The sequence below is a fragment of the Synechococcus sp. W70.1 genome, assembly GCF_047461515.1.
Lineage (GTDB): Bacteria > Cyanobacteriota > Cyanobacteriia > Thermostichales > Thermostichaceae > Thermostichus.
In genome coordinates this window covers 1-55605 of sequence record NZ_JANSHH010000036.1, presented here as the reverse complement: position 1 = coordinate 55605, position 55605 = coordinate 1, and the positions used below count along the sequence as shown (strand labels likewise).

Annotated in this window: 56 protein-coding genes (1 of these 56 only partly in view); 33 read left to right on the top strand and 23 right to left on the bottom strand. The window is 58.3% G+C overall.

The window, feature by feature from the left end; translation table 11 throughout:
* The 5 genes from NW808_RS11145 to NW808_RS11125 all read right to left on the bottom strand — a co-directional run.
* A protein-coding gene (locus tag NW808_RS11145; RefSeq protein ID WP_414421228.1) for a PAS domain S-box protein crosses the window boundary here: on the bottom strand, positions 1-730 show its 5' end (the start). It extends 2993 nt beyond the left edge of the window; only the first 730 of its 3723 coding nucleotides appear in the window; the start codon lies at positions 728-730; its stop codon lies off the left edge, out of view.
* Between the two features lie 110 nt (positions 731-840).
* Positions 841-1416 carry a hypothetical protein gene (locus tag NW808_RS11140; RefSeq protein ID WP_414421227.1) on the bottom strand — a complete coding sequence of 192 codons (576 nt, stop codon included), beginning with the start codon at positions 1414-1416 and terminating at the stop codon, positions 841-843.
* 48 nt (positions 1417-1464) lie between these two features.
* Positions 1465-2073 (bottom strand): Uma2 family endonuclease, encoded by a 609-nt coding sequence (locus NW808_RS11135; RefSeq protein ID WP_414421226.1) that lies wholly within the window; start codon positions 2071-2073, stop codon positions 1465-1467.
* 29 nt (positions 2074-2102) lie between these two features.
* On the bottom strand, positions 2103-2687 hold the full coding sequence (locus tag NW808_RS11130; protein ID WP_414395677.1) for a Uma2 family endonuclease: 585 nt from the start codon (positions 2685-2687) through the stop codon (positions 2103-2105).
* Positions 2688-2724: 37 nt separating this feature from the next.
* On the bottom strand, positions 2725-3354 hold the full coding sequence (locus NW808_RS11125) for a Uma2 family endonuclease (protein ID WP_414421225.1): 630 nt from the start codon (positions 3352-3354) through the stop codon (positions 2725-2727).
* Positions 3355-3464: 110 nt separating this feature from the next.
* On the opposite strand from NW808_RS11125, the gene csx2 reads away from it, so the two are divergent.
* The 15 genes from csx2 to NW808_RS11050 all read left to right on the top strand — a co-directional run bounded on the left by csx2 (position 3465) and on the right by NW808_RS11050 (position 19446).
* Positions 3465-4772 carry a TIGR02221 family CRISPR-associated protein gene (csx2, locus tag NW808_RS11120; protein ID WP_414410366.1) on the top strand — a complete coding sequence of 436 codons (1308 nt, stop codon included), beginning with the start codon at positions 3465-3467 and terminating at the stop codon, positions 4770-4772.
* A 224-nt stretch (positions 4773-4996) separates the two neighbouring features.
* A complete protein-coding gene (gene cas10 / locus NW808_RS11115) occupies positions 4997-7984 on the top strand; it encodes a type III-B CRISPR-associated protein Cas10/Cmr2 (RefSeq protein ID WP_414421224.1) in 2988 nt (995 codons plus the stop codon).
* Positions 7981-9114, top strand: a complete 1134-nt coding sequence (locus NW808_RS11110) for a type III-B CRISPR module-associated protein Cmr3 (RefSeq protein WP_414411709.1) — start codon at positions 7981-7983, stop codon at positions 9112-9114. The genes cas10 and NW808_RS11110 overlap by 4 nt, the downstream gene beginning before the upstream one ends.
* 45 nt (positions 9115-9159) lie before the next feature.
* The gene (cmr4, locus tag NW808_RS11105) at positions 9160-9930 is read left to right on the top strand and encodes a type III-B CRISPR module RAMP protein Cmr4 (RefSeq protein ID WP_414405930.1); all 771 of its coding nucleotides are present in this window, start codon (positions 9160-9162) and stop codon (positions 9928-9930) included.
* Between the two features lie 13 nt (positions 9931-9943).
* Positions 9944-10336, top strand: coding sequence for a hypothetical protein (locus tag NW808_RS11100; protein ID WP_414421223.1), 393 nt, complete (start codon positions 9944-9946; stop codon positions 10334-10336).
* The gene (locus tag NW808_RS11095) at positions 10336-10977 is read left to right on the top strand and encodes a Uma2 family endonuclease (RefSeq protein WP_414421222.1); all 642 of its coding nucleotides are present in this window, start codon (positions 10336-10338) and stop codon (positions 10975-10977) included. The genes NW808_RS11100 and NW808_RS11095 overlap by 1 nt, the downstream gene beginning before the upstream one ends.
* A 30-nt stretch (positions 10978-11007) precedes the next feature.
* Positions 11008-12843 carry an RAMP superfamily CRISPR-associated protein gene (locus NW808_RS11090; protein ID WP_414421221.1) on the top strand — a complete coding sequence of 612 codons (1836 nt, stop codon included), beginning with the start codon at positions 11008-11010 and terminating at the stop codon, positions 12841-12843.
* 1 nt (position 12844) lies between these two features.
* On the top strand, positions 12845-13144 hold the full coding sequence (csx18, locus tag NW808_RS11085; protein WP_414421220.1) for a CRISPR-associated protein Csx18: 300 nt from the start codon (positions 12845-12847) through the stop codon (positions 13142-13144).
* The gene (cas1, locus tag NW808_RS11080; protein ID WP_414406321.1) at positions 13144-14133 is read left to right on the top strand and encodes a CRISPR-associated endonuclease Cas1; all 990 of its coding nucleotides are present in this window, start codon (positions 13144-13146) and stop codon (positions 14131-14133) included. Before csx18 ends, cas1 begins: the two co-directional genes overlap by 1 nt.
* Complete coding sequence (gene cas2 / locus NW808_RS11075) at positions 14133-14411, top strand: CRISPR-associated endonuclease Cas2 (RefSeq protein WP_414389456.1); 279 nt, start codon at positions 14133-14135, stop codon at positions 14409-14411. The genes cas1 and cas2 overlap by 1 nt, the downstream gene beginning before the upstream one ends.
* Before the next feature lie 583 nt (positions 14412-14994).
* A complete protein-coding gene (gene cfa, locus NW808_RS11070; RefSeq protein ID WP_414421219.1) occupies positions 14995-16134 on the top strand; it encodes a cyclopropane fatty acyl phospholipid synthase in 1140 nt (379 codons plus the stop codon).
* A 117-nt stretch (positions 16135-16251) separates the two neighbouring features.
* On the top strand, positions 16252-16695 hold the full coding sequence (locus tag NW808_RS11065) for a SufE family protein (RefSeq protein ID WP_414421218.1): 444 nt from the start codon (positions 16252-16254) through the stop codon (positions 16693-16695).
* Positions 16696-16708: 13 nt separating this feature from the next.
* Complete coding sequence (locus NW808_RS11060) at positions 16709-17827, top strand: metal ABC transporter solute-binding protein, Zn/Mn family (RefSeq protein WP_414421217.1); 1119 nt, start codon at positions 16709-16711, stop codon at positions 17825-17827.
* Positions 17824-18600, top strand: a complete 777-nt coding sequence (locus NW808_RS11055) for a metal ABC transporter ATP-binding protein (RefSeq protein WP_414421216.1) — start codon at positions 17824-17826, stop codon at positions 18598-18600. The genes NW808_RS11060 and NW808_RS11055 overlap by 4 nt, the downstream gene beginning before the upstream one ends.
* A 9-nt stretch (positions 18601-18609) precedes the next feature.
* On the top strand, positions 18610-19446 hold the full coding sequence (locus tag NW808_RS11050) for a metal ABC transporter permease (RefSeq protein WP_414421215.1): 837 nt from the start codon (positions 18610-18612) through the stop codon (positions 19444-19446).
* Here NW808_RS11050 and NW808_RS11045 read toward each other — a convergent pair.
* Complete coding sequence (locus NW808_RS11045) at positions 19443-20237, bottom strand: hypothetical protein (RefSeq protein WP_414421214.1); 795 nt, start codon at positions 20235-20237, stop codon at positions 19443-19445. The genes NW808_RS11050 and NW808_RS11045 overlap by 4 nt on opposite strands.
* Positions 20238-20379: 142 nt before the next feature.
* Here NW808_RS11045 and NW808_RS11040 point away from each other — a divergent pair, with 142 nt between their 5' ends.
* Positions 20380-21912 (top strand): leucyl aminopeptidase, encoded by a 1533-nt coding sequence (locus NW808_RS11040; protein WP_414421213.1) that lies wholly within the window; start codon positions 20380-20382, stop codon positions 21910-21912.
* A gap of 642 nt (positions 21913-22554) precedes the next feature.
* On the opposite strand, the gene NW808_RS11035 is transcribed toward NW808_RS11040, so the two are convergent.
* A complete protein-coding gene (locus NW808_RS11035; protein WP_414421212.1) occupies positions 22555-23631 on the bottom strand; it encodes a hypothetical protein in 1077 nt (358 codons plus the stop codon).
* A 60-nt stretch (positions 23632-23691) separates the two neighbouring features.
* Positions 23692-24912 (bottom strand): hypothetical protein, encoded by a 1221-nt coding sequence (locus tag NW808_RS11030; protein WP_414421211.1) that lies wholly within the window; start codon positions 24910-24912, stop codon positions 23692-23694.
* A gap of 335 nt (positions 24913-25247) precedes the next feature.
* On the opposite strand from NW808_RS11030, the gene NW808_RS11025 reads away from it, so the two are divergent.
* The gene (locus tag NW808_RS11025) at positions 25248-26726 is read left to right on the top strand and encodes a hypothetical protein (RefSeq protein ID WP_414421210.1); all 1479 of its coding nucleotides are present in this window, start codon (positions 25248-25250) and stop codon (positions 26724-26726) included.
* A gap of 45 nt (positions 26727-26771) precedes the next feature.
* Here NW808_RS11025 and NW808_RS11020 read toward each other — a convergent pair whose 3' ends face one another.
* Positions 26772-27206 carry a PAM68 family protein gene (locus NW808_RS11020; RefSeq protein WP_414410993.1) on the bottom strand — a complete coding sequence of 145 codons (435 nt, stop codon included), beginning with the start codon at positions 27204-27206 and terminating at the stop codon, positions 26772-26774.
* 35 nt (positions 27207-27241) lie between these two features.
* A complete protein-coding gene (gene rpsO, locus NW808_RS11015) occupies positions 27242-27517 on the bottom strand; it encodes a 30S ribosomal protein S15 (protein ID WP_414395636.1) in 276 nt (91 codons plus the stop codon).
* Positions 27518-27609: 92 nt separating this feature from the next.
* Between rpsO and NW808_RS11010 the strand changes: the two genes are divergently transcribed.
* Positions 27610-28314: a HEAT repeat domain-containing protein gene (locus NW808_RS11010; protein WP_414410992.1), complete on the top strand. Its 705-nt coding sequence runs from the start codon at positions 27610-27612 to the stop codon at positions 28312-28314.
* On the opposite strand, the gene apcD is transcribed toward NW808_RS11010, so the two are convergent.
* The 4 genes from apcD to NW808_RS10990 form a co-directional block, all read right to left on the bottom strand.
* The gene (gene apcD, locus NW808_RS11005) at positions 28311-28796 is read right to left on the bottom strand and encodes an allophycocyanin subunit alpha-B (RefSeq protein ID WP_414410991.1); all 486 of its coding nucleotides are present in this window, start codon (positions 28794-28796) and stop codon (positions 28311-28313) included. The two genes, NW808_RS11010 and apcD, sit on opposite strands and share 4 nt — an antisense overlap.
* 142 nt (positions 28797-28938) lie before the next feature.
* Positions 28939-30168 carry a type IV pilus twitching motility protein PilT gene (locus NW808_RS11000; protein WP_414421209.1) on the bottom strand — a complete coding sequence of 410 codons (1230 nt, stop codon included), beginning with the start codon at positions 30166-30168 and terminating at the stop codon, positions 28939-28941.
* Between the two features lie 352 nt (positions 30169-30520).
* On the bottom strand, positions 30521-31204 hold the full coding sequence (folE, locus tag NW808_RS10995) for a GTP cyclohydrolase I FolE (RefSeq protein WP_414395630.1): 684 nt from the start codon (positions 31202-31204) through the stop codon (positions 30521-30523).
* A 128-nt stretch (positions 31205-31332) separates the two neighbouring features.
* A complete protein-coding gene (locus NW808_RS10990) occupies positions 31333-32058 on the bottom strand; it encodes an SDR family oxidoreductase (protein ID WP_414421208.1) in 726 nt (241 codons plus the stop codon).
* A 177-nt stretch (positions 32059-32235) separates the two neighbouring features.
* Here NW808_RS10990 and NW808_RS10985 point away from each other — a divergent pair, with 177 nt between their 5' ends.
* The 4 genes from NW808_RS10985 (at position 32236) to NW808_RS10970 (ending at position 36237) form a co-directional block, all read left to right on the top strand.
* Positions 32236-33408, top strand: coding sequence for an ABC transporter ATP-binding protein (locus NW808_RS10985; RefSeq protein ID WP_414421207.1), 1173 nt, complete (start codon positions 32236-32238; stop codon positions 33406-33408).
* Positions 33409-33709: 301 nt separating this feature from the next.
* Entirely contained in the window at positions 33710-34507 is a 798-nt protein-coding gene (locus tag NW808_RS10980; RefSeq protein ID WP_414406051.1) for a Tic22 family protein, read from the top strand.
* On the top strand, positions 34504-35406 hold the full coding sequence (gene prmC / locus NW808_RS10975; RefSeq protein ID WP_414421206.1) for a peptide chain release factor N(5)-glutamine methyltransferase: 903 nt from the start codon (positions 34504-34506) through the stop codon (positions 35404-35406). The genes NW808_RS10980 and prmC overlap by 4 nt, the downstream gene beginning before the upstream one ends.
* Positions 35407-35493: 87 nt before the next feature.
* Positions 35494-36237, top strand: a complete 744-nt coding sequence (locus NW808_RS10970; RefSeq protein ID WP_414421205.1) for a sensor histidine kinase — start codon at positions 35494-35496, stop codon at positions 36235-36237.
* A 3-nt stretch (positions 36238-36240) separates the two neighbouring features.
* On the opposite strand, the gene psb27 is transcribed toward NW808_RS10970, so the two are convergent.
* Positions 36241-36642, bottom strand: a complete 402-nt coding sequence (psb27, locus tag NW808_RS10965) for a photosystem II protein Psb27 (protein ID WP_414410986.1) — start codon at positions 36640-36642, stop codon at positions 36241-36243.
* A gap of 60 nt (positions 36643-36702) precedes the next feature.
* Here psb27 and NW808_RS10960 point away from each other — a divergent pair, with 60 nt between their 5' ends.
* Both NW808_RS10960 and NW808_RS10955 read left to right on the top strand, forming a co-directional pair.
* Complete coding sequence (locus NW808_RS10960; protein WP_414395617.1) at positions 36703-37443, top strand: NnrU family protein; 741 nt, start codon at positions 36703-36705, stop codon at positions 37441-37443.
* Between the two features lie 34 nt (positions 37444-37477).
* Complete coding sequence (locus tag NW808_RS10955) at positions 37478-37867, top strand: thioredoxin family protein (RefSeq protein WP_414411731.1); 390 nt, start codon at positions 37478-37480, stop codon at positions 37865-37867.
* On the opposite strand, the gene NW808_RS10950 is transcribed toward NW808_RS10955, so the two are convergent.
* The 6 genes from NW808_RS10950 to NW808_RS10925 form a co-directional block, all read right to left on the bottom strand.
* On the bottom strand, positions 37807-39399 hold the full coding sequence (locus NW808_RS10950; protein ID WP_414421204.1) for a hydantoinase B/oxoprolinase family protein: 1593 nt from the start codon (positions 39397-39399) through the stop codon (positions 37807-37809). The genes NW808_RS10955 and NW808_RS10950 overlap by 61 nt on opposite strands.
* Positions 39392-39706 carry a hypothetical protein gene (locus NW808_RS10945; protein WP_414421203.1) on the bottom strand — a complete coding sequence of 105 codons (315 nt, stop codon included), beginning with the start codon at positions 39704-39706 and terminating at the stop codon, positions 39392-39394. The genes NW808_RS10950 and NW808_RS10945 overlap by 8 nt, the downstream gene beginning before the upstream one ends.
* 4 nt (positions 39707-39710) lie before the next feature.
* A complete protein-coding gene (locus NW808_RS10940; protein ID WP_414395609.1) occupies positions 39711-40232 on the bottom strand; it encodes a PDZ domain-containing protein in 522 nt (173 codons plus the stop codon).
* A gap of 246 nt (positions 40233-40478) precedes the next feature.
* Entirely contained in the window at positions 40479-41657 is a 1179-nt protein-coding gene (gene sat / locus NW808_RS10935) for a sulfate adenylyltransferase (protein WP_414395607.1), read from the bottom strand.
* A 107-nt stretch (positions 41658-41764) separates the two neighbouring features.
* Complete coding sequence (locus NW808_RS10930) at positions 41765-42115, bottom strand: hypothetical protein (RefSeq protein WP_414406043.1); 351 nt, start codon at positions 42113-42115, stop codon at positions 41765-41767.
* A gap of 110 nt (positions 42116-42225) precedes the next feature.
* Positions 42226-43008, bottom strand: coding sequence for a ParA family protein (locus tag NW808_RS10925; protein WP_414421202.1), 783 nt, complete (start codon positions 43006-43008; stop codon positions 42226-42228).
* Between the two features lie 78 nt (positions 43009-43086).
* Between NW808_RS10925 and NW808_RS10920 the strand changes: the two genes are divergently transcribed.
* The 4 genes from NW808_RS10920 (at position 43087) to NW808_RS10905 (ending at position 47128) form a co-directional block, all read left to right on the top strand.
* The gene (locus NW808_RS10920; RefSeq protein ID WP_414411735.1) at positions 43087-44373 is read left to right on the top strand and encodes a glucose-1-phosphate adenylyltransferase; all 1287 of its coding nucleotides are present in this window, start codon (positions 43087-43089) and stop codon (positions 44371-44373) included.
* Between the two features lie 126 nt (positions 44374-44499).
* Positions 44500-46272 carry an ABC1 kinase family protein gene (locus NW808_RS10915; protein WP_414395599.1) on the top strand — a complete coding sequence of 591 codons (1773 nt, stop codon included), beginning with the start codon at positions 44500-44502 and terminating at the stop codon, positions 46270-46272.
* Positions 46273-46310: 38 nt separating this feature from the next.
* Entirely contained in the window at positions 46311-46685 is a 375-nt protein-coding gene (locus NW808_RS10910) for a hypothetical protein (protein WP_414406039.1), read from the top strand.
* Between the two features lie 116 nt (positions 46686-46801).
* Positions 46802-47128 carry a YggT family protein gene (locus tag NW808_RS10905; protein ID WP_414395595.1) on the top strand — a complete coding sequence of 109 codons (327 nt, stop codon included), beginning with the start codon at positions 46802-46804 and terminating at the stop codon, positions 47126-47128.
* Between the two features lie 109 nt (positions 47129-47237).
* Here NW808_RS10905 and NW808_RS10900 read toward each other — a convergent pair whose 3' ends face one another.
* Positions 47238-47810: a Uma2 family endonuclease gene (locus tag NW808_RS10900; RefSeq protein WP_414421201.1), complete on the bottom strand. Its 573-nt coding sequence runs from the start codon at positions 47808-47810 to the stop codon at positions 47238-47240.
* Positions 47811-47958: 148 nt separating this feature from the next.
* Here NW808_RS10900 and upp point away from each other — a divergent pair, with 148 nt between their 5' ends.
* Positions 47959-48642 (top strand): uracil phosphoribosyltransferase, encoded by a 684-nt coding sequence (gene upp / locus NW808_RS10895; RefSeq protein ID WP_414395589.1) that lies wholly within the window; start codon positions 47959-47961, stop codon positions 48640-48642.
* A 365-nt stretch (positions 48643-49007) separates the two neighbouring features.
* Positions 49008-49715: a tetratricopeptide repeat protein gene (locus tag NW808_RS10890; RefSeq protein WP_414421200.1), complete on the top strand. Its 708-nt coding sequence runs from the start codon at positions 49008-49010 to the stop codon at positions 49713-49715.
* A 405-nt stretch (positions 49716-50120) separates the two neighbouring features.
* On the opposite strand, the gene NW808_RS10885 is transcribed toward NW808_RS10890, so the two are convergent.
* Positions 50121-50606, bottom strand: coding sequence for a hypothetical protein (locus NW808_RS10885; RefSeq protein WP_414421199.1), 486 nt, complete (start codon positions 50604-50606; stop codon positions 50121-50123).
* 683 nt (positions 50607-51289) lie between these two features.
* Here NW808_RS10885 and NW808_RS10880 point away from each other — a divergent pair.
* From NW808_RS10880 to NW808_RS10870, 3 genes are read left to right on the top strand one after another with little or no spacing between them, the layout of a single operon-like run.
* Entirely contained in the window at positions 51290-51577 is a 288-nt protein-coding gene (locus NW808_RS10880; RefSeq protein WP_414421198.1) for a DUF2103 domain-containing protein, read from the top strand.
* Positions 51578-51588: 11 nt separating this feature from the next.
* Positions 51589-52989 (top strand): TIGR03279 family radical SAM protein, encoded by a 1401-nt coding sequence (locus NW808_RS10875; protein WP_414421197.1) that lies wholly within the window; start codon positions 51589-51591, stop codon positions 52987-52989.
* Between the two features lie 4 nt (positions 52990-52993).
* On the top strand, positions 52994-55534 hold the full coding sequence (locus NW808_RS10870) for a UPF0182 family protein (protein WP_414421196.1): 2541 nt from the start codon (positions 52994-52996) through the stop codon (positions 55532-55534).
* The last annotated feature ends 71 nt before the right edge of the window (positions 55535-55605 follow it).

Genomic DNA, 55605 nt, shown 5'->3' with positions numbered 1-55605 from the left:
AATAGGTATAGCGCTCTTCTCCCTGAACGAGCTCTTTCCCCTCGTACTTGACAACTTCCCCTCGAAGGGCGCGGGCGACATACTCTTGCCAGTCCCCGTGTTCTTGAGCCACTGCCTCCAAAGAAGTGCCCAGCAGATCGCCAAACCAGGCGCGGTCGGTGGCATTTTGTAAAATCAGCACTCCTTGAGGATCCCTGGCCCACACCGATAACGGCAGGGCATCTAGCAAAGCGCGCAGTTGGGCTTCCCGCAGCCGCAGGTTTTCTTCCAATTGCTTCTTCTCGGTAATGTCTCGGCCTAGCCCACGAATAAACTGCAACCGGCCCCGCCAGTCAAAGATGCCCTGGTTGACCCACTCAAACCAGCGCACCTCTCCCCGCCCATCTATTAACCTACTGACTTGGCTAAAGAAGGGGTGCTGAGGAGTGAGCTGGGCTATTTTCTGCCGCACCTCCTCTTGCTCCTCTACTGGCAGGGCCTCAAGCCAGCGCCTGCCCCGCCAATCGCCTAAAACCTTCCGACAAGTCTCGTTACACTCCACAACCGTTGTATCCGCCCGCGCCAGTATGACGATATCTGCGAAACCCGGCTGAGCCTGTTGCAGCTGCCGCCTTTGCCAGTAGATCAGCACTGCTAGAGAAGATCCCCAAAGGACTAGCCAAAGCCAAGTGGGCAAAGTGTTCTGGCTGAGTAAGGTAATCAGGTTAACCAAATCCCTAGGGACGCTCATAGAAGTTAGGCTGGCCGATTAATCGGTAGCATTTCTAACCTAGACTCAGGCATTGTGCCAGCATTTCCGCTATCTCCCTGGGGAGGACAGTATCCCCTGACAAGGGAGCTTTAGGACAAGGGGTTCTTTTTTGGATTTCCTAGATATGCCTGAATCCAGCCCACCAGCCGCTGAGAGAGCACGAAAGCCTCTGGCTCGCTCCCTTTGACGCCTACTTGGCTATTGAAGCAAGCGATGACCTCCTCTTTCAGATCAGGCTGGGAAGGGTCTTCGCGAAACTGGAGCCGCACCTGACTTTGGACTTGGAAACTCTCTTGGGCTTGGTTGTCTAAGACCTCCCAGCCTACCCGATGTATCCGCACCCCTTGCAATTGAGCCAAGGGATAGGAGAACGCCTGCTGCCGCCAAATTCCCCAAGGGCCACGCAGACGGGTTAAGGTGACCCGTTGGTTTTCGCGATCCAAGCTCAAGATTTGCCCCAACCCCCAAGGGATCCCAGTCCATAGGCCCACCCCCACAAGCACCAACCCCAAGAGCAGCGAACGGGCCCATAGTTGGGATCCCAGCGCCAACAGCCCTAGGCCCACAACCACTCGCCAGGCCAGTTGCTCAGGGGTAAACCTTTGCAGGGCAATCCGCAGTCGTCTGGGGTTGCGCTCCAGGACTTGCAGGTGAAGTGGTGCCATGAAAGCGGATCCCGTTTTTGGGGCCAGTTTACCAGGTGCCTTAGAACCCTAGAACTCAGGCTCGGCAAAAAACTCTGACAAATCCAAGGCAAAACCAGGGATCACCTCTTCGCCTTCCAGAATGTCCCCTGGCCGCTTCAATGCTGCGGGCTCAGGCTGGCGGTAGACTAAAACATACTTTTCTTCGGGATGAATGACCCAAACAAGCCGGGATCCGTTCTCAAAATACTCGACAATTTTGTCGTGGATCTCTCCTACAGTGTTGGCCTCAGAGAGAACCTCTATAGCCAGGTCCGGAGCTCCCTCGATATAGCCCTTGGGGATCCCGCCAAGGGATCGCAGCCGCTCTTTGGAGAAAAAAGAACAATCTGGGGAGCGGCGGTTGCCAGACTTCATCTTAAACGAGGTATCAGAGTCAAAGGTAAAGCCAAGCTTTTGGCTGCGGACATAGGCGCCCAGGAGGATGTGAATCAAACTTACATAGTACCCATGCTGTGCACCTGCTGAGCCCACGGCAACCAGTTCCCCGTTCACAACTTCATAGCGATTGCCATCATCGGGCAGGGCCATAAACTCTTCATCCGTCCAAATCTTCCGAGGAACTGCTGCAGAGTTTTCAGCAAGCTCTTGCGCTAGCCCTTCTAGAGCTTCAATCATGGTAACCCTCTCAAAAATAGCTAAAACAACTAAGGGATCCTCGCTTGGGCAAACACATCCTGCGGGACAACCGCTAGACCTGGGAGGAACTCATCCTGAATCACTTGGGATCCAGTAAATGTCCGCGGTGGGGCATCGGGATAAAAGACTGTGATGCTCTTAGCTTGGGGATCCACCACCCAAACTCGGGGGACGCCCGCATCCAAGTAATCGGCTACTTTCTGAAGCATCGCCCCAAAGCTTTGGCCAGGAGAAAGGATCTCAATCACCCACTCAGGAGCTACCGGACAAGGTCCATCTTGGGTATGCTGGGCTGGCCAGCGCTCAAAGGAAACATAGAGTAGGTCGGGAACCGGAAACCATTCTTTCCCTTGCCGCTGCAAAACAATCGCTAACTCTGTGTACACATCCCCCTTACCCTGACACCATGCATCCAGGATCCAAAGCAGTCGTTTCTGCAGGGAGGCATGAAACCTTTGGGGCGACATGGGCGCATCCTTGGGGACGGCTTGTCCATCGACCAGCTCATAGGTAACATCTCCCTCTGGCAAGGCTAGAAACTGCTCGGGAGTCAGTTTTTGACCTGAAACCAGCGGCTCTGTAGTTGATAGCATCAGGAGATCCTCCTTATCTCTTTCGCTCTTCTGCTGGCTAAGGGATCCGCGCTTGGGCAAATACATCCTGAGGAACAACCTTCAAGCCCGGCAAGAAATCCTCTTGAATAGCTTGGGATCCCGTAAAGGTCTTTGGCGGGGCATCGGGGTAGAAGACTGTGATGCTCTTGGCCTGCGGATCCACAATCCAAACGCGGGGGATCCCCGCTGCTTTTTGAAGTACAGCCCCAAAACTCTGCTCTGGAGTAAGAATCTCAACCACTAGTTCAGGAATGGCAGAACAAGGCTCATCGGCCATAGCCTCAATTGGCAATCGCTCATTGGAGATGTAGGTGATGTCCGGGATCGGGATCCAGGGCTCCCCTTGTCGACTTAGGACAATTGCCCATTCAGTGTGAGCGGATCTCAGCTTGGGACACTCAGCAGCGGAACACCAGTCCTCAAGGATTCGCCACAAGATAGGCTGAAGACGAGCGTGGAAGCGCTTTGGCGACATAGGTTCATGTTTGGGAACAGCTTGCCCATCGACCAGCTCACAGGTAGCATCTTCCTCTGGCAAGGCGAGAAGTTGTTCGGGAGTGAGCGATAGCTTTTCGTCGAGATCATGCTGGAATCCCCATCGCTCTAGAGGCCCACTGCTTTCTAGGTTAACTTCAGACTCTTTCACCTTCTCTGTTTGGGAAAAGGCGTCTTGTTTTCGTGAAGGGGGGCTTTCAGGTTGCAGGAGCTTGCCAGCGCCTATGCTTTGATTGTTGCAGGCTCACCTGGAGGATCCCTATGGCCAAAACCCTTTTGACTACCCTGGGCACCACCAAATACACGGAGACAGTGTATTTCTTTGGAGAGCAAAGGGCAGATAAAACCTGCTACGTTGCCAAAGCCCTCTGCCAGCTTTTTGAGATTGACAGGGTTGTTCTCCTGCTTACCGAAGAAGCCCGCGCTACGCACTGGAACTGTCTGCAGGACTGTCTTCCCTCCCACGTGGAGAAAATTGCCAGGGCTATCCCCGAAGGGAAAACCGAGGCAGAGACTTGGGAGATCTTCGACGTGCTGGTGGATAGCATCGAGCCTAACACCCAGCTGCTTTTTGATATCACCCACGCCTTTCGCTCCATCCCGGTGCTGATGCTCTTGGGAGCCGCCTTTTTGCGCAAGGCTAAAAACGTCGAGATCCAGGGGCTCTACTACGGCCTCTACCGCCATGGCCAGGCAGAAACCCCCATCATCGATCTCACGCCGGCCATTCGGCTTTTGGACTGGCTGACGGCTAGTGACAAGTTCATCAGCACCGGCTCGGCGGTGGAACTGGGGCAGCTTTTGGACAGGGTTCAACGGGACTTTTACCGGCAGCAAAAGCCCGGCAAAGGGGATCCCCGGCCCACCCGGCTGCAGGGCTTTGGACAGGCCATCCGCGACATCTCCCGTTCCCTAGAGCTGGTGAGGCCCGTCAGCCTGCAGGAGGACTTGCGCAAGTTACAACGCCACCCTACCGAGGAGTTGGCCAAGGAAGCGGGCCAATTTGCCAAGCCCCTTGGCCTACTGCTGCAAAGTATTCAAGATAGCTACAGCCAACTGGCGCTGCCGGCAGAAAAGGCGGCGGATCCCCAAGCGCAAGTTCAAAAGCACTTTCAACTGCTGCGCTGGTATGTTGAAAAGCGCCTCACCACCCAAGCCATTCTCTTGGCCCGCGAGTGGGTAGTCTCCGCCCTTTGCCTCTGTGAGGGGCTCCAAAACTACCGCCAACGAGAAGCGCGGCAAGTAGTTGAACACCAGTTGGGATCCCTTATCCAGCGGAAAAAGCAGCCCTTGGGAGATCCCCCTGCAACTGGCGAATCAGTCCAGCAAGAGGAGCAGCTTCAGTTCCTTCCTCCCATTGCCGCCCACGTTTCGGATGTGAAGCAGCTTGCTGATCTTTGGTCTTGCCTAAGCGAATACCGCAACGACGTGGCCCATGGGCAGATGAATCCCGATCCCCTAGGCGGCGAGGCCTTGGAGAGCTTTGTGCTGCAGAAGCTGCTGCCCAGCTTGGAGGCGCTGTTTCCCGAATTGACTCGGCTAGAAAAGGATCCCTCCGCTTCTTGGTAAACCCAACACATCGGCAGCTTCGTTCCCGCTTTTCAAGCCTAGTTAAAAAGTTGGCCAAGCTCAAGCTTGATCCTCCCAGACGACCAGAAAAAAGCTGAAGAAATCTACGAAGCAAGGGGGATCGACGGATGGTGTTTTGTAGCCTCTGTAACCTCGACACCAGAAGGCTGTCGGGTTCTTGTCTTTAGTTGTTCTAAACGTCCCCTTCCTGCTGCGAGAACACCATGGCTTATCACTACTGGCAAGCGAAGCTTTGGGGTCTGCTGCACGACCCCGCCCTCAAGGCCCTCCACGACGCCTCTGGCCGCGCCAAGGAAGGACTGTGGCCAAACCTAGCGGCGATGCGGGGGTGGATCTCGCCCAAGGCAGAGGGATCTCCTCTAGAAAGCGTTGGCGATGCGGATCTGGTCGCCTCCGCCAGCGATCGGGCTGCTATTGGCCACCTGCCGGTTGCCATCGACTACCAGGTAGCTGATTGCAGCCAGAGCCTGGGGCCGGGCCTAGAGATGAGCCATCTCCTTTCGGGGCGCAAGCGCTTTTGGCAACTGCCCGAAGAAGAACACCGCGCCCTGCGGCAGGCCAGCTCCCGCGCCGAGTACCTGCTGCGGCGGGAAGCAAGGGTGGTTCCCGACTGGATCTGGCAAGAGGAGGACATCCAGAAGGTGTTCTGGTGGTTCTGGCGCTGTTTCCCCCAGGCGTTGGTTCGGGAATTTGGCGATGAAAACCTTCTGCTTTTGCCAGCAGAAACGCGGCTGCCCGATGGATCCCTGTGGAGCCACACCAGCGTTGTGGCGGCCCTGGCAGGCTGTTTGGCCGGCTACGACGAACCCAAGTTCACGCGGCCTTTTTTGGCCAGCTTTACCTTCAACCCCATCCAGGAGCTGATCAAAGCCAGCCGCAAGATGCGGGACTTCTGGGCTGGATCCTGGCTGTTGCACTACCTCTCGGCACGGCTTTGCTGGGAGCTGGCGGAGAAATACGGCCCTGACTGTCTACTCTACCCCAGCCTCTACGGCCAGCCCTTGATCGACGCCTGGCTCTTGAAGCGATATCCCGAATTTGCCCAGTGGATCCCTCAGCCTTCTGCCAACGCCCTCCTCACTGCCGGCTTCCCCAACGTGCTCCTTTTGCTATTGCCCCAAGATCGGGTGCAGGCGGCCATGCAGTTTGCCCAGCAGACCCTCAAAGACGAATGGCGGCAGCTAGCGCAAAAGGCGCTGGAGCACCTGCAACTGGAGCGCCGCTGGCTGGTGCAGTTGCGCCCGGAGGATCCCACCTGGAAGGGATGGCTGGAGCACCAGTGGCAGATCTACTGGGCGGCGGCGCCCCTGGGATCCCCCCACCAAAGGCTTAAAGACACCGCCATCCTCAAGTCCCAGGAGTCCATCGAGCGGGATCCCTGGGTCAGCGCCCAAAACCGCACCTACCATCTCAAAGGAAAGCGGCAGCTTTTTGCCGACCCGGAGCTGAAGTTCCTGCGGATCAGCTTCTGGGATCCCGAAAGGCAGCAGCACCGCCAGCACAAGCCAGGGCTAAACGTAGGCTCCTGGTGGGCAGCGGCAGTGGAGGCGACGCGCCGGCTGCAGGCTGCCTGCAAACAGGCCCGCGATTGGCAGTTGCCGGTGGCCTTTGGGCCGCGCAGCACCGTCTCTGGCCTAGGGCCGGTGGTTCACCCTTCCCCCAGGAATCGCTGGATTAGCGAAGGGGAGAGCCGGCGGCTTTGGCAGCGCCAGGCAGGGCTTTTCGATGGCCGCGAGCAGCTCAACGCCACCGAAACGGTTAAGCGGGCCCTAGACAAGGTGTTGCCGGAGCTCTTCCCCACCCTCGACGAAGACGAGGTCGCCGCTTCCTACCCAGATCTCACTGCTGGCGTGGCTGGTTACCTGAAAACCCACGGGCGACGCGAGCTGGAGCACTTCGAGCAGGCCTGCCGCGCCGTTGAGGCCATCCACCCCGCCATTCGGGAGGTCATCCGAGAAATGCGCGGCAAGTGGGGGATCCCGTGGGCTGACCAGCAAAACCTGCGCTACCACCCGCGGCTGCTCAACGCCGGCTGGCTGGTGGAAGACCTGGAAGCGGACGAGGCAACCCAGAAGCGCTGCCGCCAGGAGATAGAAGCCACCCTCAGCCGCTACTACCCCAGCATCAACCCTGCCAGTTGGTACGTGCTGGCCGCGGGCGATGGCGACGACATGGGCCAGTGGCTGAGCGGGGGGAAGATGAAGCCCTACTACGACTACCTGCCCCAGCCGCTGCAGCGCCTAGCGGATGGCCAGAGGGACGCTATTGGCCGCGTCCTCGACTCTGAAGAGCTCAAGCAAGTCAAGGACGCCTTCAGCGAGTTTGTTAAAGCCAGCCGCAAGCGCATGGGCCCAGCCACCCACAGCGCCCTCAGCCGGGCTCTGTTGGATTTTTCTGGCCAGTTGGTGCCCTACCTTACTGAACAGCGCTATGCCGGCAGGCTCATCTACGCCGGGGGGGACGACGTTCTGGCCTACACCAACCTCTGGGAGTGGGATAGTTGGCTCTGGGACATCCGCCAGTGTTTCCGCGGCGGCGAAGACGACTGGCGCGAGTTTGCCAACGAAGGGGACTACTGGCAGTGGCAAAAGGCGCAGTTGCCGGCTGGCCTAAGCCGTCGCCCTCTTTTTACCCTGGGATCCCTGGCCAGCATTAGCTTTGGGGTGGTGATTGCCCACCACTCGGTGCCCCTGGCCATTGCCCTGGAAAACCTCTGGGAGGCCGAACAAGGGGCCAAGGGGCAGGCCTATGCCTCTAGCAGCCCCAAGGACAGCGTCCAGGTGCGGCTGCTGTTTGCCAACGGCAACCAACTGGTGAGCACCTGCAAGTTCGACACCTTCGACAAGTGGAAGGATCTGCTGGACTTCGACTGGAAGCTGTTGGGCCAGAAGCAGGATCAGAGCTCTCTGTTTGAGCAGGCCGCCCAGCTTTGGGAGCAGCACCCAGCCCCCACCTTGGAAGCAGTGCCCGATTGGGCCCGCTTGTTCTGCAGCCGCCGGGATCTCTTTCGCGGCGAAAGTGAGCAGAAGGATCGCTTCCAGGCCAAGCTGGTCGAGTTTATTCAGCACTTCTGGCAGCACAGCCTGCCCGCCCAGCCGGCGGCGTGGGATCTGGCCATCAAAAACTGGTTCAAGCTGGCGGCCTTTGTGCTGCGCAACCGCACCGTGGAATTGGGGAGAAATGCGCGATGAGTTGGTTTGTGCTCTCGCCTTTGGATGTGTGGATGTTTCGCGATGCCAAGCCCTTTGCGCCGGGGGAGCGGGCCTGGGCCACCAGCGGCTTTCCGCCCAGCGGGCACACCCTTGCCGGCGCTATCCTAGCTCACCTGGGCCAGCCGGCAACCCTGCGCCTCTGCGGCCCCTTTCTCTGCTGCGAGGAGCAGCTTTACTTCCCCAGCCCCTTGCACCTTTACCAGGGATCCCCCCTGGTGCCCATCCCCTGGCTGGAAGAGGGCCATGCCTACGGCAGCTACCGCTGGGATCCCACCCGGCCAGCCCCTCTGGTGACAGCGGCTCAGCTCGAGGAAGAAAAAAGCCCGCAAAGCCCCAAGCAAAAGGCTGCTGGCTACCTACCCTGGCAGGCGGTGCAAAAAGCCCTGCAAGGCAAGGGCTGGGATCTGGAGCAGGCAGTAAAGTCCCCCTGGGTAGAGGAAGTGCGGCCCCACAACACCTTGCAGGCAGGCAAACGCCAGGTGCGGGAGACCGATGGCTACTTTGTGGAAACCTGCATCCGCCTGCAGCCCGGCTGGAGCCTGGCTCTTTCCATCGAGTGCTGGGATCCAGAGCGCGAAAGCTGGGATCCCTTGCCCCTAGCGCAAGAAGTAGTGGTGCGGCTAGGGGGAGAAGGCCACGCTGCTCTCCTCAGCCCCTGCCCAAAGCTGGGCAAGCAGTGGCAAGTGCTGCAGGAGCTCTCCCAGCAGACCTTCCGGCAAGCCCGCCGAGCTCTGGCCTACCTGGTGACCCCCGGCGTGTTCATCAAAAAGGTGGAGGGGCGCTCCCTCTGCCGCGCCTGGCCCTGGGAGTGGCGCTTGGCCACCCCTCATCCTGCCCACTCCCTCACTGGCCCTCTGGTGAGCGTGGCCACCGGCAAACCGGTTCCCATTAGTGGCCGCCTGCGGGTGGAGTCCCTGACAGAGCCGCGCAAGACCAGCCTGCCAGCTCCGCAAGTGTTTGCCGCCCCGCCTGGCAGCATCTACTACCTGGAGCATCCAGCTCCCCTTGCCCAGGACGAGCCGGAGCTGGAAGATGGCCGGCTCAACGTCTTCCACCGCTGGCGGCTTCTAGGCTACAGCGAGTTGCTCTGGCTGCCTTGGGCCCATTGAGCTTGCTTTTGAAGTCCTGTTTTAACGGATAAGGAGTGTTTTTCTATGGCCTTTCACCTGGTCTATCTCACCTTGCTGACTCCCCTGCACACCGGCGGCACCACCCAAGAAGGCAACCTCTTGGGCATTGCCCGCGAGGCCCACACCAACTTGCCCTACATCCCTTCCAGCACCATCCGCGGCAAATTGCGGGCCAGCGTGGCCGAGAAAGAGTTAAAGTTTGAGCTTTTTGGCAACGAAATTGGGGAGGGGGATCAGCTTACCCAAGGCTCCATTTGGATTGGAGATGGATCCCTCTTGTGGGTGCCGGTGGCTTCCCTCAGCCACGGCGTGATCTGGATAAGCTGCCCGCTCTTGCTCAAGCGCTGGCTGCGGCTAAGTGGCCAGAAGTTGCAGGTGCCGGAGCCCTATAGCACCAACTTGGAGGCAAACCGACCCATCTATCTCAAGGATGCCATCCTAAAGAACGGTCTAAAGAAGTGGGAAAACTGGCAAAACTTTGTCAAATCTTCCAGCATCACCCGCGTCATTGTCTTGCCGGATCAGCACTGTGCCACCCTTATTCAAATGAGCCTGTGGCGGCAGGTGAAAGTTAAGCTCAGCGAGCACAAAGTTGTAGAAGGCGGCTTTCGCTACGAAGAGGCCATTCCCCCCGATAGCTTGATGTACTTTACCTGGGGGGTAACAGCCCAATCCAACGGCAATTCCCAGAAAGCAGTGGAGCAATTTCGGAAGCTCCTGCAGGGTAACCAGCTCCTGCAAATTGGCGGCCAGGAGAGCCTAGGCCGTGGCTTTGTCGAGTTGTCTTGGAACTAGTTGAGGAAGTTTTATGGAGACTTTTGACCCGCGCACCTTAGCCAAGCCCGTTTATGAATCGCTTTGCCAACTGAGAACCCAGACCGGGGATCTAGAAAAGCTTAGAGAACAGAAAAACCAGGCCGTAGAACTCTACACCTACCTTTCCACCTGGGGCCTACTGCGCCTTAAGGCAGAAGAGAATGCCCTTAGCCAAGAGGGAAAAAAGCAAGTGGTCAAGGAGTTTTTTAGTTGTCTAGAGGAGATCTCTGGCCAAAAAGGAATTGCTGGCTCCAACGGTCTAAACCTTCTTATGCAATTGGGAGTTGAAGAGTATCTGGGCCTCACAGGACTGGGTCTGGCTTTAGCTCAGGAGTTTGGCTTTTGGGCCACGGCCATCTACCACGACGTCAAAGGAGGAGAGTAATGGGTGTAGCCATTCCCCTGCAGTCTATCCACCTCCAAGAGGGGAGCCGAGTGGTCATCCATCCGTTGACCTGGCAAGACTGCGAGAACATTCTGGAAGAGCTGGGCGAAGATCGCCATACTCGCATTGCCTACTGCAATGGAACTTTCGAGATTATGTCTCCCTTATCCAAGCATGAACGCCCTCATCGCATCGCTGGAGATATTGTAAAAGCTCTCCTCGATGCTCAAGGGAGAGACTGGGAAGACTTTGGCTCAACAACCCTCAAAAAATCTGGCAGTGCTGGAGTAGAACCAGACACCTGTTTCTATGTCAATCACCTAGAGCAGGTGCGTGGCTGTGAGGGAAGGATCGATGTTGATTTGTTCCCCCCGCCCGATCTGGCCATTGAGTCCGATGTTACTTCCCAAACTTTTATCGACGCTTACAAAGCTATTGGCGTGCCGGAAGTTTGGCTCTTGGGTGAGCGAAGTTTGCGGATATTTATTCTGCAGGGAGAAGACTACGTAGAATCGAGCTGCAGCCGGCTTTTTCCAGACTTCGACATCTCCAGTCTTGTACCTCAACTTATTCGACGCGCCTTAGAAATTGGCACCAGCGCTATGTTGCGCGAATTTCGGGAAACGCTTCGCAATTCCTAATACTGCTTTCCAGCTTTAGGAGAAGATCAAATGCCTAGCAATCGTCCTGCTCCCTGGTTAGGACATCCCTTGGATCCCAACCCCAGCCCAGATCCCACAGCGAGCTTTATTGAATATCTGCGTTGGATGAGGGCTCCAGCAACTCCTTTCAAAGACGGAGCCAAAGTCGATCTGGTGCACCAGGCAGAAGCAAAGGCAAACTACGGAGCGCGTCTTCAAGTTCTGAATGCTCGCATCAAACGCATTGCCGGAGAAAAAAACACTTTTCAGGTCACCTGTCCCTGGCGAATTCGGGTAGGCGGAGCCAAAGGCCCGGAGAGCATGCTGCTGCCCGCTTTTGATCACTTAGGGATCCCTTACCTTCCCAGCTCCACCTTGCGGGGGGTAGCCCGCGCCCAGGCTATTCGAGAGTTGATGCAGAAGCACAATCTGTCTTGGGAGGAGGCAGATAAAGCAGTGGCACCCTGGCTTGGGCATCTAGAAGCTGAGGATAAAGATAGTGCTGGCAAGGTGATCTTTTTGGATGCCTACCCTGTGCCGACCAAGACTCAAAAACAAGGGGATCCCGATAACTCCAGGTCGGGAGGCTTGGCTGTTGATATTGCCAATAACGTTTGGAGATGGAATGGCAACAGCTTGGAATATAAAGCAAATCCCAATGTCTTTTTCTCTCTCAAACAGGCCACGTTTTTAATCGGGATCCGCAAAGGCCCAGGCTGCACCGACGAGATGTTAGCCCAAGTGAAAGAATGGCTTATCCGCGGGCTGGAGCAAGGAGTGGGATCCCAAGTCAATACCGGCTACGGTCGGCTGATTCAAACTGGCAAAACTCTATCTCAATACAAGGGAGAATTCTTGCGGCTGCCTTTTGAGCTGGAGGGTCAGTTGATCCACGGGCGGCAAGTGGTCAACTGGAGACCTGATAAGAACCGGTATGACAACAAATCAATTGCCGAAGTCCGACCGGTAGCCTTTAAGAACATGCTGCGCTACTGGTTTCGAACCTTTGCCCTGGGTGTTTTGCCCGTGAAGCAGGTGCAGGAATGGGAGGGGCAACTTTTTGGGGCCATCACTCCCCAGCAAAAACACGGCTGGATCCATGTGGATTTGCTGAACGGCAAAGTCTCTCGGCCGGAGCCCAATCAGCGAGGAGAAGCCGCAGGCCAACAGGAAGGGATCCTTGTCTTGAGTTTTTCTAGCGAGTGCCAAAATTACGCTTCCCAAGCAGAGCAGGAGGCGGTGAAAAGGCTCTTTACTAACCTCACCTGGATGATGTTCCATCTGGGGGGTGTGGGCCAAGGTGCTAGAAGACCCTGCTACTCCCGCCAGGATCGCGACCGGCCTCCCTGGTGGCGCGGCTCTACCCTAATTCCCAAGTCAGAGAGTCCCTTCTGGGAGCTGCCAGGATCGGTGGTCGAGTTTCAGAAGCTTTTCCAAAAGCGACTGGGCAGCTTCTTTGAGGCTCTCAAGACTCTAACCCAGCAAGCCATTAACCCCAACAGCCCACAAAGTTTTGGCCGAGTTGACAGGGATAAATGGCCAGAAGCGGTAGATGCCAACTGCAAGATTGTAGTCTGCAGCGGCAGGAAAGATTCCCACAAGCCCTATGCCCTGGCAACTTTGCATCGCTTGGGTCGGCAGGGAGAAGGCCGGTACGACCGATGTTTGTGTGGGGGTGTACAGGGTGGTGCTGTGCCTTCTCCGGTTTGGATTGCCGATTTGGATGATTACCAAGTGGTTGCTGTTTTTGGGGCAACGGTGGATCCTAGGAAAAGTTATCTTGAACAGCTCAGGAAAAATGCTGACGATTTTGGAATAATCTGGCCCTTGAGTAGAGATCTTGGAGAATCTCTAGAGGAGGAATAAAATGTCTAAAAAGAGGATCAATGCCAAAGTTCTTAGAAACCTTGTTACAGCTGTGGTCAACGGCTCGATCACGCTGGCCATCCTGCTAATTGCCCCTTTGGGATTGGCAGCCGTGATTACCAATACCATTCTTGTCGCGATTGCCAGCTTCTTTTCGGGCATTCTGGCCGAGATCGTGATGGATTTCTTGTCAAGTCCTGAAATTGATGTTGAGATTTTACCGGAGCGTGGCCGCTCTAAACCCGGCAACACCATAGATCAGAGGCGAGGCGCTGAAGATCTGCGTCGTCATGACGAATAATGCGAACTTTATATGTCTCTCAGCAGGGGTGTAGGCTAAGCCTTAAGCAAGAGTTCGTAATGGTCTATTTGGGCGAGTCGCTCTTGCAGGAGGTGCCTCTACCCTTGCTGGAGCAAATTTTAATCTTTGGCCGATCCCAGGTAACCACAGACGTAGTGAGAGCGTGCCTGAGGCGGAATATTCCTATTGCCTATCTCTCCCGGCTAGGCTATTGCTATGGTCGCCTTGTTCCTATAGAGAGGGGGTACCGCCGCTTAGCTCATTTGCAACAGGCGCTCCCTGAAGAATGGCGATTGCAAACGGCAGCCCAGATGGTGCGAGCCAAGCTTCTCAATAGCCGAGTGCTGCTGATGAGGCAGCTCAGGCAGCGCCCCACTGAGACAGGGGATCTGACCCTGCGCAGTCTGGAACATTTGGCTGCTCAAGCTCTTGAGGCCAAGTCTCTAGATCAATTGCGGGGCATTGAAGGAGCGGCTGCGGCTCTGTATTTCCCGGAATTGGGAAATTGCCTTCAGCAAAGGGGCTTTGTTTTGCTTAACCGCACTCGACAGCCGCCCACTAACCCGGTTAATGCCATGCTCAGCTTTGGCTACATGGTGCTCTGGAACCATCTATTAACCCTGGTTGAGCTGCAAGATTTGGATCCCTATCAGGGTTGCTTGCACGCTAGCAGTGAACGCCATGCTGCTCTGGTTTCGGACTTACTGGAAGAATTTCGGGCGCCTATTGTAGATTCAATAGTCCTCTGGCTGATCAACAAGGGCATTATGAACATCGAAGAAGACTTTGAGTATCGCGATGGTGGCTGTTTTCTAAGTGATAGTGGCAGGAAAAAGTACCTTACAGCTTTCATCCAAAGAATGGAGGGATCCATCCAGACCCCTGACGGAGATCAACCCCGCTGGGATCTGCTAACGCAGCAAGTTAAAAAGTTTAAGCAATCCGTCTATAATCCTCAAGATTTGTACCAGCCCTACCGGATTCGCTGATGTTTCTTTATGTTGTTACCTACGATACTCCCTGCGACAAGCGACGCAAGAAAATTGCCGACCTGCTAGAAGGCTACGGCAAGCGCGTGCAATACAGCGTGTTTGAGTGCGTCCTCGACAAAGACAAGTTCGAGGAGCTCAAACTGCGGCTCCGCAAGAAGATCAAGCCCGAGGAAGACAGCGTCCGCTTCTATCCGCTCACTAGCTATGCCCTCGCCCAGGTGGAAATCTGGGGTGGGCCTGCCCTGACTGCACCCCCCAGCTCGGTCATTGTGTAGCTCAGGCAAGTCTCTTCCTACTTAAGCACTCGGTGTTTCCAAAAGCACACTCAAACGGTATCAACGCCTGCGCGAGCGATCCGCCAAAAGCCGCAAAGGCCGATTCTTTCGTCCGATCCCTCGACGCCTTGCGCCACAAGGCTTTCCGGCCCCAAAGCCCCCTCGCCAGCACCCTTTTTGCCGACTTTTTTCCGGATCCCTCGCAAATGGGTCTTGCATTCCTTGCCCTGCTTGGGTTTAATAGGGGTAGTGTTCCCCCTTCGGGGGGATCCCTAGAAATTGGAAACTAAGGAAACTCTTGGGAGCTTGAGGCTATAACGAACGCTCGTTCCCCCTTCGGGGGGATCCCTAGAAATTGGAAACATGCCACCTCCTTCAGCTTGGGTAGTAGGACTTTAGGTTCCCCCTTCGGGGGGATCCCTAGAAATTGGAAACTATTCAAACACGTAGGCGGTTTCTGGTTTGAGAATATTCGTTCCCCCTTCGGGGGGATCCCTAGAAATTGGAAACAACTTGTTGGATCCCTTGCCACCTTGGGGTGTATTTGTTGAGTCAGTTTCCCTGCAGTGAGGGATCCCTAGGGATGGGGAAAGGACTCAACAGCTTGCGCTGGCTGGCGCGTCAGTATGCGCTTCGAGTTCTGGATGCTGCCGGTATAACCCTCAACGGCTCACAGCCCTGGGATATTCAAGTTCACGACGAGCGGCTCTACCTGCGCTGCCTGCTCTATGGATCCCTGGGCTTTGGCGAGGCCTACATGGAGGGCTGGTGGGATTGCGAGGCCATTGATGAGTTAGTTTGTCGTCTCCTGACGGCCCAGGTGCCGCAGCGGGTGGGTTGGCTAATTCAGCCTCTAGTGGCTTTGGACAGTTACTTTGTCAACCGCCAGCGGGGCAAGGGGGCATTTGTGGTTGGCCAGCGCCACTACGACCTCGGCAACGACCTCTACGAAGCCATGCTGGATCGCCGCATGATCTATAGCTGTGCCTACTGGGATGGGGGGGCGCAGACCCTGGACGAGGCCCAGGAAGCCAAGCTGGATCTCATTGCCCGCAAGCTGGATCTGCAGCCCGGCATGCGCGTGCTCGACATCGGCTGTGGCTGGGGCGGCACAGCCCAGTACCTGGCCGAACGCTACGGGGTGCAGGTTGTGGGGATTACTGTTTCCAAAGAGCAAGCCAAACTGGCCAGCGAACGCTGCCGCGGCCTGCCGGTCGAGATTCGGTTAGAAGACTATCGCCAGACCCAGGGAAAGTTTGATCGCATCCTTTCTGTCGGCATGTTTGAACATGTTGGCTACCGAAACTACCGAACGTTTATGCAGGTAGCCCGCCGCTTGTTGAACGACAATGGCTTGTTTCTTCTGCACACCATCGGCAGCAACGTGGCCTACCAAGGTCGGGATCCCTGGATTGAGCGCTACATTTTTCCCAACTCGATGCTGCCCTCGCCTCGTCAAATAACCGCGGCCTTCGAGGGCCTGTTCGTGTTGGAAGACTGGCACAACTTTGGCATCAACTACGTGGCCACCCTAAAAGCTTGGCACGCCAATTTTGAGCGGGCATGGCCCCAACTGGCTAGGCGCTACGACGAGCGCTTCCGCCGCATGTGGCGGCTTTACCTGCTAATGAGCGCTGGCAGCTTCAAGGCCCGGGCTAGCCAGCTCTGGCAACTGGTCCTCTCCCCGAGGGGAGTAAAAGGCGGCTATCGCTCGGTGCGGTAGCAAGGTCTAGGATACCCGCCAAGCGCTGGCTGACCTAGGCTGCCCCTGACAGCGTCGGCAGGCTCTGAGGCAGCGTGCTACAATTTTGATTATCATTCTCATTCAGCCAGTGGGTTGATGCCCGAAGCTCTGCGGCAGATTGTGGGTCGCTTTCAAAAGGCCAAAACCCCTCGTCAGAAGTACGAGTTGCTCTTGGCCTATGCCAAGCGCCTGCCCCCTTTCCCCGAGTCGCAGCGGACGGAGGAGAATCTGGTGCGGGGTTGCGCCTCGCGGGTGTGGCTGGCCACCGAATTGAGGGACGGCAAGGTCTACATCCAGGGAGATGCCGACGCCCAGTTGGTCAAGGGCTTGGTGGCCATTCTGGTGGAGGGGCTAAGTGGCCTAGCGCCGGAGGAAATTTTGGGGGTTTCCCTGAATTTCGTGCGGGAGATGGGTCTTAACTTCAGCCTTAGCCCTTCCCGAAGCAACGGCCTGGTGAGCATGTTTGCCCTGCTCCAGCAGCGGGCCTTGACTTTCCAGCAGTTAGGCACTTCCGACGCTGCCGCCTCTGTTGTCTCGTGAGGTGTTGGGGCCCATGACCAATAGGACTAACTCTCCGCGTTTGGCTCAACCTGTGCAGTCGCTGGTCTTGCTGGTGGCCGCTCTCTCAGTCGGGATCCTGGGTTGCTCGCAGACACGCCGGCAAGAGCCCCAGGCCCAGCAGGGATCCGACCCCCCGAAGGTGGTGACCACCATCCTGCCGATGACGCAATTTACCCGCGCCGTGGCGGGGGATCGGGCGGAGGTGAGGCCTCTAATCCCTCCCCAGATGGGGACCCACAGCTTTCAGGCTCGGCCTGAGGAGGTTCGTTTGCTGGCTCAGGCGGATGTGCTGGTGATCAACGGGTTGGGTATGGAAACGTTTTTGGAAGGGTTGATCGCCAGCGCTGGGAACCCCCAATTGCAAATCGTTGACAGCAGCGAAGGGCTCCCAACTTTGCGGGCTGAGGAGCCAGAGCATGGGCACTCCCACGGTCACGGCCATGGACACTCTCATGGACACAGTCACGGCCATTCTCACGGGCATGGCCATGGCCACCCTCATGGGCACAGCCACGGCGAGTTTAACCCCCACATTTGGCTGGATCCCAGGCGGGCCATTCAGCAGGTGGAAAATATTCGTGATGGCCTCATCTCTGTAGATCCGGCGGGGGCAGAGATCTACCAGGCCAACGCGGCTGCCTTTATCGAGAAGCTCAAGGCTTTGGACGAGGAAATTGAGCGGCGCCTAGCCCCCTTTGCAGGGAAAAAGTTTGTGGTCTTCCACAACTTTGCCCCCTACTTTGCCGAGCGTTACAACCTCAAGGCTGAGTTTTTGGTGGAGCCTGAAGCCAGCCCCTCCCCCGAAGATGTGCGGCGGGTGATGGAGACGGTGCGGGCATCCGGCCTGAAGACGATCCTGGTGGAACCGCAGCTGGGGAGTAACAACCCCTTTGAGGTTTTGGCCAGAGACCTAGGGATCCAAGTTCGCGTTTTCGATCCCATCGAAACGGCTGGCCCAGAGGGTCTGGAGCCGGAGTACTACCTAACCGTCATGCGGCAAAACGTGGAGAACCTGGTCTCCGCCTTTGAGAAGGAAAAGGCCTGGGTTCCCCTGCAGTTGCCCGTGGTGGGCCAAGCTGCCCTCGAACACCTGCTGGCGAGGGGGCGATGACCTCCCACTTGGGCGAAGTTGTCCTTTGGGTGGAGGGGCTGACGGTCTATCGGGGATCCCAGTTGGCCGTGCAGAATGTGTCGTTTGCGCTGGAGGCGGGATCCCATACCGCCATTGTCGGCCCCAATGGTGCCGGCAAGAGCACGTTGGTGCAGGCCATCCTGGGCATCCTGCCGCGGCAGTGTGGCTCGATTTGCATTCTGGGAGAGCCGCTGCGCCTGTCGGGGTACTTGCCCCAGAAAGTGCGGCAGCAGATTGCCTACGTGCCCCAGCGGTTGCAGTTCAACCCCGCCATTCCCCTGACCGTGGCCGAGTTTGTTGCCCTGGGCTGGGGATCCCTCAAACCTCGCTGGCCCTGGCAGCAGCAAGCTGCTCGGCAGGAAGCCGTCCAGAAAGCCCTGCAACGGGCCGAGGCTCTACACCTGGCCTCTAAACTCCTGGGTCAACTAAGCGGCGGCGAGCTGAAGCGGGTGCTGTTGGCCTATTGCCTAGTCTGGCCGCGGCGGCTGCTGGTGCTGGACGAGGCCCCCGCCGGCTTGGATAGCCCCAGCGAAGGGGAGTTCTATCGGATGTTGGAAGAGCTGCGCCGATCCCTGGGCTGGACCATCCTACAAGTCTCCCACGACCTGGAAATGGTGTCCCGCCATTGCGACCGCGTGTTGTGCCTCAATCGCTCCCTGATCTGCCAGGGATCCCCCGAGGTGGTCTTGGCGCCGGAGATGCTGAGCTGCGTCTACAGCCCCGAGTTTGCCCGCTACATCCAACATCACTAAGGAGGGGAAATGCCGGAGACCTGGGCGCGGGTGGTGGAATTGCTGCAGTTGCCCTTCATGCAGCGGGCTCTTCTGGGCGGGGTCCTCACAGGGGTGACGGGGGGACTGCTGGGCAGTTTTGTCATCTTTCGGCAGTTGGCGTTTTTCAGCGATGCCCTGGGGCATTCGGCGCTCTTGGGTATTGTCGTGGGAGTAGCCCTGGGGCTGAATCCTACGGCAGTGCTGATGGGGTTTGGGGTGGTGTTTGCCCTGGGCGTGACCTTTATCCTGGAACGCACCCAGCTTTCGCCGGATACGGTGCTGAACATCATCTACTCTTCCTCCCTGGCCCTAGCCATCCTCGGCTTGAGCTTGATCCCTGGCTACCGCGGCAACCTCAACCAACTGCTCTTCGGGGATATCTTGGGCATCGGCCTGCCAGCTTTGTGGATGAGCGGCCTGCTCCTATTACTTGCCCTAGGGTACATCGGCCTGACCTTGCCTGCCCAGATGCTGCTTACCCTGGACGAGTCGCTGGCGCGGGCGCGAGGGGTGGAAGTGGGCTGGCAGCGGCTAGCCTTTGTGGTGCTGCTGGCTTTGGTGGTGGCGCTGTCGATCCGCTCGGTGGGGGTGCTGTTGGTGAGCGCCTTTGTGGTCATCCCCGCCTCGACGGCGCGGCTTTTGGGATCCAGCTTTACAGCCTATGTGCTGCTGGCCATGGCCTTGGGAGGCTTGAGCGCCGTGCTGGGGATCCTCCTTTCGGCTGCCTTTAATCTGCCCTCCGGACCCAGCATTGTTGCCACCCAGTTGCTCTTTTTTCTCCTAGCAATGGCACTAAAGGGGGTATGGCAACTCCTACGCCTCTAGCTGCCGGCAACCCCAAAAGCCCTCTGAAACGGCCTTTCCCCCCAGACCTGGCCAAAGAGGCGGCGGTAGCTTTCCGGGAAGACCTGGCCCATGAGGGTAGGCTGCTCGTAAACCCGCTTTAGGGTGTTGAGATCCCGTTTGGTGATGGTGGGCACCCGCAGCAAGCGGCGATTGCCAGTGGCCTCGGCGTGGTGGCCGCCGTACATCAGATCCCGCGGGTTGGGACTATGGCCCCACAGCCCCAGCCCATGGCCAATCTCGTGCCGAGCCACTGCCGTAACTTCTGCCAGCCCCTGGCCTTCGACGATAACAATGCGCACCCGCTGCTGCAGCGAACCATCGGCGGCGAAGAAAAACTCTGGGCGGGCTGCCCCCGCTATTCCCTCGCCAATGGGAGGAACGCGGTAGATGCTCATCCCGTAGGAGGCCTCTTCCTCTTTGGCCACCACCTTGAGCGGGATATAGGCCGACCACTCCTTCACCGCCTGCTCCACAAAGGCTTTCCACTGGGGGTGATCCCCCTGGATGTAGACGGGGATGGGGTAGAAGGCCCACTGGGCATAAGCTCCCCCTGGCAGCAGCGGCTCGATCTCTTCAAAGTAGTCTCCCGCCGACTTGTCGTAGGCGTAGCGGGCTAGGCCTGGGGGCAGCTTGAGGCGAAGCGGCTGCGGCAGCTCTTCCAGGGGTCTCTGCGCCTGGGCCAGGGATCCCACCCCCCCTACCGCCAGGGCAAGGAGCATTGCGCAGGCAATAACCCCAAGCTGAAGGATGGAACGCCGCCGCCAGACCATACCTTGGGTCTCTCCCTTTCTGATTAAAGGCTATTGACTGGAAAGGCCCACGTCGATGCCAGCCGAGGGATCCCCTGGCCCAGAAGTGGCGGAATTGGCTACACTGAGAGTCTGCTGTCCCTAGCTTGGCCAAAGGTTTCCCATGCAGCTTCGTCTTGGCGAGCCACCTCTAACGCAGGCCGAATGTGCCCTGGTCTACTGCTTTGCCCCCAGCGGCGAAAACGCCACCTTCCCGCTGCCTGCTGAGATCGCTTCCCTGGACGAGAAGGTATGGTCGGGGCTGGTGGCGGAAGCGGTTCAAGAACAGAAGTTTCAGGGCAAGCCCAACAGCAGCCTCGCCCTGCGCCTGCCAGGGCCTATCCGCAAGCTGGTGCTGGTGGGGCTGGGAGATCCGGCGGCACTAACCCTGGAAGGACTGCGACGGGCTACTGCCAACGGCCTGCGCCAGGCCCACAGCCTTAAAGCCAAGCAGGTGGTGCTGTCTTTGCCGGAAACTGGCTTGGATCAGGGGCGAGCAGTGCAGGCAGTGGCTGAAGCCAGCCTCCTAGTGGCCCACCAGGATAACCGCTTCAAATCTCCCCCCAAGCCCGACGAAGAGCGCGGCTTTTCCGTTGAGGAAGTCACGCTCTTGGTGCCGGGACTGGCCCAGGCCCGCCAAGACTGTGAGAACGCCCTTCAGCGGGCCACCGAGATGGCTGCCGGGACGATCCTGGCCCGCGAACTGGTGGCTGCTCCCGCCAACGTCGTCACGCCTCCTGCCCTGGCTGACACTGCCCGGCAACTGGCCCAAGACTACGGCCTAGAGGTGGAGATCCTGGGGCGGGAAGAGTGCAAAGCCCTAGGCATGGGGGCTTTCCTGGGCGTGGCCCAAGCCTCGGATCTGCCGCCTCAGTTTATCCACCTCACCTACAAGCCCAAAGAAGGGGATCCCGTTGCCAAGTTGGCCCTGGTGGGCAAGGGCCTCACCTTCGACTCCGGCGGCCTCAACATCAAAACCGACTCCCGCAGCATTGCTATGATGAAAACCGACATGGGCGGGGCGGCAGCCGTCTTGGGAGCGGCCCGTGCGCTAGCTGCCCTCAAGCCGCGGGTAGAGGTGCATTTTATCGTCGCCGCCACGGAAAACATGATTAGCGGTCGGGCCCTGCACCCGGGAGACATCCTCACCGCTTCCAACGGCAAGACCATCGAGGTCAACAACACCGATGCCGAGGGCCGTCTCACCCTGGCTGATGCCCTGGTGTTTGCCGAGAAACTAGGGGTGGACGCCATTGTTGACCTAGCGACCTTGACCGGCGCCTGCGTCATTGCCCTAGGAGAAGAGATTGCTGGCCTCTTCACCCCCGACGAGAAGCTGGCCCAGGAGCTGCAGCAGGCGGCCAACCTCTCTGGCGAAAAGATCTGGCGCTTACCCCTGGAAGAGAGCTATTTCGAGGGCCTCAGCTCCACCGTAGCCGACATGAAAAACACTGGCCCCCGCTCTGGCGGCTCCATCACTGCCGCCCTCTTCCTTAAGCAATTTGTGGAGAAAACCCCCTGGGCCCACTTAGACATAGCTGGTCCCGTCTGGGCCGAAAAAGACTCGGGCTACACCAACAAAGGCGCTACTGGCTACGGCGTGCGCACCCTCGTGGAATGGGTCTTGGCACGGGAGATGGCAGCCGCCTCCTCCTAGCATGGTTCACCACTCCCGAAGCTCTGCCTGTTGCGTAGGCGGGTCTTGAACGATCCCCAGAGTAAGGCTTTGTCTCTCCAGAAAAGGAGGGCTCTGCTGGAGGGCTTGCAGGGTCACCAGTCGCGGACTTTCTTCCTCTTGAGGTAAGGCGCTGCTATGCTAGGTCCGCTGCAAGAGAGGCTGCTACAGACCTGCCCTCCGACGATTGATGGAGTGGGAGCCAACCCAGAAAGTTGGCTCTGCAAAGGAACTGACACGATATGTGCTACTCGACTTTGACCGCTGCAAACTTCTGAGCTGCAATTGGGGGAGTCGAAGAGTTAGTAACCGTTACCAGTGCAGCAAAAGAAAAGCCGATTGGGTGTAGCTCAACAGTCTCACCCAAGATGGTCTTGGACATTCATACAAGCCAGGCATGTATCGTCTACTTAACTGTAATGTTCACACGTGCCTGCGCCGAGATAGGAGGACTAGAAGAGTCCGTAACAGTCACCAATGTCAAGAGAGTAGAGCCAATGGGAGGAGTGTTGGGAGGAGTGTTGGGAGGAGTGTTGGTGGCTGGACACTGCACCTTGATTGCCCCCGTTAGCCTGTCAAACGAAAAGCCAGCTGGCGGTGGAGGTTCAGGCTCTGCCTTGAAAGTTAGGGGGCTGCTGATTTCACAGGAATCACAAAGTTAATATCACTGGTCAGGAAGTTGCTGGCAGTAGTTAAGGATGGGTTAAGCTTAATAGTGATGGAGCCAGTGAATACCCCGCCCGTTAGTCGAATAACTCCGAATTCTTGAGGCCCTTTGCTACCTTCCTTAAAGAGGAGAGTAGAGGTCGAAACAGTGAACGGAGCGCCCGCCCCAAAGGGGTTAGGAGTTCCGCTGACATCCAAAACAACCTGCCCACCAATCGGAGGGGCTGCGAGTTCGACCTTGACAACCTTGGTAGCCCCAACTATGTCATTATTGAGAAACTCTATCGTCGGAGGGGTAACCGTAATGGTAGGCGGCGCTTCCTGCAATACCTTAACCGGCACAAGAACATTCACACTGCCCACCGGGTAATTGACAGCTGTTGTGGCAGGGTCGCGGGTAACTATTATGGTGGCATTGCCTTCCTGAGTGGCCGGGATCAAACGGGTTAATGTAACTGTGGGCTTATCCTCGGATCCCGGTGGAATGACAACAGTTACGAAAGAGGCAGCTGTTGTAGAAACACCCACCACCTGTGGGTTATTGCTTTCCACCTTCAACACCAAACTGCCATTAGCAGGAGCTTTGGAAGGCGTAAGGGTTATAGTTTCGGTAGAACCAACAGTTGTGCCTTCCGCAAACACAACTTTTTCCGGCGTAACGCTAACTTTCCCAACAGGGAACGGCGTCGGGGGAGGGAAAGGGGTAGAAGGAACAGGGATCTCCGCCTTAATGGTGGGAACAGGAGCAGGAGAGGGAATCGGAGGAATGGTTGGGGCTGGGAGAGGAGGTTGGATAGCAATGGTAGGAGTTGGTAAAGGGATCCCTGGGGCTATAGGAGGTAAACCCACCTCAGTGCCTCCGGTAGGTACGCTGGGCGTTTGCGGCGGAATGATCGGCCCAGGAACAAAGCTAGTGGCGCTTTTGTCGTTGGATTGCTGACAGCCGATCAAGCTTGCCGTAGTGAAGAAAACAGCCCCCGCGCTGCCTAAAGCCCGCAACCAACTTCTTTCAGTCTTGAACTTTTGCACCTTCATTTCCTGCCACCTTCGCTTACAAAACGGAAGTCCTCTCCAAAGCCGCATCACCATTGGCTGCTAGTTAGCTACTAGAGTGATGGGAGGAGCTGCACTGGGTAGAGTCTGATTGTTCGGCACAAATAGCAGCGGCAATGTGTAGATCCCAGGAGCCGTTGCTTGAATGGAGACGTTCACCTCGCAAGTAGCACCTGCTGCTAGAACTCCGCCCGAAAGGTTGATGATCCTTGTTCCCGGTATTGCGCCCAAAGTGCCCCCGCAGGTATTTGGATTGGCAATGCCGGCAGGTGTGGGAGGATTGGCCACGACCAGCCCCTCTGGCAAGACTGCCTGGAAGCTGAGACCACTCAAGGGAATAGCGCCAGCCACTCGGTTATCGACTACAAAGGTGAGGGTAACAGGTGTATTGACCGGCGCTGGATTGGGCAGTAGGAAGCGAGCAAACAGGGGCGAGGGTCCCACAGGAACCGGCGTTGGCACAGGAGTGGGGCCTGAGGTAGGCGTAGGTACAGGCGGCAGAGGAGTAGGAGTTGGAGTGGGAGTTGGCTGAGGAAGGTTGCTACAGGGTGGAATTGCAGAGCCGCGAACCTCGCTTCGAGTTTCCCCTGGATTGAAAATTGAGTCATCAACCCGCAAAACTTGTCCAAAAGCATCTCTAATAGTTAGGACAAAAACAATGTCATCTCCTGTCAGTATTTCTCGGTTCTCGATCCTCCTAATTCCCTTTGAAAAAATCCTCAAGTCATCGAAAAACCTAGGATCCGTTGGAAACGTGTAGCTAAAGTTGAAGCCGTTAGCGTCGGCAAATGTGTTGCCTCTCCCAACTAGCAAGTTTCTGAACTGACTTATGGCCTCAGGCCGGATCACGCCAGTAACATCTGTTCCACAAGTGATGTTCAGAACCTGGATGTCTACGCTTGCTATCCCTCCTCGAACAATTAGGTTGGTTAAATCCACCCTGTAAGAGAGCGATGCAAACGGCTGGTCGACGTTGAAGCCGCCCCCTGGCCCAAATTGAGGCGGATCCGGCAGATCGGGTTGAACTGGCGGCGGGGTGATGGGGGCAAAGTCCGGCCCGGGGCGGAAGGTGATGGGCGTGAGGTTGGGTGAAATGGTGGGAGCCACAGCCACGGGAGGAGGCGTGGATCCATCGGCGGTCAAGAGGGGCGGCAGCCCGCCAGTAGGCTCGCTGCTGCAACCAGCGGCCAGGGCCAGCGAAGCCCAAGTCACCAGAAGGGAAAGGCCACCATGGCCAAGGGCTGAACCAGAACGTCGTTTCATCAGGGAAGTCTCCACTCACTCACACCACAGCAAGTTCTTCCAACTGCATCCAGCCGAGATCCACTGAATCTGCCCATGTGCATTGGCAAGATTACGTGGAGATCCCGTTTCAAGGGGGAATGTCTGCCGTTAGTTCTACTGCATCTCAGAGCGTTGTCAAGCCAGCGGCAAAGCAAATCCAGGAAATTTTCCTGGAAATGGCCCATCCCCTAGATATGGGGTATCATAGCCTCAAGCAGGGGCAACCAGCCTACCTGTAGCGTTGGGGGTTGGGTGCCTTCCCCTCCATTTTGTGTGTGAATTTCCCCAGATTAGGGTGTGTGAGGCAGTGCCGTATGAACTTCAAAGGTCGATCATTGGCAGTGTTGTGTGGGGTTTTGCTCTTAGGGGGCTGCGGCGAGGTTAATGAGGCTCCAACCCTACCTGGGCCTGTCCAGGTGGATCCCACAGCGTTTGTCTCGGCCCAGGAGTATCGCTTTACCCCCGGCTCGGTGCTGGAGACCACCAACTTACGGCTAGACTACATCAATCCGAGATTCGACAACGGGATTCCTGTCCGTACCAACCCCCTGCAGGGAAGCGGTGAAGCTCGCATCGCCAATGTTGAAGCCCGCATCTTGCCTGTGAACGAGATCCCAGCCAATGAACTGACAATCGACTCCACCCTTCGCTCCAGCACGCTGGCCATCCAAATTGCCCGAACCGCGCCGCTGGTGAACCTCATTGCCTTTGGCCCCAACGACGGTAGGCTGTCTACGCAATTCAATATCGCCGGGCTGGTTGCAATTTCGACAAACCCCAACGACCAGCGCATTCGGGTGAATACCACCTTCAGGGCTATCCGAAATGACCGCACTGTTTTAACGCTCACCGTGCGCCGCATTTTGGTGAGTAGAAATGGTAATCAAGTCGTCCTGGAGGGAGATTCTTCCCTGATTGTCCCCACTGTGGGTGTATTGTTTGAAAACGGTGGCCCTGGCCCCGGTGGTGAGATTTTGGCGCCTGGCTCCTTTGTCAACCCTCCTCCACCCCAAGGTCCTGTAGTCGCTATTCTCCAAACAGGCAGTTTCTCCGCGAGCTTTGTGGTGCGGCAGCGGGGGGTTGCGGGCGATGGCACTCCTGAGGATGCCTTGGCTCTCTTTGCCCGCCTAAACTTTCGGCCCAACCAGGCGGAGATCGTTTACCGTCCTACCCAGGTGGGTACCCAGTCAGTGCTGTTTGCTCCGGATCCGAGTCGACCGAACATCTTGCCCAATCAGTTGGTTCGCATCCGGCGCCTGTTGAACGGTCGTGTTCAGGCGGAGTTTGATCCGGCCAACACCAGCACAGTTCTCAACTTTGTGCAGGTCAGCCCTCCACCGCGGCCTTTTCCCACCCCAATTCCTCAGTTACCTGTCCCTGGGCGTCCAGATGCCCCAACAGCCTTTGATTACTTTTTCTCATTGCGCACAGAGCGCTCTACGGGTACCTTGCCCGGCTCGCCTGCGGAAGGAGACAACCCTCAGCCCGTTATCCTTCAGGGCATTGTGCCCACCACAGGAGATTTCGTCTTCCGTACCCTGGCCGGAGCACAATTGGCGGGGCCGTTTAACCGGCTTGACGTAGGGGGTGGCGTTCAAAGGGGAAACCTGAACCTTATCTTTGACTCAACCACTTCTGCAAATCGAATTTCTGGCCAATGGTTCCTAGAACAAGAGTTCCCCACCGGCAACGTTGAAGGCGGTACGGAGGATGAACCAGGGACTCCTGCTAGCCGACAAGGGGCCATTTTGATCATCCGTGGGTTCTTTGAGGGAACTGAGGTGCGGCTATAGCCCCAACAGCTTGTTTTGAACCCCTCCAGCCAGAGCACAAAGCAGCTAGGTCTCGTCGGCTTTCGAAGAGGCAGAGCCGCTTGCTGCTTCGCGCCATTGCTGGAGGAAAATGCCTAGGTTGCGGCGGAACTCACTAACCCCCAGCAGGGATCCGGGCTCTGGATCCCAAGAGGCCGAGAAGACACCGTAGCTGATGCCCAAAAAGCCAAGGCCAAAAAAGGCCAGCGACTCCACCAAAGTAAAGTAGGGGGGCAGGGCTATCACATGGTTGGTTAGAAGGTAGTAGTTGACAACAAAGCTACTTAGGCCAAGCGTAGAAGGGATCCCAGAAAAAATTAGGATCCGCCGCACCATGCGCTGGCTTACCTCAGGGGGAATGACAGCAGCCCGCTCTCCTTTGGCTGGCTTTTTCTCCCCCTGGCCAGCAGACTGACTGGGGCGGCCTTGAGAAGCTTTGGAATGGCGGCTAGATTTGCCCACGGAGGTAGCTCCTCGGCTGTGCTTTGACTAGCTAGCTACTTCTTCACCCGAATGTTTAACCGTTCAACCAGCTCCCGGAAGCGCTCGGGATGATGCTTAGCGATGTAGTTGAGCAGTCGCTTGCGGCGACCAATCATCATCAGCAAGCCGCGGCGGGAGTTGAAGTCCTTGGGGTTTCTCTGAAGGTGCTGCGAGAGTTGGTTGATGCGGCTGGTTAGCAAGGCAACTTGCACATCGGCAGAGCCAGTATCAGTGTCATGCAGTCGATATCTCTCGATAATCTCCTGCTTTTCTTTCTGCAATAAGGCCATAGGACCGAAAGACGGCACACACTGCTTCAGAATGATAACACTGAGTTTTCCTTCTTTGCTACAGCCAGAGAAAGCTACGGAGGGAAAGAACTATGACAACAACTGCTGGGGATCCGCCTTCACTGACAGCCTTGCTGCAGCTGTTGAACTCTCAGGATTTGGGAGAGCGGCTGCGCGCTATTAACAAGGCCAGAGAACTCTCCCCGCCGGAAAGCTTGACGCTGCTGCAGCAGGCAGTAGCCGACGAAAATGCCCGCGTCCGCTACGCTGCCATCAGCCAACTGGGCACCCTGGCCGCAAAAGGGATCGATCCAGCCATCCTTTTGCCAATTCTGCAGCGGTCTTTGCGGGAGGATCCCGAGTTCGACGTGCGAGCTGCCGCTGCTGCTGCTCTGGGGGATCTCAAGCAGCCGCAAGCCCTGGCCGATCTCCTAGAGGCCTATCAGCGGGAGACGGAGTGGCTGGTGCGCTTTAGCATCGTTGCCGCCCTCGGCGAGCTAGGCAACCCCGCCGCCTTCGACACGCTGGTGCAGGCTCTCCAGGAAGGAAATGAACTGCTAATCACCGCCGCTGCTGCAGCTTTAGGGGATCTGGGGGATCCGCGGGCCATCCCCTACCTGGAGCCCCTCATCGCTTCTGAGGATTGGCAACTGCGCTACCGCGTCTGCATTGCCCTAAGTAAGTTAGGGACGGAAGCTGCCCAAGCTGGTCTTGCCCGGCTTGCCCAGGATCCCCAGGAACAGGTAGCCGCCTGCGCCCGTGCGGCCCTAGCCTCCCTTTCCTCCAAGGGCAGCTAGCTCAGGGCATTGATGATGTAGTCAAAGTAGGGAGCGGCCTCGGCAGCCGAATCGGGATCCAACAAGCTGAGGGCTGCTTCCTTCAAAAAGACCATCGCATCGATCATGCCGGCAATGGGTACGTTGAGGCTGTTGTACATTTCCCGCACCCCTATCAGGCCAATGGACTCGATTGGCTCCTTGCTGCCAGCGACGATGCCGTAGGTTACCAAACGCAAGTACCAGTCGTAGTCCCGCAGGCACTGGTTGTAGCGCTTTTCCCCATAGGCGTTGCCACCAGGTTGTCGGTATTCAGGTCGCTTGGCAAATAGCTGTTTCTGGGCCTGATCGATAATCCGCTTTCTATTCTCAGTTAACACCTGAGCAATCTGCAGCCGTCTTTCCCCGCTGCTCATGTAGTCTTGGATAGCTTGCAGCTCGCTAACTGAGAGATAGCGCAGCTGGTTATCTGCAGTTTCGATGAGCTGGTTGATCACGCTCACGGTAGAGATTCTCCTGTTTTCTAACTTGCTTTCACCACCAACCTATCCCCCTAGCCAAAGCTTGGCTGAGGAGATAAGCATGCCCGTTGCTCTCAGTCTAGGATAAGGCAAGCCTTCCCTCAAGCACCCGCACCTGTCCTGCCTATATCCGGCCCCGCAGCCACTGGGCCATCTCGTTGCGCCGCGGAGCTGCCTCCAGGCACACCTCCGCCGTAATCCGCCCCTCCTGATAGAGCCGAAACAGCGACTGGTTCATGGTACACATGCCCTCGTAGGAGCCGTCGGCAATGAGCTCCTCGATCTCGTCCACCGCTCCCCGCTTGATGTAGTCGCGAATGGCATCGGTGTTGCGCATGATCTCGTGGGCTGCCGTGCGCTTGCCGTCGGTGGTGCGCACCAGCGTCTGAGCAATGATGGCCACCAGGGTTTCCGCCAGTTGCAGGCGCATCGGCTCCTGCTCTTCCGGCTTGTAGATCCCTAGCAGACGCTCGATGGTGCGAACAGCGCTGTTGGTGTGCAGGGTTCCAAACACGAGGTGGCCTGTCTGGCCGGCCTTGAGGGCGATATCTACGGTTTCCCGATCCCGCATCTCCCCAATGAGGATGATGTCCGGATCTTCCCGCAGGGAGGCTTTCAGAGCGTTAGCAAACTCCAGGGTGTGGATCCCAACCTCCCGCTGCCGAATCAGGGATTTCTTGCTCTGGTGAACAAACTCGATGGGATCCTCAATGGAAATGATGTGCTTGGCAAAGTTGGAGTTGATATAGTCCACCATTGCCGCCAGCGTCGTGGACTTACCGGAGCCAGTTGGGCCAGTCACCAGCACGAGGCCCTTGGGCTCCTCGGCAATGCGCTTGAGCACTTCCGGCGCCCGCAACTGCTCCAGCGTCAAAATCTTGAGCGGGATGAGGCGCAGCACCATGGCTGGCCCAAGGAGGGAGACGAAGCAGTTGACCCGGCAGCGCACCAAGCCCTCGTACTGGATGGCGGTATCCAGCTCTAAGCACTCTTCAAACTGGCGGATTTGGTTTTCCGGCAGGCTTTCCCGCAGCCAGCTATAGAACATCTCGGTGGTGGTAACGGGGTGGTTGCTGATCACAATTTCCCCCCGATCCCGAAAGCGGGGTACTTCTCCCACCCCCAGGTGAATGTCCGAGTAGCCTTTTTCGTAGGCTTCCTGCACCAGTTGGCGCAGCGTCGGGCCAGAGGGGGCAGACTTAGGAGCAGCAGCCAGCGGGACCTGACCAACAGCCGTCGGACGAGCCGGCGGGACAAAAGGCGGAGCCGCTGGCCTGGGAGGGGAGGCTTGAGGCCGAGCTGCCGCAGCAGCAGTGGGCAGAGATCCCTGCGGAGGAGCCACAGAGCCCGGCATGGGCACTGGCGTCTGGGGAGGAGCGACAGCTACCTCTGGCGGGACGGGCCGGCCTAGAATGGGCTTAGGAGCGCTCACAGAAGGACGCGAGCCGATCCCTGGCGCGAGAGGGGTAGTCCTGTTCACCAACGGATCCAGCTGAGTTGGGGGTTCCGCTGATGGCGTTTGGGCAGCCGCCCGTGGGGAGCGTTGGACACCAGGCGGGGTTGGCGGCTTCCAACCAGCGTCTTTTTCGGGGCTGACCTCGCTCATGACAGGCCTCGCTGCTGGCAGAGTTTGCATCAATCTTAGGCTAGTATTCCCCACTTAAGTAGGGGATTAATCTCCTTGCCGGCAAAACTCTGCGGGAGCCTTAAAGGTTGGACGGGTGGCGAATAAGGCTCAAGAACTCCTCGCGCGTGCGGGGATCCTCCCGGAACACCCCCACCATCGAGCTGGTAACCGTCCAGGAGCCTGGCTTTTGAACCCCGCGCATCACCATGCACATGTGGGTAGCCTCGATAACCACTCCAACCCCATAAGGATCCAACACCTCCATCAAGGCTTCCGCAATTTGCCGGGTCAGGCGTTCCTGAACCTGCAGGCGGCGGGAGTACATCTCCACAATACGGGCAATTTTGCTCAAGCCCACTACCCTTTGCTTAGGAATGTAGGCCACATGGGCCTTGCCGATGAAGGGCAAGAGGTGGTGCTCGCAGAGGCTAAACACAGTGATGTCCCGCAGCAGCACCATCTCATCGTGGCCTTCGTCGAAGATGGCCCCATTGATGAGCTCTTCCAAAGACTGTCGATAGCCGCTGGTCAAAAACTTCAGCGCCGCCACCACTCGCTCCGGGGTTTTCTTGAGGCCCTCCCGCTCGGGATCCTCGCCAATTCCCCGTAGCAACGTCTCCACTGCCGCCACCATTGCCGGATCTAGGCTTTCTGAAGTCTCTGGCTCTGTCGAAGGAGACAGATCGCGGAGAACCCGAGACTTGAGGTTGGCTTTGTCGCTCAGGCGAAACTCGGCACTCAATCCAGGCTTGGCAAGAGTCATAGCAAGATATCCCTTGAGTTGAAACGAGGAGTTGAAGAAATTTGTCAGGAGAGACGCTGCCGCGAGATGGTCGGCTCAAAAGCCGGGCTGACAAGCGCTGCTTTCGGAAGGGTCAGAGCTGGCCCCACCTACAAGGCCCCGGCTGCTGGCATGAGGGTTAGGTCCTCCACTACAGCACCCCTGGGCAGGCGGACGAGATAGGCCACCACATCCGCTACCCACTCCGGCGAGAGCATCTGGGAGCGGTCAAAATCAACCTCCACCCTATCCCAGAGGGGCGTGTTCACCGCTCCAGGGCAGAGGCTAGTTACCCGGATACCGTGCTGCCGTTCTTCCTCAGCCAAGGCTTGGGAAAAGCCGAGTAGGCCGAACTTGCTGGCACAGTAGGCCCCCCAATTGGGAAAAGCTCGCTTGCCCGCAATCGAGACCACGTTGACAATCACGCCAAAGCGCTGCTGGCGCATTCCCGGAAGGACGGCTTGGGCACAGAGGAAGGCTGCTGTTAGGTTTAAGTCGATCACCCGTTGCCACTCAGATAGCGAGAGAGTGGCTAAAGGCCCAACGTGGGCTACGCCGGCATTATTCACCAAAACATCACAACCGCCAAATCGATCCAGAAGAGCTTGCAGCCGCTGCGGTAGAGCGGTCAAATCGGCCAGGTCGATAGGAAAAACCTCTGCCTTTCCCCCTTTTGCCTGGATCTCCGCCTGCACTGCCAGCAAATCAGGTTGAGAACGAGCCACTAGCGCAACTGTCAGCCCCTGCTGGGCCAGGGCCAGAGCCACAGCTTTGCCGATCCCTCGACTGGCCCCTGTAACCAGAGCACGTTCCGGCAACTTGGTCTCAAAACTCATCCACAAGAAAACCCGACACGCGCCGTCGGGAACAAGCGCCGCCAGAGCCTGAGAAACTTCGTTAACTCAGTGTAACACGAGTTCCTGCTTGCCCCTTATCTAACCGGCAGCAGGCCGGGGAGGGCCGGAGGTGTGGTAGCGTGGTAAAGGTAGTGAAAATCTCTTGCAACAATTGTCATGGCCGAGTTCTTGGCTTTCTCGAGGTCTAACGCTGGCCAGGCGGACTCTTCCTACATTCTTGAGGTTGAGGGCCTCAGCAAGGGTTTTCCTGGTCAGCGGCAATTGGTTTTGCAGGAAGTGGCGTTTCGCCTGCCCCAAGGGGATATCCTGGGGATCGTCGGTCCGTCGGGCTGTGGGAAAACCACCTTATTGCGCATCATTGCTGGCTTTGAGCAGCCGGACAGCGGCCGGATCCGAATAGGGGGTCAGGTGGTGGCGGGGGAGGGGCAGTGGGTTCCGCCAGAGCGGCGGGGAGTGGGGCTGGTGTTTCAGGACTTTGCCCTGTTTCCCCACCTGAACGTGTTGGCAAATGTTATGTTCGGCCTTCAATCCCCTGCGGTGCCTAGCAAGAGGCAAGCTTACCACCAACAGGCGCGGGAACGCGCCTACGAGGTGTTGCGGCTAGTGGGCCTAGAAGACTATGTCCACCGCTATCCCCATGAACTTTCGGGTGGACAACAACAGCGGGTGGCGCTGGCCCGAGCTTTGGCCCCCAAGCCTAGCCTAATCCTGTTGGATGAGCCGCTGAGTAACTTGGATGTGCAGACACGCTACTACCTACGGGAGGAAATTCGCAAGATCCTCAAGCAAACTCGGACTTCGGCCATTTTCGTTACCCACGACCAAGAAGAGGCTCTCTCTCTTTCCGACTGGGTGGCGGTGATGCGGGGAGGCCGTATTGAGCAATGGGGATCGCCAGAGGAGGTCTACCGAGAGCCGGCTACTCGTTTTGTGGCCGAGTTCATTACCCAGGCCAACTTTCTCCGCTGTGAGCGGCGCGAGTGGGGCTGGAAAGTTGAGGGGCTGCTGCACCTTCCCTTCCGTGCGGTCGGGGATCAGCCCGACTCCAATCTGCAGTGGGCAGAGTTGATGGTTCTGCAGGAGGAGCTCCGCCTGCATCCCGATCCCCAAGGAAAGGCAATCATTCGGGATCGCCAGTTTTTGGGGCGGGAGTATCGCTATTGCCTAGCCACGGAGACGGGCAAGGAGTTGCATGCCCTAGCGCGGGAGGCATTGCCAGTGGGCACGCGAGTTCGAGTTACCGTCGAGCAATGCCGCCTGTTTTGTCCTGGGGAATCCCTGGCACCTGATCTCAAGCAAAACCACTCCAAAAGCAAGGGCTTTGCCTGAAGTTGGGATGAGGATTCACGGTTTGCCCTGAAATCTGCATCTAGGGTGGTTCGATTTCCTTCGACCCCGTATATAGTAGGGGGTATGCGGGATCCCCACCCAAAGCAGGAGCCTTACCCCTCGACAGGGCTTAACAAATGCTTTAACTTGACCTCTAGGGTGGCCCAGGAGCTCTTGCCAGGAGGGCAACAAGAACAAGGCGCGACGTTGGGAGTAGATGATGGAAATGATGCACAGCAAGGCAGCGCCACCTTTGCGATTCTCTTGCCGCTCTGCAACTCAAGCCGGCAGACGGGCAGCAATGGCGTTAGCCCTCCGTAGCACTCTGCTGCTGGGGCTGGTGGGGATCCCCGTATTGGCTCAGGGGAGCTTCTGGCCGGCTCAGGCAGTGGCAGCCCCCCTGAGTCGTCAGGAGGTAGCCGAGCGGCTCAATCTGGTGCCGGTTTTTGCCATTGTCTCGCAGAACGGCACCCCTGTGGTTGCCAACGTGGAGCGGGAGGGTCGCACCATTCAGGTGGCTTCTCTTTGGCTAGATCAAAACCAAGCCCAGCAAGCCCTGGAGCAGGTGAAGGCCAAAAACCCCGAGATAGGCAAGCAAGCCCGAGTGGTGCCCATCCCCCTAGGCTATGCCTATGAGAAATCGGAAGAAGAGCGAGCTAAAAATAGCAATCTGTACTTTGAGGTGGTGCCCCGCCCTGGCGATGTAGAGGCAGCCAAGCAGGTGCTCAAAGAAACGGGGCAAAAGGTGCCCCCAGAGGCCATTGGCGTGCCTCTGTTCTATGGCCGCTCCCCCGAGGGGCTGCTGACCATCGAGCAGAATGGCCAGGAAGTGGTGCCTTTCTTTTTTGACCGCAACGACCTAAAGAAAGCTTTGGAGCGGGCGGCGGCGCAAAACCCCAGCGTGGTTGGCAAAACCCAGATTGAGGTCACTTCCCTAGCCATTGTGGTGGAGCGCATGTTGGCACCTGATGCCCAAGAGGATGTGCAAAAGATTGCCTTCATCCCACCGCGTGCCTCGCTGGAGTACGTGCAGTCGTGGATACGCTCCGCAACTCCCCAGGCCAGTCCCTCGGCCACGCCTCAACCTCAGCGCCGTTGAACCAAGCTGCAGGGGGATCCCGCTCGGCGCTGGTGGAAGAGTTGCTGGCATGGCGGGCGCAGGCTCTCCAGGCAGCACGGGCTGCTGGCATTTCCCCGCAGGAAGTGGATCTCCTACTCAGGGAGTATCTGGGCTGGGGGCCATTGGAACGGCTGCTGGGTCGGCCGCCAGTAGGGAAGGGGGATCCGCTGGCTGAGGTGGAGGCGCTGTGGCGGCGTCGGCTAGAGGAGCGCATCCCTCTGCAATACCTGCTGGGCAAGGTAGAGTGGGCAGGGCTGAGCTTGCAGGTAACGCCAGCAGTGCTGATCCCGCGCCCCGAGACTGAGCTGCTGGTGGAGCAAGCCTCCCTGTGGCTGCAGGCCAACCCTCTGCCCCCAGGCTCCCCTTTTGCTGACTTGGGTACCGGCAGCGGTGCCATCGCCATTGCCTTGGCCCATAGGCACCCCCAGCTGCAGCTTCTGGCCGTGGACGTGAGCCCGGCAGCCCTGGCAGTGGCGGCAGCCAATGTGGCCAATCACGGGCTGCAGGGGCAGGTGCATCTGCTTGGGGGATCCTGGTTTACGCCTTTGGATCCCTGGCGGGGTCGGCTGCGCGGCCTTGTCTCCAACCCTCCCTACATCCCTACAAGGGAGCTAGATCACCTCATGCCTGAGGTGCGGCTGCACGAGCCGCGAGAGGCCCTGGACGGCGGGGAAGATGGGCTGGTTCATCTGCGGGTGTTGATTGAGGGCGCGCCGGATTATCTAGCCCCCAACTCCTTCTGGGCAGTGGAGGTGATGCAGGGCCAGGCACCTTGGGTGGCTGAGCAGTTGCGAGCGCAGGGGTGTTACCAGCAGATCCAGGTGCACCGGGATCTGGCCGGGATTGAGCGGGTAGTCAGCGCCTGCTTTGTCGGGTAAAAAAATGGTGAGCAGCGTTGCCAGCCCAGAGAGGGGCCAAGAGCTGCTGCCGCCAATGACGGGTTGCCTTTCCAGTTGAGCAAAGCCTTGCCTGCCACCCCCCCCGATCCTCCCTCTTTCCCGCCTGCCCCTGCCGCAGACCAGGAGGGGATGGACTGGCAGTTTGCCTTTGAGCGCTCTGAGGTGATGCGCGCTTTTCAGCAGGAGCTTCTGGTGAGTATCGGCCACGAGCTGCGCAATCCCCTCAGCAGCCAGATGGGAGCCCTGCAGTTGGTGTTGTCCAATCTGTGCGACTCTCGAGAGGAGGAGCGAGAGTGCCTGCAGAGCGCCAAGGAGGCGGTGGAGCGCCTGATCAAGCTGCTGGAAGAATACACTCGCCTGGCTCGCCACGACCTGCCCATTCAGCCGCTGCGGCCAAGGCCAACGCGCCTGCGTCCTCTTTTGCAAGAGATCCACAGCCTCACTCGGCTCCAGGCCCAGGATCGGAGCATCCGCTACGACTGGACCGCTCTTCAGTCCTCTTGGCTTCCCGACAGCCTCACTGTCTGGGCGGATCCCCATGGCCTGGTGCAGGCGCTGCTGGGCGTGTGTCGCTGGGGCATTCGCACCCTCTGCTACGGCTCAATGGCTCTGAGCGCCTATCCTGGCGGGGAGGAGCACTTCTGTCTGGAGTGGGACCTGGAAGGGCGGTGCTGCCTGCCCATCCAGCCACAAGACAGCGCCGCCTGGCGGGTTAGCGAGCGGCTCCTGAGGGAAATGGGAGGCCAGCTGGAGCTTTGGGAGAGCGGACTCCACCGCGTTGGCATTAGAGCAACGCTGCGCCTTGCCTAAAGCTTAACCCTCACGGCGCAAGGCCATCTCTGCCCGATCCAGTTGCATCAGCACCCGCTCTAGCTTTTCTGGCTCCAGCGGTCGATCCGAGGTGCGGTAGTGGGAGGCCACGGTGTTGAACACCGTGCGCAGGGTCGTGAAGGATGGCAACTTGTTGTAGCGAGGGCCATGGTAGCGCCCTACAAATTCTTGCATGGCCTCCATGACCTCCGCCCGCGCCTCCTCCGGCTTGAGGACAGGATCCCCCTCCAAGAGAGCCGTGCGCAGCGTTTGGATGATGGTCATGCTGTCTTCGTAATACTTGCCAGTGAGACGGGCTGCTTGCGCGCCTGGGATCGCCCAGCCCAGGATAAGGGCTATCGCCAGGAGCAGGCCGACAAGACGTAGGAAGAGAGTCTTCTGCATGGGGAGTCGAATGTAACTTATCTTTAAGCTAAGCATAGGTCACGGCAACCGCGAAAGAGGATGTCACCCCCCCTTTTTAGCCACTGGCTGCCAGGGCTGGCCCCCTACCGCTCCCATGCCATCATGCTGGGCATGATCTTGGGATTTGCCTGCGCCCACAGTGGACTAGCCTACTTGCGCCCCTGGGGAGAAGCGTGGCTGGGAGCGCGTCTGTACCGCCTTTTCTTTGTCCTGGTCAGTCTTAGCCTGGCGCCGCTGTTGCTCGTCTACTTTTCTAACCACTGCTACGACGGCGTAATCCTTTGGAATCTGCAGGCTGTTCCCGGGATCCACACTACCGTCGTCCTTTTGTCTGCGCTCTCGTTTTTCTTCCTGTATCCGGCCACCTTTAACGTGCTGGAGATTGTCGCCCTTCGCCAGCCGGAGATCCACTTGTTTACAACTGGGATCATCCGCCTCACCCGCCATCCCCAGCTAGTCGGTCAGGTCATCTGGTGTGTGGCCCATTCCCTGTGGATTGGCTCCAGTTTTATGCTGGTCACCTCGCTGGCGCTGGTGGCCTACCACCTATTTGCCGTTTGGCACGGGGATTACCGCCTGGAGCGCAAGTACGGCCACGCCTTCCGCGATCTCAAGGCCCGCACCTCCGTGATCCCCGGCTTAGCCATTCTGCAAGGGCGCCAGCAACTGTACCCACGTGAGTTTCTCCGCTGGGCCTATCTGGGGGTGTTGAGCTTTGTTGTGATTCTTTATGCTTTCCATCCGCAACTGGTTTCTGCAGCCAGCAGAGTTGCCTGGTAGCATGATCCCAAACAACTGCTTTAGTTTGGGAGCAATGATCTCGCCAGTTGCTTTAGAGGCTTTTAATCAAGAACTTTTGACAAGCGATGGGTTGGTGTTGTTAGAGTTTGGCGCGCCTTGGTGCGGTTTGTGTCGCTTCGTTCAACCGCTTATCGACCGCCTGGCCTCCGAAGGGGAGAGATCCGTTGAGGTGGTGCGGGTGAATGTGGATAACAATTTTTGGCTGCCGCGCCGCTATCGGGTGCGCTCGCTGCCGACCTTAATTTTGTTTGAGAAAGGTCAACAAGTGCAAAGGCTGGAGCACTTTACCAGCCGCGAGGATGTGCTCCGCCGCTGCGAGCAGTTGTTGCTTGCCCATCTGGGCTACCCAACCTCCCGCGCCTGCCCCTCGCTGGAGCCCCAGGCGCCGCCGCCGGGGGTGTAGAGGGTCACCACATCGCCAGCTTTCAGGGGGCGGCTAATCTTGCTGGGCAGGGGTTCCCCATTGACAAGGTTGATCCCCACCTGGCCAGCTCCGCCGCCCTCTTCTCCTTGGGGGGCGTAGTAGCGGCGGTCGGTGAGAAGGGAAAGGGTGCAGTCTTGTAACACCTGGAGGGAGCGGATCAGCCCCCAGCCGCCCCGCTGCTGCCCAATGCCCCCAGAATCTTGGCGCAGCTCGTAGCGCAACACCCGCAGGGGATACTCCAGCTCTAGGGCTTCGATGGGGGTGTTGAGGGTATTGCTCAGGCCCACATGCACCCCATCCAGGCCTGGCCGCTGGCGACTGGCCCCTTGGCCGCCCCCCAGGGTTTCGTAGTAGGTAAAGTGGCGGTTGCCCAGGACACAGTTGTTCATGGTGCCCTGCCCTTGGGCCATGCTCCGCGATCCAGCCACCGGCGCCAGGGCTTTGAACACCACATCGGCAATGCGCTGCGAGGTTTCCACATTGCCGGCCACCACCGCCGCCGGAAATTGGGCGTTGACCAGGCAGCCGGGTGGGGCCACGATCTCGATGGGCTCCTCTAGCCAGGCATTGCTGGGAGCGGTGGGATCCAAAAGGCAGCGCAGGGCAAAGAGCACCGCCGAGCGGGTCACGGCCAGGGGGGCGTTTAGGTTGCCCGCCGTGGCTGGCGCCGTGCCGCTGAAGTCCACCCGCAACCTCTCCCCCTGCACTTCAATCTGCACTTGGATGCGGAGCGGCTTGGGCGGATCCCCCTCCCCTTCCAACCAATCTGCAGCCCTGTAAATCCCATCGGGCAGCGCGCGGATCTGGGCCTGCATCCGCCGCCGACTATAGGCAATCACTTCCGCAATGAGCTGCCAAGCCTCCTCCTCGCCAAAGCGGGCTAGCAGCTGGCGAAACCGGCTTGCCCCTACCACGTTGGCTCCCACTTGGGCCTGCAGGTCTCCGCGGCGCTGCTCAGGATTGCGCACATTGGCCAGAATAAGGCGCAGCAGATCTTCCTGCCAGCGCAACTCTCCTTCCAGAGAAAACCTGGCCAGCCGTACGGGTGGGATCACCAAACCCTCCTGCCAGATCTCGCTGGAATCAGCGGGCATGGAGCCGGGGCGCATCCCCCCGACGTCGGCATGGTGGGCGCGGTTTACCGCATAGGCGCAGACCTGGCCGGGATCCCGCAGGCCGGGAATGGCCGCCACCACGGTGATATCCGGCAGATGGGATCCCCCTTGATAGGGATCGTTGAGGACAAGCACCTCTCCCGGCTGGGGGCCAGCTGCCACCACTGCCTGCACGGCTTGGGAAAGAGCGCCTAGGTGAACCGGGATGTGGGCTGCCTGGGCAATACAAGCCCCTTGGGCGTCAAACAAAGCCGTGGAGCAATCCCGCCGTTCCTTGATGTTGGCGGAGTAGGAGCCGCGAATGAGACGTGCCCCCATCTCCTCGGCAATCCCGGCCAGAGCGTTGGCCATGACCTGCAAGCGGATGGGGTTGGGTAGGGAGGAGCAGCTATCCATAGAGCCTTTGTTGCAGCCAAAGCGCTAGCCGGCGGATCCCCTGCCAGAACTGGAGCCGGCGCCGCCAGCGGCCAAGGGTGGTGCGATTGGCTTGCAGGCGAGCCCGTAGGTGGAGAAGCTCAGCCGAGGTAATGGCCAAAGCCGGCTTTGCTGCTCTTTGCCAGTTGTCCAGAGCCCGCTCCGTAACCCAAAGCGCTGTGCGCAAGCGCAAGATGGGGCGAACTAAAGCAAGCAGGCCAAGAGTCAGCAAGCCGTTGAGGCTGCAGACCACCCAGACCGTCTCTGCTAGGCTTACCTCAGCGGTCACCCGCTTACCGCTGCTGCAGCATCAGAGGGCGCAACACGCGGCCATCGCCCACCACCACCACTGTGGATAGAACCTGCCCGCCGCGCCGGAAGGTAATCGGTAGCCGCTGGCCCACAGGGGTGTTTTGGATGAGCTGCTGAACCTGCTGCACCGAGGTGACCCGCTGTCCGTCGACCCCGAGGAGAATGTCGCCCTGCGCCAGACCCGCTTGGTGGGCCGGTCCATTCTGGAGGAGGCCAACGACCCGTATCCCTTGCAGGCGAGGGGCAGGGCCAAACAGGCGGCGGCTAATGGCGCCTTGAGGTGCCTGTTCATCTACCGTTTCAATAGCCACCCCAATGAAGCCGTTACCTGCAAAGGAGGAGGCAGGCAACACTTCGAAGCTGTCAACCTCAACCGTGGGGCTGGAGAAGTTGTAGGCTTCAGCCCCAACCCAGTTACAGGGGTAGGCCAGAGCAGCCTCTGCCAGCAGGAGGGAGGCGGGCAGGGCGAGGGCAAGCCTGGAAAGAAGGGTTGATTTCTGCATAGGTTGACCCTGGAAACGGCAAAGAAAACACAGTTGCCTCCGCCGCGCGCTGGGGTCGAGCCACTAGCCCAGGGTAGGTAGCGGAAGGCTTAGGTGGGCAGCTTGCACCACCCTCCCCTCAGTGATAAACCCAAAATCGGCAACTGTCGATAGGCCAGGTCGTTAACCTCTGCAAAATCTGCCCCGTGCCTTCGAGCTCTCGGCTAGGTCCAGAATCCAGCGCCTGGGTGGTTTCCCACCAAGAGGCTAGGAGGAGCTGCGTTCTCGCATGGCCTCCACAAGGAGCTGGGCCACTTCGGGGCGGGAGAACTCCGGCGGCGGCACTTCGCCACGGCGCAGCATTTCCCGCACCTTGGTGCCCGAGAGGTGAATGCGCTGGTGGGGCTGGCTGGGACTGGTCTTGACCGTGGCCATGGTGCCCGTGACGGTGCAGTAGAAGGCGTGTTCAAACTTGAGGGGGATGATGCCCAGCTCCTCGGGCCGGAACTCGTCGAAAATGTGCTGGGCGTCATAGGGGCCGTAGTAGTTGCCTACCCCAGCGTGATCCCGGCCCACAATGAAATGGGTGCAGCCGTAGTTTTTGCGAACAAGGGCGTGGAAGATGGCTTCCCGCGGTCCTGCATAGCGCATGGCTGCAGGGTTAATGGCCAAGATCACCCGCTCTTTGGGGTAGTACTTTTCAATCAACACCTCATAGCAGCGCATGCGCACCTCGGCGGGAATGTCGTCGCTTTTGGTGGCTCCCACCAGCGGGTGGAGAAACAGGCCGTCCACAATTTCCAGAGCGCACTTCTGGATATACTCGTGGGCGCGATGGATGGGGTTGCGAGTCTGAAAACCGACAATCGTCTTCCACCCTCTTTCCCGAAACAGTTGCCGCGACTGAGCTGGATCAATCTGGTAGGCCGGAAAAAGGGGATGCGGATCCCGCTGCAGGAGCGTGACAGGGCCGGCTAGGTAAACGGATCCCTGTTCGTAGAGCACCTTCACCCCTGGGTGTTGTTCATCCGTAGTGCGGTAGACCTGCTGCGCCTCGCGGGTTTTGTCGTAGGTAAATTTCTCGGTCAGTTCCAACACGCCCAAAAGCTTGCCCTCAGCATTGGCTAGGGCCACGGTTTGCCCTTCCTTGAGCCCGGCAGCTATTTCCTCCGAAACTGGCAGCGTAATCGGCAGCGACCATGCCAGGCCGTTGGCCAAGTGCATTGTCTCCAAAACCGAATGGTAATCTTCCCGCCCCATAAAGCCCGTCAGCGGGCTGTAGCCCCCGATGGCAATCATCTCGAGATCCGATTGAGCCCGCTCGTCGAGGCGGATAACAGGGCAGTGTTGGGCCTTGGAGCGGAGCTCCTCCGCCTCCTCAGGCGAGGCAATGCGGTTAATTAGAGTACCTCCGTGGGGTGGAATGGCATCGCCAGAAACCGTCATCTTTGCCTGGGACGCAGTCATAGCGTAAAGACAGGGATCCCTAACCATACACCTCCCTTCCCCTGGGTGCAATACTCAACTGTTTGGGCAGGGGATCCCAGCTTGGCCTAGTCCAGCATGTAGGGGGGCATGTCTTCGTCGGTGGGGGACACATTGTCAAAGATAGGCCGATTGAGGATCTTCTTGGGTGCCTGCAGGGGGGAGGCAGAGGTTTGGGGCTTAACCGGCAGCGTGGCCTGCCCTTGGCGGCTTTGCAGTTCCTGGATGGTTTTGGCCCGCTCATCTGCCACTGCCTGGAGTTGGGCCAGTGCCTTTTGCAATTCGTCGCGGTGGGCTGTGACTTGCTCGAGTTGAGCCTGTAGGCTGGAGATTTTGTTTTGGTATTCCTGAAGCTGCCGTTGGGCCTCCGCCAACTGGCCTTTGAGGGCTTCGAGTTCCGACGTTTCTGCGGTAGACATTGCCGTTTCCTCACGTCCAGGGGTGGAGGGGGACTCTGACTTGACTTTGCGCCGGGCGGAGCGGCGGGGGGCTCCTCCCGCACGAGAAAACAAGCTACGCTCAGACCCAGTCACAGGAGCACCTCACGTTCAACAAACTGCAGCAGGCGCCCACACACGGCCGCCCCGGGCCGATAGTCCATGACTGTCAGGCCATAATCAAAAGCTGTGCGCAAGTCGCTACTATCTGGAATGGTAACGGGTGAGAGCACATCCGCAAAAATCTGTTGCGCTTGCACGTACAACTGTCCAGTGTGAGATCCCGACCAAATGCCGCCGGGCAGGTAGCGGTCGTCCAACATGGTCAGGACAGCGCGGGCCTGGCTCAGCTCGCCCTTGAGGGTCTCGATATAGCGCAGGGTCTCTTCTGTGCAGGAGAAGTCGGCGCGGTTGAGCCGTGTCGGGATCAACACCCGCTGGGCTGCCCGCAAAGCATTGGCGGTGAGGGCATTCAGCTCCCCTGGCGTGTCGAGAAAGATAAAGTCGTACTCCGACAGCAAGGGATCCAGTTGACGCTGGAGGAGGTTTTGGCCCGCCTCCCCGGCAGCCGCTAGCTGGGCTGCCACTTCGGCCATGGTGCGGTGGGAGGGCGCCACATCCACTCCCTTGTCGGTGCCATAGATGACTTCCTCCAGAGGCCGCTGGTGGTGAGGGTGGAGGCTAGCCCAAACGGTCTCCTCTGGGGGAAGGGATCCGGCCTCTTCGAGGTAAAAGCTGCTGGCGGTGGTTTGGGAGGTGAGATCGACTAGCAGAACGGCGTGGCCCCGCTGGGCCGTCAACTGGGCCGCGTGGACGCAGAGGGTGGACTTGCCAGTGCCGCCCTTGTTGTTGGTAAAGGCCAGGATGCGTGCCATCAGCTTCCCCAGGGCCTTTGCAGCCGCTTCCCCTCGCCGCGGTCTATGCTATTGGGTGTAACCTGGTGGAGAACCACCATGCGCGATGTACTGGCAATTATCCTAGGCGGTGGGCGGGGCACCCGCCTCTATCCTCTAACCAAGCGCCGCGCCAAGCCGGCTGTACCTCTAGCAGGCAAGTATCGCCTTATCGACGTTCCGGTTAGCAACTGTATCAATTCCGATATCGATAAGATCTACGTCCTCACGCAGTTCAACTCCGCCTCGCTAAACCGCCACATCATCAATACCTACCGCATGTCTCCCTTCACCGGCGGCTTTGTAGATATCCTAGCGGCCCAGCAAACCCCCGATAACCCCGACTGGTTCCAGGGCACGGCTGACGCCGTTCGCCAATATCTCTGGCTGATGGACTCCTGGAAGCCGCGTGACTTCCTCATCCTCTCCGGGGATCACCTCTACCGCATGGACTACCGCCCCTTTATTCATTATCACCGGCAAACTGGAGCGGATGTGACGCTGGCGGTGCTCCCCTGTGAAGAAAAAGTGGCCTCCAGCTTTGGCTTGCTCAAGATTGACGCCGAGGGGCGTGTGATCGATTTCAAGGAAAAGCCGCAAGGGGAGCTGCTAGAAGCCTGCCGAGTCGATACCCAAGTCCTCGGCCTCAGCCCAGAAGAGGCAAAAGCCAAGCCTTACATCGCTTCTATGGGCATTTATGTGTTCAAGCGGGAAGCTTTGATCGAGATGCTGCAGGTGAAGGAGCACACCGACTTCGGCAAAGAAGTGCTGCCGGCAGCCATCGGCAAGTACCACCTGCAGGCCTACCCCTTCAAGGGCTACTGGGAGGACATCGGCACCATCGAGGCCTTCTATCGGGCCAACCTGGCTTTGGTGCAGCAGCCCAACCCGCCCTTCAGCTTCTTCGACAGGGACATGCCCATCTACACCCGCCCGCGCTTTTTGCCTCCCAACAAGATCCTCGACTCCCACATTGTCAACTCCATGATTGCCGACGGCTGCATCATCAAAAACGCCCAAATTCGCAACTCCATCATCGGCATTCGCAGCCGCATAGAGGCCAATGCCGTTATCGAAAACACCCTGGTCATGGGGGCCGACTACTACGAGTCGGCAGAAGAGCGGCAGGCCAAGCTGGAGGCCGGGATCCCGCCGGTGGGCATCGGGCCCAACTCCCACATTGCCAACGCCATTGTGGACAAGAACGCCCGCATTGGCCGCAACGTCCGCATCATCAACAAAGATCACGTCACCGAAGCCCAGCGGGAAGAGGAAGGAATCTGGATTAGCAACGGCATTGTCACCATCATCAAGGACTCGGTGATCCCGGACAACACCGTCATCTAAGCAAGGTCGTGACTCCAGCGGGCTGAGGCTAAAGAGGTGCTGTTAAAGAAAGTGAAGAAAAATCAGGTAACTTTTGCCATTACGATAGGTATTGCTCGTTTAAGACGACTGTGAGATCCCTGGAGCGTGCCTAACCAGATTGTCTCTGTTGCTGACCTAGAAGTTTACGATCCGCAGGTTATTGCCCGTTACTACCGCTGGCGTCTGCCCCAAGTGGTGGCGCGGGCACTGGCCATCCTTGGCCCTCTCTTGTGGTTTGTTCTCTGCCTGCGCTGGGATCAGCTCTGGGGGCAGGGCAATCGCAAGGTGCCCCAGCGTGCGGCGCAGCTGCGCAAACTGCTCACCGACCTGGGGCCGACGTTCATCAAGGTAGGGCAGGCCCTCTCCACCCGGCCCGACTTGGTGCGCAAAGACTACTTGGAGGAGCTGACCAAGCTGCAGGATCAACTGCCCAGCTTTCCTTCAGAGGAGGCGTTTGCCTGCATTGAGGCGGAGCTGGGCCGTCCAATTACCGAGATTTACGCCCAGATCTCGCCCGAGCCGGTGGCTGCGGCCAGCCTGGGCCAGGTTTACAAGGCGCAGTTGCACAGCGGCGAATGGGTAGCGGTCAAGGTGCAGCGGCCTCACCTGCGGGAGCGGCTAAGCCTGGATCTCTACCTCATCCGCTGGGCCTCCACCTGGCTGGGCCCTTGGTTGCCCCTCAACCTGGGCAACACCTTGACAGCGGTGGTGGATGAGTTTGGCCGCAAGCTCTTTGAGGAGATTGACTACCTCCAGGAAGGACGGAACTGCGAGCGCTTTGCTGAATACTTTCGCGACGATCCCGATGTGTATGTGCCGCGCATCTTCTGGGCCTACAGCACCCGCCGCGTGTTGACCCTGGAGTGGATTGACGGCATCAAGCTCACCGATGTGGAGCGCATTCGGGCCGCCAACTTGGAGGTGAAACGATTGGTGCGCATCGGTGTGGTAGCCGGCCTAAAGCAGTTGCTGGAATACGGCTTTTTCCACGCCGATCCCCACCCGGGCAACCTGTTTGCCCTGCCGGATGGCCGCCTGGCCTACATCGACTTCGGCATGATGGACCAGCTCACCGACCAGATGAAGGAGTACCTGGTGGATGCGCTGGTCCACCTGGTGGATCGCGACTACAACGCCCTGATTGACGATTTCATTCACCTGGGCTTTTTACAGCCGGATGTAGATCGGCAAGAGCTGCTCCCTGCTCTAGAAACGGTGTTGGCGGATGTGCTGAGGCAGGAGGTGGCTAACTTCAACTTCAAAACCGCCACCGACCAGTTCTCCGATTTGATGTACCGCTACCCCTTCCAGGTGCCCTCCCACTTTGCCTTGGTGATCCGCTCTTTGGTTACCCAGGAGGGGGTGGCCCTCAGTCTCTATCCGCAGTTTCGCATCGTCGGCGTGGCCTATCCCTACGTGGCCAAGCGCCTGCTGACCGATGAATCCCCTCGTATTCGCCAGCGGCTGTTGCAAGTGCTGATTAAGGATGGCAAGTTCCGCTGGAACCGCCTGGAGAACTTGCTTCAAGTTGCCCGCAGCGATGGTGGGCTGGATTGGATCCCTGCTGCCCGCATGGGCTTGCGCTATCTCATGTCGGAGGAAGCACGGGAGCTGCGCCGCCAGCTAATCCTCTCGCTTACAGAAGATGATCGCCTGCACTTCGAGGAGTTGCAGCGGCTGTGGCGGGTAGTCAGCCCTGACTTGTCACTAGCTCACCTTTGGCAAGCCGCTCTAGCCTCCTTGCCCTTGACCAACAGACTGGAGGCCATCTTGGCCGGGTTGAGGGAGCAGATGCAAGATTACCTGGAAAATTTGAGCCAATGGCGACTCCCCCAGCTCTGGCCTCGTTTGCTGGCAGGGGCGGGGCAAGAGAGCTAGAACGGAAGAAGGGAGACTCAATTGACTGGGACGCAAGCGTGGCAGATCGGCAGAGTGATTTCATTGCTGGTGTGGTAACGGGGGCTGTGGTGGGAGGGATCCTCGGCGGGATCCTTGGGCTTGTGCTCGCCCCCAAGCTAGGTAAGGAATCCGCTGAAGGTCAAGGCCGGGATCCCGAGCGCCTCGACGGCACCGCCACTAGCCCTGAATGCCCCCGCTCTCGAGGGCTGGGGAAAGCAACGGAGTCCAGCTTGAGGAGCTGGAGGGAGTGGGAGCAGGAGGCAGAACGGATTGCCCAGGTTCGCCGCACCCTCGAAGCCAAAATTGCCGAGCTCAACGAGGCCATTCAGGCCACGCGGGCCCAATTGCTCATCAAGGAAACCTCCTCCCAAGCCGTGGAGGAAAAGTCTTGAGCAAAGGATCCCTGCCCATGCCAAACTAGAGGCGGCAGAGGTTCTGCCGGCGCTACCCTAAGCCGACTGCTCTGCCGATAAGCTGTGGATGAGTCCTTTCCCCCTTTTCCAGTCATATGCTTAGCCACGTGTTGTCCTCTCTTGCTGGCCTAGACGACCTCCCTCTGGGGTCGGTCTACAGCGGTGCAGTCTCTTTGCTGTTTCGCTCCCTTTACCAGTTCATCGTCATCTACAACGCCCTGCTGATCGTGCGGATTTTGCTAAGCTGGTTCCCGCAACTGAACTGGTCTAACCCTCTCCTGTCGGTGCTTAGCCAGCTTACGGATCCCTATCTCAACCTCTTCCGCGGCATTATTCCCCCCATCGGCGGCTTGGACTTCTCCCCCTGGTTGGCCTTCCTCTTGCTGAGTTTTGCCCTACAGGTGGTGGGCCAGTTTGCCTAGTTGCTGGGCCAGCAAGGCGCTGGGCTTTCTCGGGCTCATCCAGTTCTTGCATTTCCCGCCCGATAGGTGCCAGCACGCTTGGGGTTGCCGACGCCCATGGGCAGGCCAGTCATTCCCAGATTAAGGTGAGATCGGCAACGAAGCCGGGGAGGACGGGATCCCCTTCTAGGGAGGTGGGCCGCTCTAGAACCTGAACAGGCTGGCCTGGACGGTAGACGTAGACCCTTTGGCTTTCCGGGTCAATCAGCCAGCCCAGTTGGGAGCCGTTTTCGAGGTACTCCTGCAGCTTGGCCTGCAAAGTGGCCAGGTCATCACTCGGGGAGCGCAGTTCCAGGACAAAGTCTGGACAAAGGGGTGCAAAGCGGCGCTGCTGCTCTGGAGTCAGCTGCTGCCAGCGCTCCCTGGCAACCCAGGCGGCATCAGGAGAGCGAATGGCCCCGTTGGGCAGGGCAAAACCCGTGGAGGAGTCGAATACAAGTCCCAAGTTTGTGCGTCGGTTCCACTGCCAGAGCTGACCCAGCAGGTCGGCACTGCGAAGTCCGCTCTCACTGCCGACGGGGGCCATGGCCACTAGCTCCCCTTGGGCAGTGCGCTCCAAGCGCAGCTCAGGATTCTGCCGACAGAGCTGTTCAAAAACTTCATCCGTCAACTCCAGGCTGGGCCGCAAGTTGAGGGAGATCATCCCGTCCCACTAGCGCGAGCAGAAGATTTGAGGAGGCGCTGGCGCTATTGTAACTAAACGCGGCGAGGAAGCCAGAGGAAAAGCTGGCAGCTAGGGAACGGCGGGGAAGGCTAAGAAGAAGGCTTGCCTCCTACCCCTGCAAGCCGCTATGCTACCGCCCAGGTTGAGGCATCCTCCGGTGGCAAGTCAGCAACTGCGGGTTTACGTCCCTCCCCATCCCCTCATCAAGCACTGGCTAGCCGTGGCCCGCGATAGAGAGACCCCCATGCCTCTTTTTCGCACGGCTTTGGTGGAGTTAGGCCGCTGGCTGACCTACGAGGCGATGCGGGAGTGGATCCCGACCCAAGCGGTGCAGGTGCAAACTCCTCTGGAAGCTGCGGCAGCAGAAGTTATCGCCCCCAACACGCCGCTAGCCATCGTGCCCATTTTGCGGGCTGGCCTGGCCATGCTGGAAGGCTGTCAGGCCCTCTTGCCCCAGGCACGGATTTTTCATGTGGGCTTGGTGCGGGACGAGGAGACGCTGCAGGTGAGTTGTTACCTCAATCGCCTGCCGGAGCGGATTCCAGATCAGATGCGCATTCTCATCCCTGAGCCAATGTTGGCCACGGGGGGTACCTTGCTGTGGGTTTTGGATGAGCTGAAAAAACGGGGAGCGGATCCCAGCTTGGTGAGGATTGTCAGCGTCTTGGCCGCGCCGCCAGGGCTGCAGCGACTGGGATCCCATTACCCAATGGTGCAAGTTTTCTGCGCCATGATCGACGAGCGGCTAAACGACCGGGGGTTTATCCTGCCCGGGCTAGGGGATGCTGGGGATCGCGCTTTTGGCACTTGAGTTCCGTTGCTGCTTGCCCAAGAGGTTCCGATTTGAGGACTGAACAGCTCCGGAGTTGGCAGCGGCCACGGGGATCCCTTTGTGAAGAACCAGAACGGGCGCAACAGCGTGAGTACAGCGAGATTTGATCTAGCCACCCTAAAGGCAGCCCTTGCCCACCAGGAGGCCCCAGCCAGCCCTTCGCACTGGTATCTCAATCTGGCCTTTTTCGCTGGATCGAGTGGAAAGTCGTGCTTCCCAGTCCAATTGCGGATAGTCTCTGGAGTGAGGCCTTTCGCCTTGGTGGGCCTGGGATCCAGTTCGCTTCCTTTCCCGGCCGTGAGGGGTGGAACAAGTGGTGTTGAGGTGGCTGGAGGAAACCGATCATGGTGAGGAATAAGCAACAAACCAGTGGACAGGCTGCACCCTGGGGCCTGAGTTCAGTAGTATGCCTGCTGGGTTTGGCGGTGGGTCTGCCTGCCTATGCGCAGCCGCCTATGAATTTGCTCACCGGCGAGCCAACGGTGGCCCAACTCAAGGAAGATGCAGCTCGTTACCTGCAGATGGGCTTTTACACCCTAGCCATCAACGCCTACCGGGCCGCCCTTGAACTGGAAGACAAAGCCCAAGTGCTTCCCAGCGAGCGGGATCCTGACGTGCCCTTTAACCTCGGCTTGATCTACACCCGCCAAGGCAAGCTGGCAGAGGCACGAGCCGCCTTTCAACGCTCAGTGGAGGTGGATCCCACTAGCTTTAAGGCCCGCTACCAGTTGGCGCTGGTGGATCTTAAGTTAGGGAACCTGGTGGCGGCCAAGGAGCAGCTTACCCTCTTGGCCCATGCTGCCCGCAGCAACCCCGAAACCTACAGCCACATTCAATCCCTGCTGGCCCCCTTGGAGTCGATCCCTCTGCCTGGCCAACAGACCAACGACCTCCCTTCTCCTCTAGCCGTCGATTCGGAAGCAGGCAAACTTTCGCCCGAACCCGAGAAAAACAAAGCAGCTCCTCTGCCGGTAGCAACCCCAGAAAAGCAGTCGGAAGAGGAGAAGCCTCTTTCTGCCCTGCAGCGGCTGCGCCGGGAGGAGAGGGACTAGATCCCTTTCTGTCGGCAAGCGGTTGGGGACAGACAGCTACGGCTTGGGAAGAAGAGCCAGCCGTACTCAGAGAACTGTTGGGACGGCAGCTTTCCCCAGCCTGCCTGATACTCAGGGCAGGGTTAAAGCAGCAGTAGAATCCCCCTGGTATTGATCCTAGGCCGGCAGGAGGAGCAAAATCTTGGAGTCCTGATCCTCAGACGAGCTTTTTGGCGGCAAAACCAGATCTTGCCATTCCCGGAAGCTAAGGCCAAGCCGAACCATTTCATTGATTTCGTGTCTGTAGCCTTCCAATCTTCTGTGCAATTCAATCATGGACTGGGCAGCCGCTATAACTTGATTAGCTCGAGACATCAAACCGAGGATGACTTCTCTCCGAGCGCCAGTGTTCCACGGCATGCGATCCTATAACGTCCATTCTACTCCAACCAAAGATGGGGCAACGAGGGCAAGGATAGCATTCCTAGATCTTAGCGGTATGCTATCAGTCCAGGATTCAATGCTACATGTGTTGAAAATAGCCGTGCGTATATGTTCATCAAACAGCTTATCTACATTTGACTCAGCCGTTACATACTTAAGAATTTCCAAAATGCTTGACAGTCTAACTCCTTGGCAGGCACTGTGAAGATATCCTGAAGGATCTTCAAAAAGAAGCTTGACGTACTTCCTAATACGAGGTTTCAGAATCTCCTCGGCCTCAGCCAAGCGCTTAAGAGCCATCTCGTGCTCTTCAAGCTCTAAGTAACACTTAGTCTCTGTAACATAGATTAAAGATAGGATTAAGATGTACTCACGGGACAAAATACAGTTACCTTCATTCCAGTCAGAATCCCAAGCAGCTTGATAATAGTGCTCAGCCTCAAGTAAGGGTTGAATGACCTCGCTCACCAGCCGCCTCCTGCCGGACGAAGAAGACATCTTTAGAGCTATCTCTGCAACTTCAATCGCAGACTTAGTTTTAGCAAAGATCGATCTGTCTATTTTGTTCCTGATTTCAGAGATGGAGGCCTAAAGATTTTGGATCCGTGAATCAATTTGATTAAGCTTGGAGATAACGACTGCAAAGCCTATGGCAGACAAACCCAAGTTAGCTAGATCAAGAGCGGTGTTGAATTGAGTCAAGCCTAAGATGGTATTCAGTGTATTCCCTATATCGATTAATTTTAGGTTAATTTGTCCCAACTGAATGTTGGCAATAATCCCGTTGGCAATGTCCAACTCGGGAATTCATTTACCAATGCTATCTGCAAGTGTCAGGCCTCCAGTTTCTCTCAGCCAGGCTACCACCCGCTTAGAAGCCACTTCTCTCACAACACCGCCTATGCGCTCATAGGTGCCATCTTGCAGGCCTTTCAGGATGGCTTCGGGAATGTCTAGGATGACTTGCTCAGCAAATAAATCAGCAGCTCCTTGTCCTTGGTGCCATCAGACTAGCACAGAGAAAACCTTCTGAAAGTACTTGTACTTAAAAGTTTGCTAAAGCTTGAGGGAGGCCAGTCTCTTTGTTCTCAGTCGCAAAGGCGAGAGTCTATCATGGAAGTCTAGCCTCTCCTTACCGTTAGTCTGCCACTATGTCTGAGCCTCCTGGTCGCTTAGTTTGGAACCATTCCACTCACATCTCTGGCTTGATCCCTGTTTTGGAGCGCTTGACTCGACAACCAGGCATTAAAACTGTAACGCCAGGTGCCTTATCTTGCGCTCGCGGGCGGATCCCGAAGTTACAGCTGCGGGTTTCTATTCCCATTCGAGGGGGGTACAAGTTAGTTGCCCGCAAGGGCAGCAGCGTGCAAGAGGTCTTTGTGGTTACCGACCTCAGCCAGTCGGAGCTGGAAGCAGCGATTCGCCGCTGTTTAGAGTAGGTTTGAGTTTCTTGACAACGCAGCCCCGCCTTGGGTGCACTATGTCCCGCGCTAGCGTCAAGCCCGCCCGCATTAGCGCCGTCCTGCCCGGATCCCTGGCGGCAAAGGCAGGCATTCAACCGGGGGAGGCGCTGGTGAGCATCAATGGCGAGCGGCCCCGCGACCTCATTGACTATCGCTTCCTCATTGCCGAGGAATATCTCTGCCTGGAGATCCTGGACAGCCAAGGGATCCGGCGCACGGTTGAGCTGGAAAAAGACGTTGACGAGGATCTGGGGCTGGAGTTTGAGACGGCTTTGTTCGATGGCCTCATCCAATGCAACAACGCCTGCCCCTTTTGCTTTATCGACCAACAGCCCCCTGAGATGCGGGCAACCTTGCATCTCAAAGACGACGACTACCGCCTCAGCTTTCTCTACGGCAGCTACCTCACCCTCACCAACCTGACCGCTCCCGAGTGGGATCGCATCGCCCGCCTGCGCCTTTCTCCTCTCTATGTCTCTGTGCATGCCACCGAGCCGGAGCTGCGCAGCCGCCTGCTCAAAAACCCCCGCGCCGGCCTCATCCTGGAGCAGTTGGCCTGGTTTCGCCAACACCGCCTGCAACTGCATGCCCAGGTGGTGGTCTGCCCAGGCTGGAACGATGGGGAGCACCTCACCCGCACGCTCTTGGATCTAGCCGCTTTTCGTCGGCCAGAAGAAGGGATCCCAACTGTCCTCTCGGCGGCGGTGGTGCCAGTGGGGCTGACCCGCTTTCGCCCCCCCAATGATGAGCTGATCCCGGTGGATGCTGCCAAGGCGGCGGAGGTGATCGATCAGGTGGAAGCGCTACAGGCGCAGTTTCGGCAAGAGTTGGGATCCACCTTTGCCTGGCTAGCTGATGAGTGGTATCTGCTGGCGGGGCGGGAATTGCCGCCGGAAAAACACTACGAAGATTACCCCCAACTGGGCAATGGGGTGGGATCCCTGCGGCTTTTTCTCAGCCAATTCGAGCAGCTCAAACTGCCGCTGGAGATCCCTGCTCCTCTCAAATTGCTTTGGGTGGTGGGCAACGCAGTGGAGCGAGCCTTCCAGCCTGTGGTAGAGCGGATGAACCGCATCCACAGGTTGCAGTTGCATCTTTTTCCCCTTGCCAGCCAATTCTGGGGACAAACCCTGACGGTAACCGGGCTGCTGACAGGGCAGGACATCCTCAACGCTTTGAAATCGGTTGAGAACCTGGCAAGTTACGACGGCCTGCTTCTGCCCCAGATTACCCTCAAGGATGGGGAGCGCTTCCTAGATGACCTCACCTGGCAAGACCTACAAGCCCAGGCTGGGATCCCGGTGGTGCGGGTGGATGGTGGTCCAGCGGGCTTGTTGGAGGCGGTGCAGCAGCTAGGATCGAGGGCAAGTTTGGACAGGACGCCATGAGGCCATGCAATGGCTGCGGCAAGGCGTGCTCCTGCTGCTCTGGGCGGGGCTAGGGATTCTGGCCATTACGGCCTTGGCCTCTTTCTACGTCGATCTGGCCTGGTTTGCCGAACTGAACGCCCTGCCAGTGCTCTGGACACGGGTATTTGCCCGCTGGGGGCTGGGCCTAGGCGCCTTTGTCTTTGCCCTGGCAGTGGTAGGAGTCAACATCCGCGCCTGCTGGCGGGGAGCAGACCCAGCCTGGGCCTGGGCCATTGCGCTGGGCCTGAGCGGCTGCTTGGCCTGGTTTCTTTCCCAGCACTGGTTTACGCTGCTGCTTTGGCTGCACCAAGTGCCTGTGGGAGAGTCGGATCCAATCTTTAACCGCGATCTGGGCTTTTTTCTTTTCAGCTTGCCCTTTTGGGAGAAGCTCCAGCACTGGTGCTTCAACCTGGTGCTATTGACCTTGGTTGCCGTTGCTCTCATCTACTTTGTGGAGCTGGGACTCTCGGAACAGCGGCTGACGCTGGCCCTTTCCCTGTTTGCCCAGCGGCACTTGCTCATCCTGGGGGGAGCTCTGTTTTTGCTTCGGGCCTGGGGCCATTGGCTGGAGCGCTACAAATTACTCTATTCCACCCGCGGCGTGGTTTTTGGAGCCGGCTTTACCGATGTGCACGCCACTTTGCCAGCTACCACTTTGATGAGTGGGGTGGCTTTCCTAACCGCCCTTGGCTTCTGGGCCTTGGCCCGCCAAGGGATCCGCCTCAACCTTCCCTTGCTCAAATCCTGGTGCCCCCCCTGGGGCAGCTCCCTACTGGCGCCAGCTCTGCTGTGGGGAGCCTACCTGGGGTTCGGGCTACTGACTACCCGGCTTTACCCCCACTTGGTGCAGACCTTCTTGGTTACCCCCAACGAGCTGGAGCTGGAACGCCCCTACCTCGAGCACAACATCCGTTTTACCCGCGCCGGCTTTGGCTTAACCCAGGTGGAGGTCAAGCCCTTCCCGGAGGAGGGATCCCTTACCTGGGAGATCCTGCAGCAAAATCAATCTACCCTGAGCAACGTGCGCCTTTGGGATGCGGAGCCCTTGTTGGCCACCTACCGCCAGCTCCAGGAGATCCGCCCCTACTACCAGTTTCCCTATGTGGATGTGGATCGCTACCGCATAGGGGGAGAGCTGCGCCAAGTCATGCATGCAGCACGCGAGCTGGACTTTGCCCAGGTACCCCCCGCGGCCCAAACTTGGGTTAACCGGCGCTTTTTCTACACCCACGGCTATGGCCTCACCCTCAGCCCAGTTAACGTGGTTACTCCGGAGGGGCTGCCAGACTTTTTTCTAGCGGATATCCCACCGCGGATTTCCCCGCGCTACCCGGAGGTAGCGGAGGTGCTGCAGGTGGATCAGCCGGCCCTCTACTACGGCGAGCTAACCACCACTGAGGTGTTTGTCGGCGCAGAGGCAAGGGAGCTGGACTACCCTGCTGCCGACCACTACGTCTACAGCAGCTACCGCGGCACAGGGGGTGTCCCCATTCCTTACCTTTGGCAGCGCTTTCTCTATGCCTGGCACTTCCGGGATCTGCGCATTCTCCTCAGCCGTGAGCTTTCCCCCAACACCCGCTTTCTCTACCGCCGCCAAATCCGCGAGCGGGTGCGCCAGGTGATGCCCTTTTTGCTCTACGACCAGGATCCCTACCTGGTGATTCAAGGCGGTAAGCTCTACTGGTTTTTCGACGCCTACACCACCAGCAGCCACTACCCCTACTCCGAGTACCTGCCTGACTTTCCCTTCAACTACATCCGCAACTCCGTCAAGGCGGTGCTGGATGCCTACAACGGCAGCATCAACTGGTACATAGCTGACCCTCAGGATCCTCTCATCCAAGCCTACGCCCGCATCTACCCCACGCTGTTCAAGCCCCTGGAGGCCATGCCGGAGCCGCTGCGGCAGCACATCCGCTACCCCCAGGATCTCTTCCGAGTGCAGGCCCAGCAATTTGCCACCTACCACATGACAGATCCTCGCCTTTTCTACAACCGGGAAGACCAGTGGCAGATCCCCAACCAATTCCGCAAGGGACGGCGCCTCCCTATGCAGCCCCAGTACCTCATCCTCACCTTGCCGGAGGAGCGGCAAAAGGGATCCCCCAACGAACCTGAGTTTGTCTTGCTCTCTCCCTTCACCCCCCTCAACAAGCAAAACATGGTGGCTTGGATGGCCGCCCGCTGCGATGGGGAAAACTACGGCAAGTTGCTGGTGTACGAGTTTTCCAAGCAGCGTCTCATCTACGGCCCGGAGCAGGTGGAGGCGCGGGTGAACCAGGATCCCGCCATTTCCGAGCAAATTGCCCTCTGGAATGAACATGGGTCGCGGGTTAGCCTGGGTACCCTGCTGGTTATCCCCATCGAGACCTCCCTTCTCTATGTCCAGCCTCTCTACCTGGAGGCGGAACAGGGCCGCCTGCCTCAGCTTACCCGGGTCATCGCCGCCTACGAAGACCGGGTGGTCATGGAGCCAACCCTCGCCCAGGCTCTAGAAGCCCTCTTCTCCCCCACTCTCCGCTAAGCCAGGATTTACTGAGGGAGAGTTGACAGAACTTAACGGTTGGATTAAGGTTAGGTTGTCCATCTTCGCAC

Excerpts from the sequence above, each read along its gene's own strand:
- NW808_RS11140 (WP_414421227.1), bottom strand. The coding sequence starts at position 1,416 with ATGGCACCACTTCACCTGCAAGTCCTGGAGCGCAACCCCAGACGACTG.
- NW808_RS11135 (WP_414421226.1), bottom strand. The coding sequence starts at position 2,073 with ATGATTGAAGCTCTAGAAGGGCTAGCGCAAGAGCTTGCTGAAAACTCT.
- NW808_RS11130 (WP_414395677.1), bottom strand. The coding sequence starts at position 2,687 with ATGCTATCAACTACAGAGCCGCTGGTTTCAGGTCAAAAACTGACTCCC.
- csx2 (WP_414410366.1), top strand. The coding sequence starts at position 3,465 with ATGGCCAAAACCCTTTTGACTACCCTGGGCACCACCAAATACACGGAG.
- cas10 (WP_414421224.1), top strand. The coding sequence starts at position 4,997 with ATGGCTTATCACTACTGGCAAGCGAAGCTTTGGGGTCTGCTGCACGAC.
- NW808_RS11110 (WP_414411709.1), top strand. The coding sequence starts at position 7,981 with ATGAGTTGGTTTGTGCTCTCGCCTTTGGATGTGTGGATGTTTCGCGAT.
- cmr4 (WP_414405930.1), top strand. The coding sequence starts at position 9,160 with ATGGCCTTTCACCTGGTCTATCTCACCTTGCTGACTCCCCTGCACACC.
- NW808_RS11100 (WP_414421223.1), top strand. The coding sequence starts at position 9,944 with ATGGAGACTTTTGACCCGCGCACCTTAGCCAAGCCCGTTTATGAATCG.
- NW808_RS11095 (WP_414421222.1), top strand. The coding sequence starts at position 10,336 with ATGGGTGTAGCCATTCCCCTGCAGTCTATCCACCTCCAAGAGGGGAGC.
- NW808_RS11090 (WP_414421221.1), top strand. The coding sequence starts at position 11,008 with ATGCCTAGCAATCGTCCTGCTCCCTGGTTAGGACATCCCTTGGATCCC.
- csx18 (WP_414421220.1), top strand. The coding sequence starts at position 12,845 with ATGTCTAAAAAGAGGATCAATGCCAAAGTTCTTAGAAACCTTGTTACA.
- cas1 (WP_414406321.1), top strand. The coding sequence starts at position 13,144 with ATGCGAACTTTATATGTCTCTCAGCAGGGGTGTAGGCTAAGCCTTAAG.
- cas2 (WP_414389456.1), top strand. The coding sequence starts at position 14,133 with ATGTTTCTTTATGTTGTTACCTACGATACTCCCTGCGACAAGCGACGC.
- cfa (WP_414421219.1), top strand. The coding sequence starts at position 14,995 with ATGGGGAAAGGACTCAACAGCTTGCGCTGGCTGGCGCGTCAGTATGCG.
- NW808_RS11065 (WP_414421218.1), top strand. The coding sequence starts at position 16,252 with ATGCCCGAAGCTCTGCGGCAGATTGTGGGTCGCTTTCAAAAGGCCAAA.
- NW808_RS11060 (WP_414421217.1), top strand. The coding sequence starts at position 16,709 with ATGACCAATAGGACTAACTCTCCGCGTTTGGCTCAACCTGTGCAGTCG.
- NW808_RS11055 (WP_414421216.1), top strand. The coding sequence starts at position 17,824 with ATGACCTCCCACTTGGGCGAAGTTGTCCTTTGGGTGGAGGGGCTGACG.
- NW808_RS11050 (WP_414421215.1), top strand. The coding sequence starts at position 18,610 with ATGCCGGAGACCTGGGCGCGGGTGGTGGAATTGCTGCAGTTGCCCTTC.
- NW808_RS11045 (WP_414421214.1), bottom strand. The coding sequence starts at position 20,237 with ATGGTCTGGCGGCGGCGTTCCATCCTTCAGCTTGGGGTTATTGCCTGC.
- NW808_RS11040 (WP_414421213.1), top strand. The coding sequence starts at position 20,380 with ATGCAGCTTCGTCTTGGCGAGCCACCTCTAACGCAGGCCGAATGTGCC.
- NW808_RS11035 (WP_414421212.1), bottom strand. The coding sequence starts at position 23,631 with ATGAAGGTGCAAAAGTTCAAGACTGAAAGAAGTTGGTTGCGGGCTTTA.
- NW808_RS11030 (WP_414421211.1), bottom strand. The coding sequence starts at position 24,912 with ATGAAACGACGTTCTGGTTCAGCCCTTGGCCATGGTGGCCTTTCCCTT.
- NW808_RS11025 (WP_414421210.1), top strand. The coding sequence starts at position 25,248 with ATGAACTTCAAAGGTCGATCATTGGCAGTGTTGTGTGGGGTTTTGCTC.
- rpsO (WP_414395636.1), bottom strand. The coding sequence starts at position 27,517 with ATGGCCTTATTGCAGAAAGAAAAGCAGGAGATTATCGAGAGATATCGA.
- NW808_RS11010 (WP_414410992.1), top strand. The coding sequence starts at position 27,610 with ATGACAACAACTGCTGGGGATCCGCCTTCACTGACAGCCTTGCTGCAG.
- NW808_RS11000 (WP_414421209.1), bottom strand. The coding sequence starts at position 30,168 with ATGCCGGGCTCTGTGGCTCCTCCGCAGGGATCTCTGCCCACTGCTGCT.
- folE (WP_414395630.1), bottom strand. The coding sequence starts at position 31,204 with ATGACTCTTGCCAAGCCTGGATTGAGTGCCGAGTTTCGCCTGAGCGAC.
- NW808_RS10990 (WP_414421208.1), bottom strand. The coding sequence starts at position 32,058 with ATGAGTTTTGAGACCAAGTTGCCGGAACGTGCTCTGGTTACAGGGGCC.
- NW808_RS10985 (WP_414421207.1), top strand. The coding sequence starts at position 32,236 with ATGGCCGAGTTCTTGGCTTTCTCGAGGTCTAACGCTGGCCAGGCGGAC.
- NW808_RS10980 (WP_414406051.1), top strand. The coding sequence starts at position 33,710 with ATGGCGTTAGCCCTCCGTAGCACTCTGCTGCTGGGGCTGGTGGGGATC.
- psb27 (WP_414410986.1), bottom strand. The coding sequence starts at position 36,642 with ATGCAGAAGACTCTCTTCCTACGTCTTGTCGGCCTGCTCCTGGCGATA.
- NW808_RS10960 (WP_414395617.1), top strand. The coding sequence starts at position 36,703 with ATGTCACCCCCCCTTTTTAGCCACTGGCTGCCAGGGCTGGCCCCCTAC.
- NW808_RS10955 (WP_414411731.1), top strand. The coding sequence starts at position 37,478 with ATGATCTCGCCAGTTGCTTTAGAGGCTTTTAATCAAGAACTTTTGACA.
- NW808_RS10950 (WP_414421204.1), bottom strand. The coding sequence starts at position 39,399 with ATGGATAGCTGCTCCTCCCTACCCAACCCCATCCGCTTGCAGGTCATG.
- NW808_RS10940 (WP_414395609.1), bottom strand. The coding sequence starts at position 40,232 with ATGCAGAAATCAACCCTTCTTTCCAGGCTTGCCCTCGCCCTGCCCGCC.
- sat (WP_414395607.1), bottom strand. The coding sequence starts at position 41,657 with ATGACGGTTTCTGGCGATGCCATTCCACCCCACGGAGGTACTCTAATT.
- NW808_RS10930 (WP_414406043.1), bottom strand. The coding sequence starts at position 42,115 with ATGTCTACCGCAGAAACGTCGGAACTCGAAGCCCTCAAAGGCCAGTTG.
- NW808_RS10925 (WP_414421202.1), bottom strand. The coding sequence starts at position 43,008 with ATGGCACGCATCCTGGCCTTTACCAACAACAAGGGCGGCACTGGCAAG.
- NW808_RS10920 (WP_414411735.1), top strand. The coding sequence starts at position 43,087 with ATGCGCGATGTACTGGCAATTATCCTAGGCGGTGGGCGGGGCACCCGC.
- NW808_RS10905 (WP_414395595.1), top strand. The coding sequence starts at position 46,802 with ATGCTTAGCCACGTGTTGTCCTCTCTTGCTGGCCTAGACGACCTCCCT.
- NW808_RS10900 (WP_414421201.1), bottom strand. The coding sequence starts at position 47,810 with ATGATCTCCCTCAACTTGCGGCCCAGCCTGGAGTTGACGGATGAAGTT.
- upp (WP_414395589.1), top strand. The coding sequence starts at position 47,959 with ATGCTACCGCCCAGGTTGAGGCATCCTCCGGTGGCAAGTCAGCAACTG.
- NW808_RS10890 (WP_414421200.1), top strand. The coding sequence starts at position 49,008 with ATGGTGAGGAATAAGCAACAAACCAGTGGACAGGCTGCACCCTGGGGC.
- NW808_RS10880 (WP_414421198.1), top strand. The coding sequence starts at position 51,290 with ATGTCTGAGCCTCCTGGTCGCTTAGTTTGGAACCATTCCACTCACATC.
- NW808_RS10870 (WP_414421196.1), top strand. The coding sequence starts at position 52,994 with ATGCAATGGCTGCGGCAAGGCGTGCTCCTGCTGCTCTGGGCGGGGCTA.